Annotated in this window: 49 protein-coding genes (1 of these 49 running past the window's edge); 13 read left to right on the forward strand and 36 right to left on the reverse strand. The window is 62.0% G+C overall.

The features are described from left to right. Positions 1-50: 50 nt before the first annotated feature. The 4 genes from ACK41V_RS11845 to ACK41V_RS11860 form a co-directional block, all read right to left on the reverse strand. Positions 51-467 (reverse strand): organic hydroperoxide resistance protein, encoded by a 417-nt coding sequence (locus ACK41V_RS11845; RefSeq protein ID WP_409782425.1) that lies wholly within the window; start codon positions 465-467, stop codon positions 51-53. Positions 468-553: 86 nt separating this feature from the next. Beyond that, on the reverse strand, positions 554-1,015 hold the full coding sequence (locus tag ACK41V_RS11850) for a MarR family winged helix-turn-helix transcriptional regulator (RefSeq protein WP_409782428.1): 462 nt from the start codon (positions 1,013-1,015) through the stop codon (positions 554-556). 263 nt (positions 1,016-1,278) lie between these two features. Further along, the gene (locus ACK41V_RS11855) at positions 1,279-2,112 is read right to left on the reverse strand and encodes a crotonase/enoyl-CoA hydratase family protein (RefSeq protein ID WP_409782431.1); all 834 of its coding nucleotides are present in this window, start codon (positions 2,110-2,112) and stop codon (positions 1,279-1,281) included. A gap of 87 nt (positions 2,113-2,199) precedes the next feature. Further along, positions 2,200-3,048 carry a 3-hydroxybutyryl-CoA dehydrogenase gene (locus ACK41V_RS11860; RefSeq protein ID WP_409782434.1) on the reverse strand — a complete coding sequence of 283 codons (849 nt, stop codon included), beginning with the start codon at positions 3,046-3,048 and terminating at the stop codon, positions 2,200-2,202. A 120-nt stretch (positions 3,049-3,168) separates the two neighbouring features. Between ACK41V_RS11860 and ACK41V_RS11865 the strand changes: the two genes are divergently transcribed. Both ACK41V_RS11865 and ACK41V_RS11870 read left to right on the forward strand, forming a co-directional pair. After that, positions 3,169-4,758 carry a GMC family oxidoreductase gene (locus ACK41V_RS11865; protein WP_409782435.1) on the forward strand — a complete coding sequence of 530 codons (1,590 nt, stop codon included), beginning with the start codon at positions 3,169-3,171 and terminating at the stop codon, positions 4,756-4,758. A 203-nt stretch (positions 4,759-4,961) separates the two neighbouring features. After that, positions 4,962-5,717 carry a hemerythrin domain-containing protein gene (locus ACK41V_RS11870; RefSeq protein ID WP_409782438.1) on the forward strand — a complete coding sequence of 252 codons (756 nt, stop codon included), beginning with the start codon at positions 4,962-4,964 and terminating at the stop codon, positions 5,715-5,717. Positions 5,718-5,741: 24 nt separating this feature from the next. Here the strand turns inward: ACK41V_RS11870 and ACK41V_RS11875 are convergent, their stop codons facing one another. Then, complete coding sequence (locus ACK41V_RS11875; RefSeq protein ID WP_409782441.1) at positions 5,742-6,605, reverse strand: ABC transporter permease; 864 nt, start codon at positions 6,603-6,605, stop codon at positions 5,742-5,744. 96 nt (positions 6,606-6,701) lie between these two features. On the opposite strand from ACK41V_RS11875, the gene ACK41V_RS11880 reads away from it, so the two are divergent. The 6 genes from ACK41V_RS11880 to cynS all read left to right on the forward strand — a co-directional run bounded on the left by ACK41V_RS11880 (position 6,702) and on the right by cynS (position 12,444). Continuing rightward, a complete protein-coding gene (locus ACK41V_RS11880) occupies positions 6,702-7,913 on the forward strand; it encodes a PAS domain S-box protein (RefSeq protein ID WP_409782444.1) in 1,212 nt (403 codons plus the stop codon). Continuing rightward, the gene (locus ACK41V_RS11885; RefSeq protein WP_409782447.1) at positions 7,910-8,596 is read left to right on the forward strand and encodes a response regulator; all 687 of its coding nucleotides are present in this window, start codon (positions 7,910-7,912) and stop codon (positions 8,594-8,596) included. Before ACK41V_RS11880 ends, ACK41V_RS11885 begins: the two co-directional genes overlap by 4 nt. Before the next feature lie 146 nt (positions 8,597-8,742). After that, positions 8,743-10,149, forward strand: coding sequence for a CmpA/NrtA family ABC transporter substrate-binding protein (locus ACK41V_RS11890; RefSeq protein ID WP_409782450.1), 1,407 nt, complete (start codon positions 8,743-8,745; stop codon positions 10,147-10,149). A 1-nt stretch (position 10,150) separates the two neighbouring features. Continuing rightward, complete coding sequence (gene ntrB / locus ACK41V_RS11895) at positions 10,151-11,017, forward strand: nitrate ABC transporter permease (RefSeq protein ID WP_409782453.1); 867 nt, start codon at positions 10,151-10,153, stop codon at positions 11,015-11,017. Next, on the forward strand, positions 11,007-11,885 hold the full coding sequence (locus tag ACK41V_RS11900) for an ABC transporter ATP-binding protein (protein WP_409782456.1): 879 nt from the start codon (positions 11,007-11,009) through the stop codon (positions 11,883-11,885). The genes ntrB and ACK41V_RS11900 overlap by 11 nt, the downstream gene beginning before the upstream one ends. 115 nt (positions 11,886-12,000) lie before the next feature. Further along, positions 12,001-12,444 (forward strand): cyanase, encoded by a 444-nt coding sequence (gene cynS, locus ACK41V_RS11905; RefSeq protein ID WP_057199926.1) that lies wholly within the window; start codon positions 12,001-12,003, stop codon positions 12,442-12,444. 22 nt (positions 12,445-12,466) lie between these two features. On the opposite strand, the gene ACK41V_RS11910 is transcribed toward cynS, so the two are convergent. The 9 genes from ACK41V_RS11910 to ACK41V_RS11950 form a co-directional block, all read right to left on the reverse strand. Then, the gene (locus ACK41V_RS11910; protein WP_409782460.1) at positions 12,467-13,237 is read right to left on the reverse strand and encodes an anti-sigma factor domain-containing protein; all 771 of its coding nucleotides are present in this window, start codon (positions 13,235-13,237) and stop codon (positions 12,467-12,469) included. Next, positions 13,234-13,800: a sigma-70 family RNA polymerase sigma factor gene (locus tag ACK41V_RS11915; RefSeq protein WP_409782463.1), complete on the reverse strand. Its 567-nt coding sequence runs from the start codon at positions 13,798-13,800 to the stop codon at positions 13,234-13,236. The genes ACK41V_RS11910 and ACK41V_RS11915 overlap by 4 nt, the downstream gene beginning before the upstream one ends. Positions 13,801-13,899: 99 nt before the next feature. After that, a complete protein-coding gene (locus ACK41V_RS11920; RefSeq protein ID WP_409782466.1) occupies positions 13,900-14,478 on the reverse strand; it encodes a DUF3455 domain-containing protein in 579 nt (192 codons plus the stop codon). Between the two features lie 155 nt (positions 14,479-14,633). Further along, a complete protein-coding gene (locus ACK41V_RS11925; RefSeq protein WP_409782469.1) occupies positions 14,634-15,413 on the reverse strand; it encodes a diguanylate cyclase domain-containing protein in 780 nt (259 codons plus the stop codon). A gap of 111 nt (positions 15,414-15,524) precedes the next feature. Further along, the gene (locus tag ACK41V_RS11930; RefSeq protein WP_409782472.1) at positions 15,525-16,856 is read right to left on the reverse strand and encodes an FAD-dependent oxidoreductase; all 1,332 of its coding nucleotides are present in this window, start codon (positions 16,854-16,856) and stop codon (positions 15,525-15,527) included. Then, complete coding sequence (locus ACK41V_RS11935) at positions 16,853-18,010, reverse strand: acyl-CoA dehydrogenase family protein (protein WP_409782475.1); 1,158 nt, start codon at positions 18,008-18,010, stop codon at positions 16,853-16,855. The genes ACK41V_RS11930 and ACK41V_RS11935 overlap by 4 nt, the downstream gene beginning before the upstream one ends. A 45-nt stretch (positions 18,011-18,055) precedes the next feature. Then, a complete protein-coding gene (locus tag ACK41V_RS11940) occupies positions 18,056-18,625 on the reverse strand; it encodes an OsmC family protein (protein ID WP_409782478.1) in 570 nt (189 codons plus the stop codon). An 86-nt stretch (positions 18,626-18,711) separates the two neighbouring features. After that, entirely contained in the window at positions 18,712-19,623 is a 912-nt protein-coding gene (locus ACK41V_RS11945) for a sulfurtransferase (protein ID WP_409782481.1), read from the reverse strand. Positions 19,624-19,857: 234 nt separating this feature from the next. Continuing rightward, positions 19,858-21,498, reverse strand: coding sequence for a sigma-54 interaction domain-containing protein (locus tag ACK41V_RS11950; protein WP_409782484.1), 1,641 nt, complete (start codon positions 21,496-21,498; stop codon positions 19,858-19,860). A gap of 97 nt (positions 21,499-21,595) precedes the next feature. Here ACK41V_RS11950 and purT point away from each other — a divergent pair, with 97 nt between their 5' ends. Further along, positions 21,596-22,834, forward strand: coding sequence for a formate-dependent phosphoribosylglycinamide formyltransferase (gene purT / locus ACK41V_RS11955; protein WP_409782487.1), 1,239 nt, complete (start codon positions 21,596-21,598; stop codon positions 22,832-22,834). A gap of 252 nt (positions 22,835-23,086) precedes the next feature. Here the strand turns inward: purT and ACK41V_RS11960 are convergent, their stop codons facing one another. After that, entirely contained in the window at positions 23,087-24,022 is a 936-nt protein-coding gene (locus ACK41V_RS11960; RefSeq protein WP_409782490.1) for an ATP-binding cassette domain-containing protein, read from the reverse strand. A gap of 138 nt (positions 24,023-24,160) precedes the next feature. Here ACK41V_RS11960 and ACK41V_RS11965 point away from each other — a divergent pair, with 138 nt between their 5' ends. Next, a complete protein-coding gene (locus ACK41V_RS11965) occupies positions 24,161-25,030 on the forward strand; it encodes a helix-turn-helix domain-containing protein (RefSeq protein ID WP_409782492.1) in 870 nt (289 codons plus the stop codon). 35 nt (positions 25,031-25,065) lie between these two features. Further along, a complete protein-coding gene (locus ACK41V_RS11970; RefSeq protein WP_409782495.1) occupies positions 25,066-25,707 on the forward strand; it encodes an FMN-binding negative transcriptional regulator in 642 nt (213 codons plus the stop codon). Positions 25,708-25,811: 104 nt separating this feature from the next. Here ACK41V_RS11970 and ACK41V_RS11975 read toward each other — a convergent pair whose 3' ends face one another. From ACK41V_RS11975 to ACK41V_RS12075, 21 genes are all read right to left on the reverse strand, one after another. Beyond that, positions 25,812-26,948 carry a GGDEF domain-containing protein gene (locus tag ACK41V_RS11975; protein WP_409782498.1) on the reverse strand — a complete coding sequence of 379 codons (1,137 nt, stop codon included), beginning with the start codon at positions 26,946-26,948 and terminating at the stop codon, positions 25,812-25,814. A gap of 22 nt (positions 26,949-26,970) precedes the next feature. After that, positions 26,971-28,452, reverse strand: a complete 1,482-nt coding sequence (locus ACK41V_RS11980; RefSeq protein ID WP_409782501.1) for an AMP nucleosidase — start codon at positions 28,450-28,452, stop codon at positions 26,971-26,973. A 114-nt stretch (positions 28,453-28,566) separates the two neighbouring features. Next, positions 28,567-30,738 carry a S41 family peptidase gene (locus ACK41V_RS11985; protein ID WP_409782504.1) on the reverse strand — a complete coding sequence of 724 codons (2,172 nt, stop codon included), beginning with the start codon at positions 30,736-30,738 and terminating at the stop codon, positions 28,567-28,569. A 173-nt stretch (positions 30,739-30,911) separates the two neighbouring features. Then, a complete protein-coding gene (gene tssH / locus ACK41V_RS11990; RefSeq protein ID WP_409782507.1) occupies positions 30,912-33,653 on the reverse strand; it encodes a type VI secretion system ATPase TssH in 2,742 nt (913 codons plus the stop codon). Between the two features lie 55 nt (positions 33,654-33,708). Then, a complete protein-coding gene (gene tssG, locus ACK41V_RS11995; RefSeq protein ID WP_409782510.1) occupies positions 33,709-34,827 on the reverse strand; it encodes a type VI secretion system baseplate subunit TssG in 1,119 nt (372 codons plus the stop codon). Next, complete coding sequence (tssF, locus tag ACK41V_RS12000) at positions 34,824-36,698, reverse strand: type VI secretion system baseplate subunit TssF (RefSeq protein WP_409782513.1); 1,875 nt, start codon at positions 36,696-36,698, stop codon at positions 34,824-34,826. The genes tssG and tssF overlap by 4 nt, the downstream gene beginning before the upstream one ends. Before the next feature lie 16 nt (positions 36,699-36,714). Further along, on the reverse strand, positions 36,715-37,239 hold the full coding sequence (tssE, locus tag ACK41V_RS12005) for a type VI secretion system baseplate subunit TssE (RefSeq protein ID WP_409782515.1): 525 nt from the start codon (positions 37,237-37,239) through the stop codon (positions 36,715-36,717). Between the two features lie 12 nt (positions 37,240-37,251). Next, positions 37,252-38,037 (reverse strand): type VI secretion system accessory protein TagJ, encoded by a 786-nt coding sequence (locus ACK41V_RS12010; protein ID WP_409782518.1) that lies wholly within the window; start codon positions 38,035-38,037, stop codon positions 37,252-37,254. Between the two features lie 352 nt (positions 38,038-38,389). After that, positions 38,390-39,886, reverse strand: coding sequence for a type VI secretion system contractile sheath large subunit (gene tssC / locus ACK41V_RS12015; RefSeq protein WP_409782521.1), 1,497 nt, complete (start codon positions 39,884-39,886; stop codon positions 38,390-38,392). Between the two features lie 26 nt (positions 39,887-39,912). Continuing rightward, positions 39,913-40,461, reverse strand: a complete 549-nt coding sequence (gene tssB / locus ACK41V_RS12020) for a type VI secretion system contractile sheath small subunit (RefSeq protein ID WP_409782524.1) — start codon at positions 40,459-40,461, stop codon at positions 39,913-39,915. Positions 40,462-40,783: 322 nt separating this feature from the next. After that, on the reverse strand, positions 40,784-41,782 hold the full coding sequence (tssA, locus tag ACK41V_RS12025; protein WP_409782527.1) for a type VI secretion system protein TssA: 999 nt from the start codon (positions 41,780-41,782) through the stop codon (positions 40,784-40,786). Positions 41,783-41,800: 18 nt separating this feature from the next. Continuing rightward, the gene (gene tagF, locus ACK41V_RS12030; RefSeq protein WP_409782530.1) at positions 41,801-42,562 is read right to left on the reverse strand and encodes a type VI secretion system-associated protein TagF; all 762 of its coding nucleotides are present in this window, start codon (positions 42,560-42,562) and stop codon (positions 41,801-41,803) included. Next, positions 42,544-46,176 carry a type VI secretion system membrane subunit TssM gene (gene tssM, locus ACK41V_RS12035; RefSeq protein ID WP_409782533.1) on the reverse strand — a complete coding sequence of 1,211 codons (3,633 nt, stop codon included), beginning with the start codon at positions 46,174-46,176 and terminating at the stop codon, positions 42,544-42,546. The genes tagF and tssM overlap by 19 nt, the downstream gene beginning before the upstream one ends. Positions 46,177-46,178: 2 nt before the next feature. Further along, a complete protein-coding gene (locus ACK41V_RS12040; RefSeq protein WP_409782558.1) occupies positions 46,179-47,441 on the reverse strand; it encodes a DotU family type VI secretion system protein in 1,263 nt (420 codons plus the stop codon). A gap of 84 nt (positions 47,442-47,525) precedes the next feature. Continuing rightward, a complete protein-coding gene (tssK, locus tag ACK41V_RS12045) occupies positions 47,526-48,860 on the reverse strand; it encodes a type VI secretion system baseplate subunit TssK (protein WP_409782561.1) in 1,335 nt (444 codons plus the stop codon). Between the two features lie 4 nt (positions 48,861-48,864). Next, positions 48,865-49,434: a type VI secretion system lipoprotein TssJ gene (gene tssJ / locus ACK41V_RS12050; RefSeq protein ID WP_409782536.1), complete on the reverse strand. Its 570-nt coding sequence runs from the start codon at positions 49,432-49,434 to the stop codon at positions 48,865-48,867. Positions 49,435-49,452: 18 nt separating this feature from the next. Beyond that, on the reverse strand, positions 49,453-50,241 hold the full coding sequence (locus ACK41V_RS12055; protein ID WP_409782539.1) for a PP2C family protein-serine/threonine phosphatase: 789 nt from the start codon (positions 50,239-50,241) through the stop codon (positions 49,453-49,455). After that, the gene (gene tagH / locus ACK41V_RS12060; RefSeq protein WP_409782542.1) at positions 50,238-52,382 is read right to left on the reverse strand and encodes a type VI secretion system-associated FHA domain protein TagH; all 2,145 of its coding nucleotides are present in this window, start codon (positions 52,380-52,382) and stop codon (positions 50,238-50,240) included. Before tagH ends, ACK41V_RS12055 begins: the two co-directional genes overlap by 4 nt. Positions 52,383-52,412: 30 nt before the next feature. After that, positions 52,413-52,898, reverse strand: a complete 486-nt coding sequence (locus ACK41V_RS12065) for a TssQ family T6SS-associated lipoprotein (protein WP_409782545.1) — start codon at positions 52,896-52,898, stop codon at positions 52,413-52,415. Beyond that, entirely contained in the window at positions 52,899-53,711 is an 813-nt protein-coding gene (locus ACK41V_RS12070) for a PEGA domain-containing protein (RefSeq protein ID WP_409782547.1), read from the reverse strand. Positions 53,712-53,743: 32 nt separating this feature from the next. Next, entirely contained in the window at positions 53,744-55,780 is a 2,037-nt protein-coding gene (locus tag ACK41V_RS12075; protein ID WP_409782563.1) for a protein kinase domain-containing protein, read from the reverse strand. Between the two features lie 765 nt (positions 55,781-56,545). Here ACK41V_RS12075 and ACK41V_RS12080 point away from each other — a divergent pair. Next, the gene (locus tag ACK41V_RS12080) at positions 56,546-57,028 is read left to right on the forward strand and encodes an Hcp family type VI secretion system effector (protein ID WP_409782550.1); all 483 of its coding nucleotides are present in this window, start codon (positions 56,546-56,548) and stop codon (positions 57,026-57,028) included. Positions 57,029-57,226: 198 nt separating this feature from the next. Beyond that, a protein-coding gene (locus ACK41V_RS12085; RefSeq protein ID WP_409782553.1) for a type VI secretion system Vgr family protein crosses the window boundary here: on the forward strand, positions 57,227-57,671 show its 5' end (the start). The gene runs 1,850 nt beyond the window's last position; the window shows 445 of its 2,295 coding nt (coding positions 1-445); its start codon is at positions 57,227-57,229; its stop codon lies beyond the right edge, outside the window.

Here is a 57,671-nt window from a genome sequence, read left to right on the forward strand (position 1 = left end):
CCATCCCGCCAAGACCGCTGCGCGGCCACTGGGAGGTCGTCAACACGTTCTCACACCAGCGTGATGGTCACGTCGATGTTGCCGCGCGTGGCGTTGGAGTAAGGGCAGACCTGGTGGGCTGCGTCCACCAGCGCCTGGGCGGCGGTGCGGTCCATGCCGGGCAGGCTGATGTTCAGGCGGGCGGCAATGCCGTAGCCCTGGCCGACCTTGCCCAGGTCCACGCTGGCGTCGATCGACAGGTCGTCTGGCAGTGCGATCTTTTGCATGCCAGCCACAGCCTTCATCGCACCGATGAAGCAGGCCGAGTAGCCAGCGGCAAACAGCTGCTCGGGGTTGGTGCCGGTGCCGGCGGTGCCGGGCGAGGACAGCTTGACGTCCAGGCGGCCGTCATCGGTGCGCGATGCGCCGTCGCGGCCACCGGTGGTGTGGGCATTGGCGGTGTACAGAACTTTTTCGAGCGAGGCCATGGTGTTTTCCTTTGAGATGTTGCCCGCAAGGCGGGACGGTGGAGGGAATCGGTAACTGAGTAAAAAACGTTGGGGCGTGGCGTGGTTCAACGCGGGTTGAGCTTGTCGCGCAGGTTTTTGAGCTGGCCCGTCAGCGCAGCCAGTTCGGGCAGCGAACACTGGCTGCTTTGCAGCACGCACTGCGGGATGACCTCGGCCTGGTTGCGCAAAACGCGGCCCGCGGCGGTGAGGGTGATGCGCACGCGGCGCTCGTCCTCTACATCACGCAGCCGGGCAATGTGGCCCTGCGCCTCCAGGCGCTTGAGCAGCGGGGTGAGCGTGCCGGAATCGAGAAACAGGCGCTCACCCAGGTCAGACACTGTGAGGCCGTCCTGCTCCCACAACACCAGCATCACGAGGTACTGCGGGTAGGTGAGGCCGATGGCGTCGAGCAGCGGCTTGTAAAGCTTGGTCATCGCCAGCGAGGCGGAATACAGCGCAAAGCAGACCTGGTTGTCCAGCTGCAGGGCGGCAGGGCTGGGGGGGGGGGGCGTGCTGTGGCTGGGCATGGGGTGAATTGTGATGCTAAATTAAATTGTGTGCAATTGAATTGTGAAAAACTTTGTTAACGGGTGGGATTGGCTCCGGGTGTGGGCGGCATGGCGCCGTTGGTGCTATTCGCGGGCGACGTGTGCGTTGGCCCTGAAAAGCGGCACCTCGATGGCTGAAATCAGTATGCTATCAATAGTGAAGCTACTAGTGCTTATGGAATAAGCGCTAGAGGCCAATTGGTCTAAAAGTTAACCTCTGTTTGACAATCGCTGCTGCGCCATCACCGCCCGCTGAACTGCGCGGGCCGCCGCTCCACAAAGGCACGCACGCCCTCGGCCGCATCCTCGCTGTTGGCCAATTGCTTCTGCACCGGGATGAACTCCGCCACCGCAGCGGCCTGCCCCTGTTCGATGGCTTTAAGCACGTTGAGGCGTGTGGCCACCACGGCGCGCGGCGCCTGGGCGGCGATGCGCTGGGCGATGGCCAGGGCCTCGTCCAACTCTTGGCCTGCGGGCACCACCTTTTGCACAAAGTTAAGGCGCAAGGCTTCGGCGCTGCCGAACTCATCGGCGGTCAGCAAATGCAGCAGCGCATTGCCCGTGCCTGCCCGCTCGGCCATGCGCAGCGTGGCGCCGCCCGTGGCCATGATGCCGCGCTGCACCTCCATCTGCGAGAAGCGGCAGTTGTCGGCCGCCACCACGATGTCAGCACCGAGCATCAGCTCGATGCCCACGGTGAAGCAGATGCCTTTGACCGCCACCACCATGGGTTTGGTGCGCCGCCGGTAGCCGGGCAGGCCGTAGTCGTGTGGCTCGACCAGGCCTTCGGGGATGGCTTTTTCGCCACGCTGCATGTAGGCACTGACAGCGGGTAGGTCCAGCCCGGCCGTGAAATGGTCGCCCATCGCGTGCAACACGCCCACGCGCAGGGCGGGGTCGTCATCGAGGCGGGTGTAAGCCTCGGCGAGCTGGCGGAACATGGGGGGCGTCCAGCCATTGCGCTTGGCCGGGCGGTTGATGCCGATCAGCAGAACGTGACCGAGCACCAGAGTGTCGATGCAGCCCTCGGGTGGGGGCGTGTTGCTGGATAGGGTGTTTGCGGTGGTTTCTGACATGGCCGGGTCTCCTGTTCGTTTCCACGATTGAAAACCCGGCGCGCCGCCTGCGCCGTCCCCAGGGGGACAACGCAGTGCCTTCAACGGTCAGTAGGTGTAAACACCTTGGCCGGTCTTGCGCCCCAGGCGGCCCGCAGCCACCATTTCCTTGAGCAACGGGCAGGGGCGGTACTTGCTGTCGCCGAACTCGGTGAGGTACACGTCCATCACGGCCAGGCACACGTCCAGGCCGATCATGTCGGCCAGCGCCAGCGGGCCGATGGGTTGGTTGCAACCCAGCTTCATGCCCGCGTCGATGTCCTCGGGCGTGGCCAGGCCTTCGGCCAGCACGAAGAATGCCTCGTTGATCATGGGCACCAGGATGCGGTTGACCACAAAGCCGGGCGCATTCTTCACGGTGATGGGGCTCTTGCCCAGGGCTTCGGCCAGGGCTTTGACGGCATCGTGCGTGGCGTCGCTGGTCTGCAGGCCGCGGATGATCTCCACCAGCGCCATCATGGGCACGGGGTTGAAGAAGTGCATGCCAATGAACCTGTCGGCGCGGCTGGTGGCGGCGGCCAGCTTGGTGATGGAGATCGACGAAGTGTTCGATGCGATCAGCACCTCGGGCGCCACGATGGCGTCCACCTGCTTCAGGATCTTGAGCTTGAGCTCGTAGTTCTCGGTGGCGGCCTCGATCACGAGCTGCGCGGCTTTCAGGTCGTCGTAGCTGGTGGAGGTCTTGATGCGCGCCAGCGCCGCATCCTTGTCCGCGGCGCTGATCTTTTCTTTCTTGATCAGCCGGTCCAGGCTGCCAGCCACGGTGGCCAGGCCCTTTTGCACGGCCGCGTCGGAGATATCCACCATCACCACCTGGATGCCCGACACCGCGCAAGCCTGCGCAATGCCGTTGCCCATGGTGCCCGCGCCGATGATGCCAACGGTCTGAATCGTCATATAGAGAGCCTTCTTCAAAGTGAAACGGATGGGCCAGATGGTAAGACGAAAAGCACGCCCGTTCGGTTATCGTGGCGCCAGCCCGCTCAAACCCAGACGGGCGCTGGAGACAAAACAACCATGTTCGACTACATCGTGATTGGCGGCGGCTCAGCGGGCTCGGTGCTCGCAGGCCGGCTGACCGAAGACCCCGCCGTGCGCGTCTGCCTGCTGGAGGCGGGGCCTGCTGACAAGAGTGTGCTCATCCACTGCCCTGCAGGACTGGCCGTGATGGCCAAGTTCGAACTCAACGGCTGGGGCTTCAACACCATGCCGCAAGCCGCGCTCAATAACCGGCGCGGCTACCAGCCGCGCGGCAAGGTGCTCGGGGGCTCCAGCTCCATCAACGCCATGGTGTACGTGCGCGGCCAGCATGCCGACTACGACCACTGGGCCGCACAAGGCAACCCGGGCTGGGGTTGGGACGATGTAAAGCCCTACTTTTTGCGCGCCGAGAACAACGAGCGCGGCGCCGATGTCTGGCATGGCCAAGGGGGCCCGTTCAATGTGACGGACCTGGGCGCGCCCAATCGCTTCAGCCAATATTTCACCGATGCAGGGGTGCAGGCGGGACACCCGCACAACACCGACTTCAATGGCGCCACACAAGAAGGGGTCGGCCTGTACCAGGTCACACACAAAAACGGCGAGCGCCACAGCGCCGCCAAGGGCTACCTCACGCCGCACCTCGCGCGGCCCAATCTGCAGGTGATTACCGGCGCCCGCGCCACACGCATCCTGTTCGACGGCAAGCGTGCGGTGGGTGTGGAATACCGCCAGGGCGGCAGCTTGCAGCAAGTCAAGGCGAACCGCGAGGTGCTGCTGAGTGCAGGCGCGTTGCTCTCACCGCAGCTGCTGATGTTCTCGGGCGTGGGCGCGGGTGCGCAACTGCAAAAACACGGTATTGCCGTGCTGCACGACCTGCCGGGCGTGGGGGCGCACCTGCATGACCACCCGGATGTCGTGCAAGTCATGGACGCCCCGGCACTCAAGGACTTGTTTGGACTTTCGGTATCGGGCATGGCGCAGACGGTGCGCGGAATGCTCGAATGGCGCAAGCACCGCACCGGCATGTTGACCACCAACTTTGCGGAGGCGGGGGGGTTCATCAAGAGCGATCCGTCGGAACCCGCGCCCGACCTGCAACTGCATTTCGTGATCGGCAAGCTCGTGGACCACGGGCGCAAAACGGTGTTCGGCCATGGTTACTCATCCCATGTGTGCCTGCTGCAGCCGCGCAGCCGCGGCACGGTGTCACTGGCCAACGGTGACCCCATGGCCTTGCCACTGGTCGATCCGCAATTCCTCGCCGATGCGGATGACATGCGGCGCATGGTGCGCGGCTTCAAGCGCATGCGCGAGATCCTGGCGCAGCCTGCGCTGGCAAAGTTTGGTGCGAAGGAATTGGCGGCATCGGCCAGTGCGCAGACCGACGCGCAGATCGAGCAGTTCATTCGGCAGTACGCCGACACCATTTATCACCCCGTGGGCACCTGCCGCATGGGCCCTGGGCCGATGGACGTGGTGGACGCCGAACTTCGGGTACGCGGGGTCCAAGGTCTGCGCGTGGTGGATGCGTCTGTCATGCCACGCATCGTGAGCGGCAACACCAACGCGCCCACGGTGATGATTGCGGAAAAAGCCGTGGACCTGCTGCGCGCCGCGGCGTGACAGATTTCACGCAGAGGGGGTGAAGGCGCCGCGCAGGCTCCCTTCCATGGGCTGAAAGCGGAAGTTCTTCACACGCAAAAAACGCCGCTGTTCCTAGACTTCATTCATCGGCTGCGGGTGCATGGTGCACCCGGCCGACACCGCACAAAGACGGTGAAGCCACCGGCCTCCAAAACAGTTTGGCCGCATGAAAGAAGACTGCGATGAACATCGACCCCCGTGAAATTTCTGCCCTGATTGACGCCCACGCCGATGCGTCGGCCCAGCCGGTTGCGCCGCGCATTGACTTGTATGTCGGCATCCACAAGGCACTGCGTGCACTGATGGCGCATACGCTGCTGGCCCTTGGCCGCATGGACGTGACCGACGACGAAGAGTTCTGCAGCCATTGCGAGCGCGTGATGGATCTGCTGGACCTGTGCCGGTCGCACCTGCACCACGAGAACACCTTTGTGCACGCCGCCATCGAAGCCCGTGCGCCCGGTGCAGCCCAGGTGCTGGAGCGTGAGCATGGGGAGCACGAAGCGGCTATCACAGCCCTGGCCGCCGGAGTCACGCAGTTGCTGGGCTGCGCACCGGCGGTGCGGCCCGCGGCGTCCCAGGCGCTGTACCGGCAACTGGCCCTGTTTATTGCCCACAACTTTGAGCACATGCACGCCGAGGAGACCACGCACAACAGCGTGCTGTGGGCGCATTACAGCGACGAGGAACTGGTGGGCATCCACAACGCACTGGTTGCGTCTATCCCTCCACACGAGATGATGGCCATCCTGCGCTGGCTGGTGCCTTTCATGTCGCCCCCTGAGCGCACTGCGATGCTGGCCGACATGCGCGCGCATGCCCCTGCGCCGGTGTTCACGGCGGTGCTCGACAGTGTGCAGCCACACCTCACGCCGTTCGAGTGGATCAAACTCATGCGCAGCCTCGGCCTGCCCGCGGTGCCGGGCCTAGTGCACTGAACTGCAGCACCGGCCTGGGCTACTTCAGGCCTTGAACCGCTTGCGGGTCAGCGCCAGCGCCACCCAGAACGCCCCCACGGTGGTCACTGCCAGCACCAGGCCATGGCGCAGCGCGTTGTCCGGCCACTGGTCCATGAACAGGGGCCGGACCACTTCAACGGCGTTGGTCAGTGGCAGCCAGTCGGAGATGGCGCGCACGATGGGCGGCAACTGCTCGCGCGGGAAGAACACGCCTGACAGGAACATCATCGGCGTGAGCACCAGCGTGAAGTAATACGTGAAGAAGTCGTACCCCTTGGCCAGCGCATTAAAGATCAGCGCAATGCTGGAAAACATGATGCCCACGAACACCAGCACCGGCCAGGCCAACAGCAGCTTGGGGCTGTGGCTGATGCCCAGGGCCAGCATGACGCCGAGGATGGCGGTGACGGTGAACACCGCTTTGAAGGCCGCCCACAGCATCTCTGCCAACACCACATCGTCCAGGCTGATGGGTGCATTCATGATGCCGTCCCAGGTCTTTTGCACATGCATGCGCGAGAAGGCCGAGTACAGCGCCTCAAAGCTTGCAGCGTTCATCGCGCTCATGCAGATGGAGCCGCTGGCCAGGAAGAGGATGTAGGGCACTTGGGTATCGCCACCTGCTGTGGTCACGTTCACCTGGCCCACCAGAGCTCCCATGCCATAGCCAAAAGCCACCAGCCACATCAGTGGTTCCGCAATGTTGCCTACCAGGCTGGGGATGGCCAGCTTGCGCCACACCAGCAGGTTGCGCATGAACACCGGCCAGCATCGCGTCGAGAGACTGGGCGCACGCCATACCGAAGGATTGGGAGGCATCGTTGTGGCATCGGCTGCATCCGCCGCTGGGTTGGGAACAGTTTGCATAGGTCTATTGTGCTGCGTTCGCCGGTGCCATTGACGCGCCTGAAGCGCCGCGCTGCATGTGTGCGGTGGGCACGGCCATTGCTTGCAGGGGGATACATGACGACCACCCACGTGCTCAATCTCCCGGCTGGCGCCAGTGCGCTTTGGCAGAACCGTCTGGGTTTGCTGCTGGATTCCACGGGAGAAGGCGTATTTGGTATTGACCTGGCCGGTAACTGCGTTTTCATTAACCGGGCGGGGGCGCAGATGCTGGGCTTTGCGGCGGAGGAGGTGATGGGGCGCAACATGCACGCGCTGACCCACCACTCCCATCCAGACGGCAGCCCTTATGCCGATAGCGATTGCCCCATCTTCAACGCGTTTCGCAATGGCCTGCCGTGCCGGGTGGATACCGAGGTCTTCTGGCGGCGTGATGGCTCATCGTTTGCGGTCGAATATTCAAGCCATCCCATTCTGGAGGGCGAGCAGGTGCACGGCGCCGTCATCGCCTTCCTGGACATCACCAGCCGCAAGCGCGCTGCTGATGAACTGCAGCGGGCCCATGACGAACTGGCCCTTGCCAACGACGAACTGGAGCGCCGTGTGGCTGCACGCACCCAGGAGCTTTCGCAAGCGCTGGTGCAGTTGCGTGAGCTGTCGGCGTACTCGGAACAAGTGCGTGAAGACGAGCGCACCCGCATTGCCCGTGAGGTACACGACGAGCTGGGCAGCCTGCTGGTGGCACTGAAGATGGATGTGAACTGGTTGCACAAGCGCCTGGGCGAGCAGGGCGAGCGCACCCCCGAGGCCGCGGGCGACATGCGTTTGCAGATGCGTTGCAAATGCCAGAACATGAGCCGCCTCATCGAAACCGCGGTGGACAACGTGGGCCGCATCATCACGGACCTGCGCCCCAGCATCCTGGACCATCAGGGCCTGTGGGCTGCGCTGGAGTGGCAGGCACAGGAGTTTGTGCAGTCGGCAGAGCTGCACCTGACCTGGCAAATGCAGGTGCCCGACGCATTGCATCTGCCGGAGCCTGCGGCCATTGCTGTTTTTCGCATTTTTCAGGAGATGCTGAGCAACGTGGGCCGTCACGCCCAGGCCAGTGCCATCGACATTTCCATCGAACTTCAGGATGACACGCTGCACTTGCGGGTGCGGGACAACGGCGTGGGCGCCACCCGGGAGGCGCTGGAGGCGCCGACTGCGTATGGTGTGATGGGCATGCGCGAGCGGGCCCGCCAGCTGGGCGGGCAGCTGCGCATCACCAGCGAGCCTGGAAAAGGCTCGTGCCTGCAGTTGCTGATTCCGTTGGAGTGGTCATGAGTTCTGTGGTCCGTGTGTTGATCGGGGACGACCATCGCATCGTGCGCGAGGGTCTCAAGCAGGTGTTGGGTGACCCCGCCAATGGGCTGCCCGACATTGCGGTGGTGTCAGAGGCCACACAGGGCGCCGAGGTGCTGGAGCAGGTCGCCGCACTCGCTGGCGCACAAGGGCTGGACCTGGTGCTGCTCGACATTGCCATGCCCGGCATGGACGGCCTGGAGGTTCTGCAGGCGCTGCGCAAGGCGTGGCCTGCCTTACCCGTTCTCATGCTCAGCACCTATCCCGAGCGGCAGTACGCGGTGCGATGCATTCAGATGGGGGCGGCGGGCTACCTTCACAAAAGTGCCGACCCGGACGACATGGTTGCCGCCGTGCGTAAGGCCGCGTCCGGTGGGCGGTATCTGACCGAGGCAACGGCTCTGGCGCTGGCCGGTGCGGTAGAACGCACCGGTGTGGTGCGGGCCACCAGCGCAGGGTTACCCGCTGGGGTGGACGCGCTATCGTATCGAGAGCATCAGGTGTTCCGCTTGCTGACGGCAGGCCAAAGCGTGAGCGAAATTGGTGCGCAGCTCAAGCTCGCGCCCAACACAGTGAGCACCTACCGCGCTCGCATCCTCGAAAAAACCGGCGCGCGCAATGACGTCGAACTCGCCCTTTTGGCGCGCGGGGCGCCAGAAAGCTGAGTCTTGCGCTTGTGCGGGCTGTTTTGTAGTGCTGGCCCTACACGCTGTAGATGTCAGCCCCACGAAATAGCAGGCCGCCCCACAACCACGCGCGAACTGGCCCGCGCTTTGCGTAGCGCTTGGCACCAACTTCTGTGAGGTGTGCCATGTCCGAATTCTTCTCGCCGTTTGATGCCGACCGCCCGTTGATGCTCAAGTGCAGCTGTGGCCGCGACCACACTGCCGCCGACCACCAGGCCGAAATGTCGGCACAAGCGGCAGCGGCCACGCTGCGCGCGCGCAGCCTCACCAGCCAGTTCGAGGCCTACAGCAACGAGTTCATCGAAGCCACGCTGGTCAAGGCCATCTTTCCGCAAGATGCAGTGCGCCGCCGCTTTATCAAGGCCGTAGGCAAGAGCACCGCAATGGCCGCCATTGCCAGCGTGTTGCCCGTGGCTAGCATGCAGGCCATGGCCCAGGAAAAGCAGGGTGCGCTGGAGAAGACCAACCTCAAGATCGGATTTATCCCGATCACCTGTGCCACGCCGCTGATCATGGCCCACCCCTTGGGCTTTTACCAAAAGCAAGGCCTGAATGTCGAAGTCACCAAGACCGCGGGCTGGGCGTTGATTCGCGACAAGATGATGAACAAGGAGTACGACGCCACGCACTTCCTGTCGCCCATGCCGCTCGCAATCTCGATGGGCCTGGGCTCCAACGCGATGCCGATGAATGTGGCGACCATTCAAAACGTCAACGGGCAGGCGATCACCCTGGCGCTCAAACACAAGAACAACCGCGATCCGAAAAACTGGAAAGGCTTCAAGTTTGCGATTCCGTTCGAGTACAGCATGCACAACTTTTTGTTGCGCTACTACCTTGCGGAAGCGGGCCTGAACCCGGATACCGACGTGCAGCTGCGTGTGGTGCCCCCGGCCGAGATGGTGGCCAACCTGCGTGCGGGCAACATCGACGGCTTCCTCGGCCCCGATCCCTTCAACCAGCGTGCGGTGTACGAGGAGGCAGGTTTCATCCACCTGCTCACCAAGGACCTGTGGAACGGTCATCCCTGCTGCGCCTTCGGCACCAGCACCGAGTTCATCCAGAAGAACCCGAACACCTTTGCCGCGCTGTATCGCGCGGTGCTCACCTCGGCTGCCATGGCGCGCGACCCGGCCAACCGCGAACTGATTGCCAAGGTGATTGCGCCCCAGGCCTACCTGAACCAACCCGAAGCGGTTCTCAACCAGGTGCTGACGGGCAAGTTCGCGGACGGCCTGGGCAAGATCCAGAACGTGCCCGACCGCGCCGACTTCGACCCGATGCCTTGGCAGAGCATGGCGGTGTGGATGCTCACGCAGATGCAGCGCTGGGGTTACGTCAAGGGCGATGTGAACTACAAGCAGATCGCTGAGAAGGTTTTCCTGATCACCGATGCCAAAAAGCACATGAAGGCACTGGATCAAAAGGTGCCAGATGGCGCGTACCCCAAGTTCAAGATCATGGGCAAGGAGTTCGATGCCGCCAAGGCCTCCGAATACGCCGCAAGTTTCCCGATCCGGAAGGTGGGCTGACATGGGCAGCACGCGCAACCTCAACGTCCGCGCTGGCGTGCTGTCAGTGCTGATCCTGATGGCTTTGCTGGGCATCTGGTATGTCGCGACCGCCAGCTCGGTGCCTGTGAACTCCCTCGCTGGCATGACCCCTGAGCAGATCGAGTACGCCAAGATGATGGGCAAGGACCCAGGCACGACCAAGAGCGACGGATTCCCCACGTTGGCGGACATGGGGACCACCGCTTGGGGCCACCTGTCCAACCCGTTCTACGACAACGGGCCCAACGACAAAGGCATCGCCATCCAGCTGGCGCATTCACTGGGCCGCGTGGCGCTGGGCTTTGGCCTGGCCTGCCTGGTGGCGATACCGCTGGGCTTCATCATCGGCATGTCGCCGCTGCTGCGCCGTGCGTTCGACCCCTTCATCCAGGTGCTCAAGCCCATCAGCCCGCTGGCGTGGATGCCGCTGGCGCTCTACACCATCAAGGACTCGTCGATCTCGGGCATCTTCGTGATCTTCATCTGCTCGGTCTGGCCGATGCTGGTGAACACGGCCTTCGGCGTGGCCTCGGTCAAGCGCGAGTGGCTCAACGTCTCGGCCACGCTGCAGGTCAACCCCCTGCGCAAGGCCTTCCTGGTGATCCTGCCGGCCGCGGCGCCCACCATCCTCACGGGCATGCGCATCAGCATGGGCATCGCCTGGCTGGTGATCGTGGCCGCCGAGATGCTGGTGGGCGGCACGGGCATTGGCTACTTTGTGTGGAACGAGTGGAACAACCTGTCGCTCACCAACGTGATCTTCGCCATCCTGGTGATTGGTGTGGTGGGCATGCTGCTGGACCTGGCCTTTGGGCAACTCCAGAAGGCGGTGACCTATGTGGAGTGACGTGACCCATCGCGCATCCGCTGCCCCCGATACAAGCGACGCAAGTGGCGCGCCGCAACGAAAGGCTTGTGCTGTGAACGGTTTTCTCCAGATTGAACGGCTCAGCAAGGCCTACGTCCCCACCAAACCGGTGTTTGCCGATGTGTCGTTCGCGCTCGACAAGGGCGAGTTCGTCTGCATCATCGGCCACTCGGGCTGCGGCAAGACCACCATCCTCAACGTGCTGGCGGGGCTGGATACCGCCACCTCGGGCAACGTCATCATGGACGGGCGCGAGATCTCTGGCCCCAGCCTGGACCGCGGTGTGGTGTTCCAAAGCCACGCACTCATGCCCTGGCTGACGGTGCGCCAGAACATCGCGTTTGCCGTGAAGTCGCGCTGGCCCGACTGGAAGAAGGCGCAGGTCGATGCCCATGTTGAGAAGTTCGTCGCCCTGGTGGGCCTGTCGCCCGCCATCGACAAGAAGCCCTCGCAGCTGTCGGGCGGCATGAAGCAGCGCGTGGGCATCGCGCGCGCCTTCTCCATCCAGCCCAAGATGCTGCTGCTCGATGAGCCCTTCGGGGCGCTCGACGCGCTCACGCGCGGCACCATCCAGGACGAACTGATGGCCATCGTGCGGCAGACGCAGCAGACCGTGTTCATGATCACGCACGACGTGGACGAAGCCATCCTGCTGGCCGACCGCATCTTGCTCATGAGCAACGGCAACGAAACCCCCGACGGTTACCGCCCGGGCGGTATTGCCGAGGTGGTGGTCAACCCGCTGCCCCGCGACCGCACGCGTGCCAGCCTGCACCATCTGGATGGCTATTACCCGCTGCGCAACCATATCGTGGACTTCCTGGTGACGAGAGCCAAAGCCCACTGAGTCTTCCCAGGCGAATACCTTCTCTTGTTGCCCGTCGTGGGCGACAGGGAGGGCTGCACCCTTAGATTCCTGTTCCCTGTTTCAAAACCCAATACCAACCCAAGGAGCCATCATCATGAACCGCAACGACGTCACCGAAAAGATCATCAGCACCAAGGTCTCCAAAGGCCTGCAATGGGATGCCATTGCCAAGAAGGTCGGCCAGTCCAAGGAATGGACCACCGCCCTGTGCCTGGGGCAGATGACCGCATCGCCCGAGCAGGCCAAGGTGCTGGGCAAGATCTTTGGCCTCACGGCCGAAGAGCAGAAGTGGCTGCAGGTTGTGCCCTACAAGGGCTCGCTGCCCACGCCCGTGCCCACCGACCCGCTGATCTACCGCTGGTATGAAATCGTGAGTGTGTACGGCACCACCATCAAGGAGTTGATCCACGAAGAGTTTGGTGACGGCATCATGAGCGCCATCGACTTCAGCATGGACATCACGCGCGAGGCCGACCCTAAAGGCGACCGCGTCAATGTGGTGCTGTCCGGAAAATTTCTGCCCTACAAGCAGTATTGAAATCTGCCGCAGGCCACGTTCGTCAGAGCACCTTGACGGCGCGGCCGATGAACTGAATAGGTCCTGTGGGTTTGCCAATCGGCGAGCCGGTGGGCGGCTCCAGCGTCAGCTCGAACAGCTGGTTGGGCTGCAAAGGTGGCAGCTTGTCCAGCGGGATCTGCAGTGGCTGCCCCGGCTTGACGAGGCCCAGCGACACGGGGCCGTTCCAGTCGTCAGCCTTGGTCCAGAACTCCAGCGCCTTGTCGGCGGGCACTTCCATCACGCCCAGCGGGATCAGGCTGATCTGCTGCGGCGAGCTGGCTTGCACCACCCAGCCCGGTGCTTTGTCTTGCGGGGCTACCAGCACCACCATGAACTGCGGCGGCGCGGCCACGGGGGCTACGCGGGTGACCAGCACGGCGGCCAGAACGGCCGCCATGGCAAACCCCGATCCGGCCAGGGCACGCCACAGGCCCAGATGATTCCACCAGCGGTCCGTCGACGGGACCACTGTGCGCTGGCGAACCTGAGGTGCCGCGGGTGCGGCTGCCGACGAGGCGCTGGCCGCTTGGATTGAGGTGTCAATGCGTGTCCACAGCGCGGCAGGGGGCGTGACGGGCTCGGCCAGGTGCGTGAGCGGCAGCAGTCGCGCTTCCCAGTCGGCCACAGCCCGCTGCAGTGTGACGTCGGTGGCCAGGCGTTGCTCTACAGCGCTGCGGGCGGCGGCAGGCAACGTTCCCAGCACGTATTCACCGGCCAGCACGTGCAGGTCTTCAGGGGCACTAGGTGTAGGTTGTTGTGTGTGCTGGTTCATGCCATGCACTCCCGCAGCGAGACCAGGCTGCGCCGTATCCAGGCCTTGACCGTGCCCAGCGGTGCGCCCAGGCGCTCAGCAATCTCGCCGTGTGAACAACCATCCACATAGGCGTGCAAGACGCAGCTTCGCCGCGCCGGGTCCAGACCCTCCAGGCAGTGCTGCAGGCGGCCCAGGCTGGCGTTCAGTTCAAAGGTTTCTTCCACCGCGTGGTAGGCCTGCACAGACATGTCGGCCTCCAGGGCTTGGTGAGTGGTTTCGTCTACATCAACGTGGCGGCCCGCGTCGCGCACAGCGTTCAGGGCCAGGTTGCGCACCACGCTGTAGATCCAGCCACGGGCGCTGCCCCGGGTTGCGTCAAAGCTGGCCGCGCGGGTCCAGATGTTCACGCAGGCGTCGTGCACGATGTCCTCGGCCAGCGCGCGTTGGCGCACGATGCGCAGGGCTACGCCCAGTAGGCGCGCGCCCTCTTGTTCATACAGGCGGCGCATGGCGCTCCGGTCCCCTGCGGCGCAGGCAACCAGGGTTGCTTCGTAGTCAAAATCGCCAGGGGTGTCAGGCACGGGTTGGAATGGGCTCGGCTAAAACGTCGGCGCATCGTAGCCCACAACCTGACGCTGCCTGCGCGCAATCCCCCGCGTTGCAGGGGATTGCCGTGGCGCTTAGGCTGCTTTCCAGAAGATGTAGTCGGCCTGGTACTTGACGATCTGGCGCTCGCCCTTGTTGGTGGGCGCGCAGGCAGATGCCGGTGCCACGCCACCCTTGAGTGCCACGCGCTGGATGTACGTGACGCCCGTCATGGCGCCCAGTCCCATGGCAGGGTTGGCCTTGACCAACTGGTAGGGCAGGTTGCCGGTGCCCGAAGGCGCCACGGCCAACTGCGTCGCAGTCAGCTTGGAACCATCACTCGACTCCCAGGTGGCGGGTGGGCCGTAGTAGGTGCCCACTTGTTTGCCGCTGCGGTCATTCAGCACGGCCTTGGGGCCCACAAACACCCACTCGGTCTGGCCGGGCATGTTGGCCTTGTCGCGGCATTCGTAGGTGATCTCGCCCACGCCCACGGTTTCCATGGTCACCCGATTGCCCGCTGGCACCTTGATGGTGTCTGGCAGGCTGTCCTGCGAGAACATGGGCTTGGCAGGCGATGACGCCATGGAGCCGCAGGCGCTCAGCAGCACGGCAGCGGCAATGGCGCCGGTCAGGGGGATCAGGCGGGAGAGGGTTGGATGCGTCTTGTTCATGGCGTTTCTCTTCTTCGGTTGGGTTGAAAGAACAGCAGCAAGATCCGCTGCTGTAGGTACTACCCACGAAAACGCCATTTGGATGCAGTCAGCGCGAAATATTTTTCTGCGCGCTTTAGTTCCTTGTTGAAACGCCCGGCCAACTGTCAGGTTGGTCACCCTCCGGTGTGCAGCGGAGCGGCTTTGGGCGAATACGCCCACACGTTGCGCCCGCGGTGCTTGGCCTCATAAAGCCCGGCATCGGCAAAGGCAATGAGCTCGTCCACGGTTTGCCCATGCTCCGGGAAATGGGCCAGCCCGATGCTGGTGCCGATGTCTGCCTGCCCGGCCGCCAGGGCAAAAGGCTCATTCAGGGTTTTCAACATGGTGTTGGCGATGGCCTGGGCATCCGTTGCTTCGGCGCAGCGCGGGAACACACACAAAAATTCGTCGCCCCCCAGGCGCGCCAGCGTGTCGCCTTCGTTCAGGCACACCGTCAGGCGCTCGGTCACCTTGCACAGCAGCTCATCACCTGCTGCGTGGCCCAAGGTGTCGTTGACCTTCTTGAACCGGTCCAGGTCCATGAAGAACACGGTAAACGACGAATGGCTGGTGCGCGCATCCGCGATGGCCTGGCGCAGGCGGTCGCGCGCAATCATGCGGTTGGGCAGATTGGTCAGCGGGTCCAGGTTGGCCTGCTCCAGCTCGCGGCGGGTTTGGTCCAGGTCTTCGATGCGGCATTCCAGCTCGAACTCGCGGGCTTCGAGCTTGACCACCATGTGGGCGAAGGATTCGGCCAACTGCGCGAGTGTGCTGTCGGCGGGGTGCTGGCCGGTCATGGCCATCAGGGGCTCTACCGCATGCAGGTCGCCGTGGTGGGCAATGCGCTGCATGACCTCATTGAGGCGCTGCAGAAAAAGTTGTTCTTGGTGTTGGGTGGGGGCGCCAGAGGTCAAGGGGGCTCCATGGGTGAGCGGTGCAGTCGTGTTCCGGCGGGCCGGGCCAGGGCGTATCGTAGGAAATCGGCGGCATCGGCGCAAGCGGAGTCCGTTCCGCATGGCACTCGCTCAGTGCAGCGTCAGCGGCCGGGTGGTGGTTTTCACCCGCACGACTGGGGCCCGGTTTCCATAGGGGCTGGCTCCCAAACCCAGCACGGCTGCGGCCAAGGTGCGCGCCTGGCGGGCAATCGGTTCGATGTACCGGCTGCACTGCCCATCGATGCTGATGCAGTCGCCCAGCGCATGGATGCCGGGCACGCTGGTCTGCAGCGTGTCTGCACTTACCGCAACGCCATGGGCCCAATCGAGCCCTGCACTCTGCGCCAGGCGGTGGGGGGGCAACAGGCCCACGGCCACCACCACTTCGTCGGCCGCAAAACGTGGTCCGCTGGTGGTGCTGACGCGGTAGCGCGAGCCCACGCGTTCCACCTGCTGCACCTGCAGGCCGCCTTCAAAGCGGATGGACAGGTCTTTCCACGCGTCGAGCAACTGCGGCCCCGCCTGCTGCTCGTGCCAGCGCGCCAGCGGTTCAGCAGCCGTGTCCAGCAGCGTGATGCGATGGCCGCCCAGCGCCAGGTCGTTGGCCAGTTCGCTGCCGATCAGGCCCGCGCCGATGATGAGCACGTCCTTGGGCAGGTCGCCCAGTTGCTGGCGCAGGCGCTGGTAGGCGTCCAGGTGGTTGATGCGCCAGCACATTTGGGGCGAGAGGCCGGGTGGCAGGGCCGCCTGCGCACCATGGGCCAGCACCAAGTGGCCGTAGCGCAGCGTGCCGCGGGTGGTGCGCAGTTGGCGCGTGTCGGCGCAGATGCGCACGGCATGGGTATGGGCCAGCAGGGTGACACCCAGGCGCTGCGCGGCATTGCGGCCGGTTTCGGACACCAGCGCCTGTGGGTCCAGCTGGCGCGCCATGGCCACCGACAGCAAGGGTTTGTCGTACCGGTCGCCCGCGCAGGCCGTGACCAGGGTGATGGGCAGCGTGGCGCTGTGCTGGCGCAGGGTTTCGGCCAGCTGCCAGCCTGCGCGGCCTGCGCCGACGATGACCACGCCCGGCTCGCCACGCGGGCGGATGGAAGGGGGTGATGCGCTGGCTTGCGCCTTGAGGGCTTCCAGCGTGGGGACTTGATAAGGCGAAAAATCGGCCTTGGTTACCCCGCACAGGGGGCAGGCCCAGTCGTCGGGAATGTCCGCCAGCCGCGTGCCGGGGGGCAGGCCGCCATCGGGGTCGCCGTCGGCCTCGTTGTAGATGTAGCCGCAGGCGTTGCAGATGTAGCTTTGCCAGGGTGCCGCAGTGGCCCCATCGGCCGTATCGGCGAACGCACTGCACAGTGCCTGCGACGCCGCGCTCAACGCAAACTCAGAAGCAGCCAGTGGCGTGGTGGCAGTGGTGGTGGCGGGCGTCATGCGGGCATCTCCTCGGTGCTGAGCCGGGCGATCTCCTTGCGCAGGTGCTTGATGGCGGGCGTGACGATGGCCACAAAGTGCGACTCGCGCACGCGCCGCTGCACGTCCGAACTCATGAGGTAGCCGCGCGCACCCTGGTGCATCAGGGCCGACTGGGCGGCGCGCAGGCACAGCTCGGCGCCGTGGGCACGGGCGTCCAGCACGTCGATGAAGAAGTCGGTGCGGGTGTCAAACGGCGTCTCGGCCAGCCGCATCACCCGCGCAGTCAGCGCATCCAGCTCGGCCTGCAGCGCATCGGGCCGGTCTTCAAGAAACTGGTTGACATGGCCCAGTTGGGCCTCCACTGCCCACATCGAGTCGATGGCCCCCTGCGTGATGCCCACGGCCATGCCACATTGCAGCATCACAAATGCCGCGCGGATGCGCGCGATGAAGGGGCGTGTGGGGTCGGCCATGATCTCGGGCGTGCCGATGAAATGGTCCTTGAGCCGCAGCGCGTAGGTGCCGGTGCCCTCCATGGCCGAGAAGCTCGGGCATTCGCGCATCTCCACGCCAGGGGCATCGCAGCGCAGCAGGAACATCACCTCGCGCTGGCTGGCCGCGCCATCCGCCTCCACCACGGCTGCAATCGCGCCGCAGTAGTGGTCAGGCCCCAGGTTGCTCACCCAGGGCAGCGTGCCGTTGACGAGGTAGCCGCCCTCCACCGGCGTGGCCTTGAGCAGCAGGCTTTCGATCTGCGCGTAGCTCTTCATGGGGTTGGACAGCGCCGTGCCACCCAGGCCCGCGCCGCTGGCGTGGCGCTGCAGCACATCTCCCATCAAGGCCGGATTGCCCGACTGCTGCAGGTACAGCCCACACACCGCCTGGCACCACATCATGAAGCCGGTAGCGCCGCACACGCGCGAGGCCTCGGCCATGGCGCGGATGGCCAGGCCGTAGTCGGCCGGGCCGGCGGTGCTGTCCAGGTGCGCGCTCATCGCGCCCACGGCTGCCAGCTGCTGCAGCTCAGCGCAGGGGTAGTAGCCGGTGCGGTCAATCGCCTCCACCTGCGCGGCCAGCGGGCCCTGGGCAATGCTGCGCACGGCGGCCAGCAGCGCATCGCCCCGCAGGGCGCCGTCCAGGTGGAGTTGAGGGGGGAGGTCGGCGGGGTTCATGGGGCTCCTTGGGTGCGCGGGGCGGGCTCGATGGCGGCGGGTTAGCTAGTCCATCAGGCTGATTTCAAACGGGATGGGGTTGCGCAGGCTGTTCGCCACCGGTGAATAAAAATTGGCGTGCTGCACGATCTCATCGAGCACCTCGCGCGGCGCATCGCCTTCCACCAGCACCTTCACGCGGATCGCCTGAAAGCCCATCTCGGGCGGTGTCTTTTGCAGCGCGCCACCGGCACCCCAGGCGGCGGGGTTGCCGATATCGCCTTCCATGAAGATCTCGATCTTGCTGAGCTTGACCTGCTTCCAGGTGGCCACGGCCGTGATGCCCACAGCCAGGCAGCCGCCCAGGCCGGACAGCACGATCTCGCCGGGCGCGGGCGCTGTGTCCTGGCCGAACAGGTGCAGGGGCTCGTCCACCACCACCGGCGTGTGGTTGCCCACCGTGCTCAGCGAGCGGTACTGCCCCTCCATCACCGTGTGGACCTTGTTGGTGCCGCGGCTGGCGGGGTTGTTGCGGCCCTTGTCGGCAAACGCCATCAGCCCGTCGCGGTCGATGGGGCGCAGGTGCGTGTGCACGGTGGTGACGGGGGCAGAGGGTTCCAGCAGATCGGTGGACATGGGTTTCCTTGGAGAAAAAAGGAGAGGCAGAAAAATGAAATGAGGGGCTCGCAGCGGGCCATGCCCGCTGCAAAGACGCATGGGGCTCAGGCCGCCAGCGCCAGGGCAGGCTTCTTGGGGAACTTGACCAGCGGCAGCCCGCTTTCGATCGGCAGTTTGTCGTCGCGCGACCACTCGTTCCACGAGCCGAAGTACATGCGAACGTCGGCAAAGCCCGCCTGCTTGAGCGCGAGGAAGGTGTTGGACGCGCGCGCGCCCTTGAAGCAATACAGGTACACCGTGTCTGCCGGGCTGATGCCCGCCGTGGCGCATTCGGCGCGCACTTCATCGGGCGACTTGAACACCGGGCCCTGGGCCGAGGGCTTCATAAAGCGGTACCACTCCAGCCACTTGGCGCCCGGCAGGCGGCCCTTGCGAGGCGCAAAGTCCTTGCCATAGGGGCTGGAGCTGTCGCCAATCCACTCGTCCACATCGCGCACGTCCAGCAGCACGGTGTCGGTGCCCAGGGCCTCGATCACGTCCTCCTTGGTCAGCATCACATCGGTGGTGGCCAGGTCGGTGGGGAAGATGGCCGGTGTGGGCACCACGGCCTCGGTGGACGTGGGCAGTTCGGCGGCTTTCCAGGCCGAGTAGCCGCCGTTCAAGACCTTGACCTTGGGGTAGCCCAGCCAGGTCAGCAGGTAGTAGCCCCGGCACGACTGGCCGTACCCGCTGTTCAGCGCGTCTTCATAAAACACCGCCGTCTCTGCGCCCGACAGGCCGATGGCGCCCAGGTGTGCGGCAAAGGTGTCTTTCAGCTCCTGCAGTCCCTGGGGTGTGGAGGTGGCCAGGAAGGTGAAGGTCTCGCGCAAGTTGACGGCGCCAGGGATGTGCCCCAGGGCATAGGTGTCTGCGTCGCGGGTGTCGATCAGCACCACGGGCTCTGCGGCTTGCAGGGCCAACAACTGGGTGGGGGAGATCAGAACGGCGTCGGAGGCGGCGGCGGTCATGGTGCTCATGGGAAACCTTTCGATGCGGTGGAGGGCGGGATGCCTGCCTTCCTTATCGCAACAGGTGTGCCAGGACGTGTGAATGCAAAGAAATTTGAATAAAATTGACCGCTAGCGCTTATTGATAAAGCGCTGGCAGCTATTGATTTGATAGTGTTTTTGTGCCGACGCTCATCAAGAATTGGAATGACCCACACAGACGCTGAACACTGTGTCTACAAATTGTCGACACAGTGTTGGGCGTCACTTCAAGCCTGCTTTGCGCAGCCGGTAGCTGAACTGCCGCAGCGTCAACCCCAGGCTTTGTGCCGCGCGCGACTGGTTGCCGTGGTGTTCGGCCAGCGCGGTCTGCAGCACCAACACGCTGTGCGATTGGGCCGGGTGGTAGTCGCGCACCAGCGGCGCTGCGTGGGTGGCCGGGTTGGCTGCCGCTTCGTACGTTGCTGCAGACGGCGGAGCGGGCGGCACAACCACCGACGCAGCGGCGGGCAGAAACCGGTCCAGCTCCGCGCGCGCCACCAGCGTGTCGTTGGCCAGCAGCACCATGCGCTCGATCACATTGCCCAGCTCGCGAATGTTGCCGGGCCAGGGGTGTTCTTCTAGCCGGGCCAGCGCGTCGGGTGTCAGGTTCACGTTGCGCTGGTGCGCCTGGTTGGCGCGGCTCACAAAGTGCAGCGCCAGCGCGCGGATGTCCTCGCGCCGCTCGGCCAGCGAGGGCAGGCGGATGGGGATCACGTTCAAGCGGTAGTACAGGTCTTGCCGAAAGTGGCCGACCTCCACCTCCTGTGCTAGGTCGCGGTTGGTGGCGGCTACCAGGCGCACATTCACTTTGACCTCGCGCTGCCCGCCCAGGCGCACGAGCGTGCCCTCCTGCAAGGTCCGCAGCAGCTTGGACTGCATGGCCAGTGGCAGCTCGCCGATCTCGTCCAGAAAGATGGTGCCGCTGTCGGCCTGCTCGAACCAGCCGGGGCGCGCCGTGCTGGCGCCCGTGAAGGCGCCTTTTTCGTAGCCAAACAGTTCGGATTCAAACAGCGCATCCGGAATGGCCGAGCAGTTGACCTTGATAAAAGGCCGGTCGCGCCGCCCGCTGGCCAGGTGCACCGCGCGTGCAAACAGCTCCTTGCCCGTGCCCGACTGGCCCAGCAGCAGCACCGTGGCCTGGGTTTGCGACACGCGCTCCAGCTCGCTCAGCGCCTGCAGCAGCGGCGGCGAGCTGCCGATCAGCCCATAGCGCGCGCTTTTGGTGTTGAGCGCATTGGCCAGCACGGTATTGCGGGCCTCTAGCTGGCGCGTCTGCTCGGCCACCAGGGCTTCGAGCTGGAGCAACTGCCCCACCAGCGTGGCCAGCACGCGCAGCACGGCCAGGTCGTCGTTCAAATGCCGCTGGCGGCTGCGGATGCGGTGGCAGGCCAACACGCCGATGGGCGCGTTGTTGACCTCGATGGGCAGGGCGATGAAGGCCACCGTCTCGGGCGGCAGCTGGCTGCGCTCTACCGCACGCGCCAGAAACAGCGGTTCGGCATCAATGTCCTGCACGATGGCGGGCTGCCCCGTAGTCAGCACGCGGCCCGTGATGCCCTCGCCCCAGGCATACCGCCCGCGCTGCGCCTCGGCCTGGGTGAGGCCGTAGGCGTGCTGGATGGAGGCCGTGCGCGGCGGTCCGCCCTCGGCGGGGGTGCCGTCCACCAGCACGATGCGCCCCCGGTTCAAGCCCAGCAGCTCGCTCATCAGGTGCAGCATCTCGCGCAGCACCAGACCGGGCGCCAGGCTGCGGCCGATGAGGCGCATCACCTCGCGCATCAGCAGCAGCTCCTGGGCGTGCCAGTCGGTGGGGCTGTGCGAGCGGGCCGCGCTGGCGGGGTTGGGCTGGGGCGATGGGAGCATGGCCAGTGCGATTGCAAGTTCTGCGCCCGGTTGAATTACAGTCCCCTGCGTTCTGCCTCTTCACCGACTTTTCATCTTTCTCGAAAGCACCCCCACCATGACCACCCTCGGAACCCCTCTGTCCCCCCATGCCACCAAAGTCATGCTGCTGGGCTCGGGCGAGCTGGGCAAGGAGGTGCTGATCGCGCTGCAGCGCCTGGGCGTCGAAACCATCGCGGTCGACCGCTACGCCAACGCCCCCGGCCAGCAGGTGGCCCACCACGCACGCACCATCACCATGAGCGACCCGGCCCAGCTCAAGGCCCTGATCGAGGCCGAACGCCCCCACTTGGTGGTGCCCGAAATTGAAGCCATTGCCACCCCCATGCTCGAAGAGCTGGAAGCCGCGGGCACCGTGCGCGTGATCCCCACGGCCCGCGCCGCACGCCTGACCATGGACCGCGAAGGCATCCGCGTGCTGGCCGCCGAAACGCTGGGCCTGCCCACCAGTCCGTATAAGTTCTGCAACTCGCTCGAAGAGCTACAGGCTGCCATCGATGCCGGGAACGGGAAGGGAGTGGGCTACCCCTGCATCGTCAAGCCCGTGATGAGCAGCTCCGGCAAGGGCCAGAGCAAGATCGACGGCCCCGACGACGTGCAAAAAGCCTGGGACTACGCCATGGCCGGTGGCCGCGTGAGCCACGGTCGTGTGATCGTCGAGGGCTTCATCGACTTTGACTACGAAATCACCCAGCTCACCGTGCGCTCGGTCGGCGTGGACGGTCAGATCGTCACCAGCTTCTGCGACCCCATCGGCCACGTGCAGGTCAGCGGTGACTACGTGGAAAGCTGGCAGCCCCACCCCATGCACCCCGCCGCGCTCGAAAAGTCGCGCCAGATCGCCAAGGCCGTGACCGACAACCTGGGCCAGGGCTTTGACGGAAAGCCCTCCGGGCTGGGCTTGTTCGGCGTGGAGCTGTTTGTGAAGGGGCAAGACGTGTGGTTCAGCGAGGTGAGCCCGCGCCCGCACGACACCGGCCTCGTCACCCTGTGCACCCAGAACCAGAGCGAGTTCGAACTGCACGCCCGCGCCATCCTGGGTCTGCCCGTGGACACCAGCCTGCGCAACCCGGGCGCCAGCGCCGTGATTTACGGTGGCGTGGATGCGGTCGGCATTGTCTTTGACGGCGTGGAAGAGGCACTGCGTGTGCCGGACACCGACCTGCGCCTGTTCGGTAAGCCCGAAAGCTTCACCAAGCGCCGCATGGGCGTGGCCCTGGCGCGTGCGGCCGATGTGGACACGGCGCGCACCAACGCCAAGCTGGCCGCCAGCAAGGTCAAGCCACGCAAGGTGTGAGGGGAAGATTTAAGTGAAATTGGCCTCTGGCGCTTAATCCATAAGCGCTATTAGCTATCAAATCAGGAGTGATTGCAGGCGCGATGAGCGGCGCTCACCCACCCACCCCTCACTCCCGGATCTGTCCCCCGGCAGGCCCAGTAGGTCGGGTTAGCGCAGCGTAACCCGACATCCCCTCTGCGCGCCCTGTGGGTGTCGGCTGGTTGTCGGGTTACGCCCTGGCGGGCTAACCCGACCTACGCTGTCGATCCTTCACTCCCGGATCTGCCGCCCGGTGAGCTTGAGGAACAAGTCCTCCAGATTTGCGGGCCGGTGCAGCGTGCGCAGGTGGCCATGCTGCCCCAGCGCCCGCAGCAGCGGTTGGGCGTTCTGCGTGTAGAAGAACACGGTCTCCCCGCTGATCTCCACGCGGGCTGCCAGCGCGCGCAGCGCGGCGTCTCCTGCCAAGGCCTTGGCGCCCACACCAAACACTTCCACCACATCCGGCTCCAGGTGCTGGGCGATCAGCTCGCGCGGCTTGCCTTCGGCGATTTTCTTGCCGTGGTCCAGCACCAGCAGGCGCGAGCACAGGCGCTCGGCTTCGTCCATGAAGTGGGTGGTCAGCAAAATCGACTTGCCTTGCTGCAGCAGCATTTGCAGCCGCTCCCACATCAGGTGGCGCGCTTGCGGGTCCAGGCCGGTGGTGGGCTCGTCCAGCAGCAGCAGGCGGGGGTTGTTGACGAGGGCCCGCGCCAGGGACAGCCGCCGTTTCATGCCGCCTGACAGCTCGCCGGGTTTGGCGTCGGCCTTGGCGGTGAGGGCCGCAAACTCCAGCAACTGGGGCACACGCTCATCCATCACCGCGCCCTTCAGGCCAAAGTAGCGGCCAAACACGTGCAGGTTCTCGGCGCAGGTGAAGTCCGGGTCCAGCGTGTCGAACTGCGTGACCACCCCCAGTTGCGCCTTGATGGCCAACGCATCGCGCGGCATGTGCAGCGGGGCGGCGCCGGGGGTGGGCGTGAAATGCACGGCCCCGCCATCGGGCGCTGCCAGGCCCAGGCACATGCGGATGGTGGTGGTCTTGCCTGCGCCGTTGGGGCCGATGACGCCCAGGCATTCGCCGGGGGCAATGGCGAACGACACGTCATCCACCACCGTGGTGTCGCCATACCGTTTGCGCAGGTTCAAAGCTTCAAAGAGTGCGGTCATGGGTGGATTGTGTGCGATGCTGGGGACGATGCCGGTCGCCCCCAAGGGCCCCTGGTACTCGCCATTTGTGGCGTCGGCACCCGCGGCGATGGCCGGGTTGTCTGCCGCACTGAGAGCCCAACGGATGCCGTCAAGTCAATGTTGAACGCAACCTCACCCTCGACCAGCTACACCGAGCTGCCGCTCGGCACCCTTGATGCGGAAAAGATCGAGGCGGTCTGGCGCTACGACCCCACAGAGGCCCACCAGCAACTGGTGCTGCCGGACGGTCGTGTGGACCTTGTCGCCCACTGCGCGATGCAGCCGGGCGGTGTGGTGACTTCGGTATGGCTGGTGATTGCAGGCCCGGCGGACCGGCCTGCCTTGGTGGCGCTGAGGCCCGGGAACGTCGTTGTGGGGGTCCGGTTCCACATCGGCTGGGGTGGTGCATGCCTGGGCATCGATCCGGCGGCGCTGCGCAATCGGACCTTGACGGGCATGGATGTTGAACAGGCCCTGGGGCCCTGGGCGAGCCACCTGCTCTGCGCCGACACCCTGCTGGCCGTGGAGTCGGCCCTGCGTGCGGTGGCCAGCGCGCTGGCGTCGAGGGCTTGTGTCACCGCGGCGCACCGCCGGGCGCTGGAGGCCATCGACCACATGAAGCTGCGGCTGGTGGCGCACCGGCCGTCACCGGGCGGCGCAGCAACAACAACAACCGCCGCCGCCGCCGTACCCGCCAGCCGTACGCTGCGCCGCGACATGGTGACGGTGGCGGGCTTGCCGCTGCGCACCCTGGCGGGAATTCTGCGGTTTCAGCAAGCCATGGTGCTGCTTGGCGCTGATGCGGCTTCGCTGGGCGATATAGCGCTGGTGTCGGGCTATGCCGACCAGGCCCACATGACCCGAGAGTTCCGCCGGTTCGGCGGCTTCACGCCCGCCGTGCCGCAATCCGCACCCCTGGTGCGCCTTGACGCGCGGTCGCCCCAGAGCGGCCTGTGTGGCCGAAACGTTCAAGACAGACCGGTATGACCCGATCAGACTGCAGTTTTTTCTGAACCCCCGCCATGTACAGCCAACCCCTTTTCTCTGTCGAAGACCCTTGCGAGCTGGTTCGCTGGATGCGCGCCTATCCCCTGGCCACTGTGGTTGCGGTGACACCTGCCGGGCTGGATGCGAATCTGTTGCCGCTGGAGGTGGTGCACCTGGCGGAGACGGGCGAGCACCGAGGGCGCGTGCTGCTGAAAGGGCATGTGGCCCGGAGCCATGCGCTGTCGCAGGTCGGGCCAGCCGGGGTGCCGGTGCTGGTGGTGTTTCAAAGCCCCAATGCTTACATATCGCCACGTTGGTACGTGAACGGCCAGCGCAGCGGGCGGCTGGCGCCCAGCTGGAACTATGTGGCCGTTGAAGCGCGCGGCCGTGTGCGCCGGGTGGACGACGGCGCGTGGTTGCGCCGCCACCTCGCCGCACTCACCCTTGCGCAGGAAGCCCACCGCGCTGCGCCCTGGTCGCTGGCCGATGCATCTCCAGAATTTGTGGATGAAGCGGCTGCGCGCCTCATCGGGCTGGAGATCGACGTGGAACAGTGGGCGGGCAAACGGTTTCTGTCGCAGCAACGCACCGAGGCCGACCGGCGCAGTGTGGTGGAGCACTTGGCCGAGGAAAGCGCTGGCTCGGCGCGCGACGTGGGGGGGCTGATTACGCCGTAGCCCAAAAATGGGAGATATTTTTAGTGAAAATGGTCATCGGCGCTTATTGAATATATGTTTGAAGCTATCAATAATGTAGCAAAAATGACCTGGCCGGCAAAAACTCAGGGGGCCGCCGTGAGTTGGCCCCGGCCGGCGGTTTTGGCGTCATACAGCGCACCGTCCGCGCGCGCCATCAGCGCTGCAAGTTTGCTTTCGCCGGGCAGCAGGCTGGCCATGCCGCCGCTGTAGTCCAGCACAAAACCCAGTTCGGACGCGCTGGCCTCGTGCAGCCTTTGCCGCAGGCGGCGGTCAAAAGCGTGGCCTGCGGGAGCGGCGTTGTGCAGCAGCAGCACGCCAAACTCTTCGCCGCCCAGCCGGGCTATCAGGTCGCCACTGCGGCAGGTTTCCGTCAACAGCCGGGCAAACAGTTGCAGCGCGCGGTCGCCCGCCTCGTGGCCGTGGGTGTCGTTGATCTGCTTGAAGTGGTCCAGGTCCAGCATCAGCGCCGTGAGCGGCAACCGGTGGCGCCACGCGTGGGACAGAAGGTTGTCCCCCTGGTTGGTGAAGCCGCGGCGGTTGAGCAGCCCCGTCAGCCCATCCGTCATGGCCAGTGCGCGCAGCTTTTGTTCGGCCTCGGCCCGCCAGGCCACCAGCACCGCCACGGTGCCCAGCACCAGGCTGACGTTGGTGGCCACGGCGGCCGCCAAGTTGACCGGGTGGGGGGTGCGGAAACTGGGGTACTGGTCGGTAAACGCGCCGAGCAGGCCCCGCGCCAGCGTAAAAAAGGCAGAAGTGACCAGGCAGCCCAGCAACAGGCTGCGCCAACGCACGTCCGCAAGAATCAACGGGGCCAGCGTGGCCCGGGCCACGATGCACAGGATGACCGCCATCAGCCCGTTGGCCCAGCCCACGCGCCACGCGTAGTGCTCAAACCCCAGCGTGTACCCCAGCGGGGCAGCCACCACCAGCACCAGCAGCAGGCGCCGCAGCGGGCGCGGGCCCAGCCATTCTTCGAGCGCCCGGTACAACATCCACTGGGCTGCCGCGTTGCACGCAACCGACACGGTGGACAGCGCCTGGTCCCAGAGCGACGAAGACGCAATGATGGCGGCCCACGCCACTGCCTGCAGCAGCAGGCTGGCCTGCACACGGCGCGCTGCGCGGCTCACGTCCGGACCCATGATGAGCGGCAGGACGGCCGAAATCATGAACAGGTTGGCCGCCATGACGGCCATCAGCGTGAGAAAGTCCATTGGCATGCGCAGGCGTCCTGATCCCAACTTATTGGAAGGCCACCTCGGCAAAGCTGCGCAGCTTGCGGCTGTGCAGGCGGTCCACACCGCCAGTGCGCAGGATCTCGATGGCGCGCATGCCGATGCGCAAATGCTGGTCCACCCGCTCGCGGTAGAAGTGGTTGGCCATGCCGGGCAGCTTGATCTCGCCATGCAGGGGCTTGTCGCTCACACACAGCAGGGTGCCGTAGGGCACGCGAAAGCGGAAACCGTTGGCCGCGATGGTGGCGCTTTCCATGTCCAGCGCCACGGCGCGGCTCTGGCTGAAACGCCGCTGGGGCATGTTGTCGGGCAGCAGCTCCCAGTTGCGGTTGTCAGTGCTGGCCACGGTGCCGGTGCGCATGATGCGTTTGAGGTCGGCTTCCTCGATCTGGGTCACATCGGCCACTGCTTGCTGCAGCGCCATCTGGATTTCAGCCAGTGCCGGGATGGGCACCCACAGGGGTAACTCTTCGTCCAGCACGTGGTCTTCACGCACGTAGGCATGGGCCAGCACGTAGTCGCCCAGTTGCTGGCTGTTGCGCAGGCCGGCGCAGTGGCCCAGCATCATCCAGGCGTGTGGGCGCAGCACGGCAATGTGGTCGGTAATGGTCTTGGCGTTGGCCGGGCCGACACCGATGTTGACCATGGTGATGCCGCTGCGGTCCTTGCGCACCAGGTGGTAGGCGGGCATCTGTGGCAGGCGGGGTGGGGCCACCCCCAGGTCGTCCCCCGGCATCTCGGGCAGTCCGACCCGGCGGGTGACGACATTGCCCGGTTCGATAAAGGCCACGTACTCGCTGTCGGGCTTGGCCATTTCTGCGTGGCCCAGGCGCATGAATTCGTCAATGTAGAACTGGTAGTTGGTGAACAACACGAAGTTCTGGAACCATTCGGGCGCTGTGCCCGTGTAGTGGCGCAGGCGGTGCAGCGAGTAGTCCACGCGCGGCGCCGTGAACAGCGACAGCGGCTGGGCCTCCCCTGGGCGGGCCTGCCAGGTGCCGTTGGCAATGCCATCGTCCATGGCGGCCAGGTCGGGCAGGTCAAACACGTCGCGCATCAGCATCCGGCGCTCGGTGGTCAGCGTGCCTTCGATGTGGTCGTGCTCGGCAAACGAAAAATGGATGGGAATAGGGTGCGCGCTGGTGCCCACCTCCAGCTCTACGTTGTGGCTGGCACGCAGCAGGCGAAACTGCTCGGCGTAGTAGTGGGCGAACAGGTCGGGCCGGGTGAGGGTGGTTTCATACCGCCCGGGGCCTTCCACAAAGCCATAAGCCAGTTTGGTGTCTGCCCGCGCCACCGTGGTGGTGTGCACGCGCACAAACGGGTAGAACGCACGCACATTGGCGCTGGGCGTCTCGCCGGCCACAAAGCGCTGCATGGCCTCGCGCAGGTGACCAATCTGTTGCTGGTAAATGCGCTGCACCTGGGCCAGCGCGTCGGCCGGGTCGGTGTGGCGGGTGGGGGCAATGAAGTCTGGAATGAGGGGCATGGGGCTATTTTCCATCGGCTCGATGAACTTCCTGTCGGAGCCTGCAGAAATAGCGGTCCATGCTGATGGCTGTAGGCCTGCGCGACGGGTTGTCTGTTGGCAGGAAGGAGTTGCTCAGATCTTGCTGTCCAGCCACTGCACGGCTGCGTCCAGGACCGGGTCGCCCCCGCCCATGATGCGCTGCACGAATCCGGCATCCACGGGCACACGCAGGTCGGGCTCTACGCCTTTGCCGTGCACATAGTGCTCGCCGTTGGCCCCCAGCTCTGCCACGGTGGGGGCGTGCACCACCACCTCGCCGGGCAATAGCACGCGCGTGGTCAGCCCCACGGATCCGGACGTGGGTTCGGTGGCAACCACATGGGCACGTCCCGCTTTTTGCAGCCAGGCAGAGAACACTTCACAGGGGCCTGTGCATTCCTGGCCGGTCAACAACACCAGCGGGGCGCTGTAGTGGCTGGCTCCCTGGGTGTAAAGCGGCAATTGGGGCGGAACACCCAGACTGCCACGGGTGCGCCACACCTTGGCGGTTGCGTCCACCTGGCGCTGCGCATAGGCCTGCAGGCGCAGGGGTCGGTCGTACGAGAAGAAGGACGCCGCGAAATGGGGCACCAGTTGGTAAGTGTTGTGGTTGTTGCCCCGCAGGTCCAGGATCAGCCCCCGCAGCCGAGACTGATTGACGGTGGCCAGGCTTCGCTCCCACATCTCCAGGTTGCCTCCGCCGTCAGCAAACGAGTTGAACGCGATATAGCCGTATTGCTTGCCCGAATGGCTGCGCAGCTGAAAGGCGGACAGCGATTCGTTGTTGGGCGCGCGCGCGGGTGCTTGTGGCTGTTCCGCCATGCGCTGGCGCAGGTCCAGGGTCTGGTCCTTGCCATCTTGTCGCACTTTCAGGGTCATCGCTTCCCGGTCGTAGGCGACCAGTTTCAGCGCGTCGTGCTTGCGGCCCGCTTCGGTGGGGCGGTTGGAATACCGCGCGGCGCGGCCAACATAGCGCGAGACGCTTTCACCATTGATCTCGACAATTTCTGCGCCCGGGCGCAGGCCTGCCGCGGCGGCGGGTGAGTTGGGCGTCACGCTGCTGACCAGTGCGCGGCCGTCCGAGAGCCACCAGACGCCAGGCACTGGCAAGGGCATGATGCCGCGGGGCTGCCATTGTTCGGTCAGCCCTATGTCGAGGCCCTGCGTGGCGCCTGCGCCCCGCAGGTCGGCGCGAAACAAGCCGTCTTGCAGGCGCGCGCCAATTTCCGTGTAGATCTGCAGGAGTGCCCGCCGGTCCTTCTGGTCGCTGGCTTGGCGCACGCGGTCCGCAAATTCCGCCTGCAATCTGTTCCAGTCCATGGGCTGCGCGCCGCGGAAGGGATAGCGCTCGTGCATGACGCTGGTAAATGCCTTGAATGCGTCGCCAGGGGCCAATCGGGCCAGATCAATCTCGGTGGTCGACTGCACGCTGTACTGGGCCAGCGCAACCTCACGGCTGCGATCAAAGCTGAAACCGCGACTGTCCAGCGTGACCACGGTGTAACCGCGGGGCAGGCGCACCATGGAGTCATCGGAGGTAAACAGGCGGCCGTCGGGGCCAAAGCCCGCAGGGAACGCCACGCCTGCTTCGCTGGCCCAGACAAGCAGCTTGCCACCTACGGGCTCCAGCGCGAGGTCTGCTTGCAAGGGCCACTCCAGCTGGACCGAACTGGATGTCAGCATGGCGTGCTGCTCGATTCCATCGAGCCCCCGGCGACCGGGTCGGCGGGGCAGGTTGGAGTGCACTGTCAGTGCAAAAATTTTGACCCCTGCACCTGCGCTGCGGGTGCGCCCCGTGCCGAGGTCGAACAAGGTTCCTGGGGGCGTTGGTGGCAAGTCGATGGACACCGCAGAGCTGTCGGCGCGTGGTGTGGCCAGCAGTTGGTCTTGCGGCGGCGTGACGTGGGCGGGCTGCCGCTGCACAAAATACGCCCCCTGGTCCAACAACCCCACGAGGGTGTTGCTGACGGTGATCGAGTCGCCAGCGTTGCGCTCCAGCATTGCAATCAACCGTGCCGGACCGCCTTCATCCCGCGCCATCACCGCCGGTCCAGAAGGGGGCTGGGTGGGGGCATAGCCGCGGTTGTTCCACATCTGCCTGCCGGTATCCGCGGCCTGCCGTCCTGTAGACAACACTTGCTGGCCGGTGGACAGGGCCCCTTCGCCGCGGCTGATCGCTTCGCCTGCCCTGCCGATGTCTCCGATGGTCCAGGCGTGGACCTGAACCACACCTATCGCCAACGTCAGGCCCACCAGTGCAGACATCACGCGGCGGGCCGATGGCGGACGCTGAGAGCGCACCAACAAGGAACGCGAGGGTGAACATGCTGCGCTGGGTGCGTGGGCGCGCGGGAGATCGCTGATCGGGCTGTGTGCGGGCATGATGGCGATGGGAGTGTTGGACGGTGGAGTGCGTTCTGCGTGGCCTTTTTGGCCGGTCAGACGTAGCGGATCACGAAGTCGTTGTTGGCAGCGCTGACTTCAATCTTGTCAATGGCCTTGGCATCGACCGAAGCCTGCAGAAACTCCATGGCCATGCGGGGCAACAGGTTCTGGGTCAGGATGCCGTCGATCATTCGGGCGCCGGATTCGACTTCACTGCAGCGCTCGCGGATGAGTTGCACAGCGCTGTCGTCAAACTCGAACTGCGCGCCGTGGTTGGCGTGTATGCGCGCCTGGATGCGACGCATCTGGAGTTTGATGATCTGCTCCAACATGGCGTCGGAGATGGGGTAGTAGGGCACCACGGACAAGCGGCCCAGCAGCGCCGCTGGAAATTTGTCGAGCAGGGGCTGCCGAACCGCCTTTGCCAGTGCCTCGGGCGAGGGGATCAACTCTGGGTCGTTGCACATGCCCGCGATCAGCTCGGACCCTACGTTGGAGGTGAGGATGATCACGGTGTTCTTGAAGTCGATGTAGCGGCCTTCGCCGTCTTCCATCCATCCTTTGTCGAACACCTGAAAGAACATTTCATGCACATCCGAGTGGGCCTTCTCGATCTCATCGAGCAGCACCACGCTGTACGGCCTGCGTCGCACGGCTTCAGTAAGCACCCCGCCTTCTCCATACCCTACATACCCAGGTGGCGCACCTTTCAGAGTGGATACCGTGTGGGCTTCCTGGAACTCGCTCATGTTGATGGTGATGAGGTTCTGTTCGCCGCCATACAGGGCTTCTGCCAATGACAAGGCCGTCTCGGTCTTCCCCACGCCAGAGGGCCCTGCCAGCAGAAACACCCCAATGGGTTTGCCCGGGTTGTCCAGGCGGGCGCGGGCGGTCTGGATGCGGCGGGTAATAGCCTCCAGGCCGTGGCGCTGGCCGATCACGCGTTTTTCCAGCGTTTGCGTCAGCTCCAGGACCGATTTCACTTCGTCGCGGACCATGCGGCCCACAGGGATCCCCGTCCATTCCGCAACCACCGCGGCCACGACGCCCGCATCGACCACCGGATGCAGCAAGGGGTCGTCGCCTTGCAGGGCACTTAGCTCCTTGCGCAAGGCATCGAGACCTTCTGCGCTGAATTGTTGGTGTGTGTTTGCGGCTGCATCGTCGACGGTCGACGCATCTGCAGCAGTGCCTGCCAGGTTTGTAGCGTTGGGGGTGGTTGCCGCACCCTTGGTGGTTGGGGGGCGGTGAGCCGCCATCAGCGCAGTTTCCGCCGCAACGATGCGCTGCGCCAGGTCACTCTCTTGCGTCAGTCGCTCGGACAGCGCCGCTTGTTCCAGTTGCAGCGCCTCCAGGGCTGCGGCCATTTCATCGAGGCGGCTGGCGTGGGCAATGCCGAGGGCCGCTTCGCGCTGCATCACTTCCAGTTCCACCTGGAGTGCCTCTTGTTGGCGCTGCACCGCTTCGAGGCGTGCCGGTGTTGCGGTCAAGGCCATCGCAACGCGGGAGCAGGCGGTATCCAGCAAACTCACGGCCTTGTCGGGCAGTTGGCGCGATGGAATGTAGCGGTGCGAGAGGCTGACGGCTGCCGCAACCGCCTCGTCGGCAATGCGCACCTTGTGGTGCCCTTCCAGCTTGGCCGCCACGCCGCGAAGCATGTGAACGGCTTTGGGCTCGTCAGGCTCGTGGATATGCACCAGCTGAAATCGGCGGGTGAGCGCAGGGTCCTTCTCAATGTACTTTTTGTACTCCGCCCAGGTGGTCGCTCCAATGGTGCGCAACACGCCGCGTGCCAGTGCGGGCTTGAGCAAGTTGGCCGCGTCGCCTGTGCCTGCCTGACCACCCGCACCGATCAGGGTGTGGACTTCGTCGATGAACAGCACGATGGGTGTGGTGCTGGCCTGCACCTCGTCGAGCAGGGAGCGCAGGCGGTTTTCAAACTCACCCTTCATGCTGGCGCCCGCCTGGAGGAGACCCACATCCATCACCCGCAATTGCACGCCCCGCAGAGGCGGCGGTACATCGTCTGCCGCTATGCGCAGCGCCAGGCCTTCTACAACAGCGGTTTTTCCGACGCCTGCTTCGCCCACCAGAATGGGGTTGTTTTGCCGCCGACGCATCAGGATGTCGATCATCTGGCGCACTTCTTCGTCTCGCCCGGAGACAGGGTCCAGCTGTCCCTTGTGCGCGCGTTCGGTCAGGTCGACGGTGTAGCGCTGTAGCGCGTCCTGCTTTCCGTTCCCCAGCGGCGATGTTGCCCCGCTGGCTTCCCCCGGTGCACCTTGCAAGCCGGAACCATCGGCCGCTTGCAGCTTGGCCTCTGGAGACGCGGGCAGCAGTTTCGAGAACGCATCGCTGAGCGCCGGTTCAGTGATTTTGTCCAGCTCTTTGGAGATGGACCGCAGTTCGTTGGCCAGCGCGCGCGTGCGCAGCATGCCAGACAGCCAGTAGCCGCTGCGAATCTGCGATTCATTGAACATCAGCGTGGCGTAGACCCAGCCACGTTCAATGGAGGTTTCTATCTGGTCCGAGAAGTCGCTGATGGACGTAGCCCCGCGCGGCAACCGATCCAGGCTGCGCAGAACATCGTTGGCCAGCTGCTGCGCGTCCACTTCGAAATGGCGAAAGATGCGGTGCAAATCGGAATCATTTTCTTGCAGCAACTGGTGCAGCCAGTGCACCAGTTCCACATACGGATTGCCCCGCAGCTTGCAGAACACCGTGGCGCCCTCCAAGGACTTGAAGAGCAGGGGGTTGAGTTTTCCAAACAGGGCGAGTCGGCTGATCTCAGACATGGGAGTGAAGGCAGTGCGTTGAAAGAGAAAGAGGGGTTGGGGTCGCGCGGTGGACCTACGAAGGTGAGCGATGCGCCTGCGATTGGCCCCGCACTTTGTGGCCGCGGTGCTGGAGCCAGCTTTCTGGATCCAGTCGAAAATCGTCAGCGTCCTGCACTGCGGGAGCGCCGAGCATCCAACTGGTCCAGCCTAGGCGCGTTCCGCCACCGAGCCGGGTGCCAGGAACTTCTTCCCGCTGCAGGACCAGCTCGAAGTCCCAGGCGAATTCGATGCCGAGGTAGTTGCGCACCCAGTCCACAAGCGCCTTGAAGTCTTGTTGGGCAGGAAGAAACCGCTCGTACTGCGCCAAGGTCATGGGGCCAATCCGCAGCCGGAATTTGCTCTGCGCGTCTGGAACGCGGGAGCCCACCACCGTGTCCACACCCAGTTGGGAGTTGCAGGGGTGGCTTGACAGGCGTGTTTGCTGCGCTGGCTCCAGTGCAAGAAAGTGCAGGCAATACTCCTGCAGCGCGACTTTGACACCGAAGTAGCTGCCGATGGCCCGTTGCAGCCCTTCGGGGTTGCGCGTGGTCCGCGTGAGGTGTCCGGCCATGTGCAGCTTGGCATGGTCTGCCACGGCATCGCGCTGGCGCGCGGTGGTCTCCCCCACACCGACGATGCTCGCCATGTGCCGACCGAACATGTCATCGCCAGCGCGGTCCAGCGAGGCGGTCGGTTGCGCATCAGACCAGGCGCGGAAAAACAGCAGTAGCAACCGATGGTGAAAGATGTCCGAGAAACGTGCGAGCGTGGGGTCGTCATGCTGGCGCTGGCGCTCACGCACGTATTCCGTCAGGTGGATCGGCAGAGGGCCATTGGGTCCATACAGACCAAAGTTCCAGACCGTCAGGCGCTCGGGTTGGCCTGCCACCGGGGGGAGCAGTTCTGCAATGGTGGCGGGCGCAAAGGCGAGCGAAGGGTCCTGCCCCAGGCGGATGGGCTCTGCCTGCGGACGCGCGGCGCGGCCCAAGCGTGGCAGATGGGGGTTGCGGGCTTGCAGCCATCGCAGCGTGAAGAAAAGGTCGAACGCGTGGGGATTGCGGCGCAGTCGCTGCCAGAGGTCTATGGGAGCTGCGCGCGGCCGTTGCACCGACGGCGATGATGGGTCCGTGGCAGGGGTTTGGGCAGTGCTCATGTGGCGGGCCTTTGCCCAGGGCGTACGTCCCATTGCGCGATCTTGCCGCGTTGTCGCGAGTGTAGAGACAGTTCCGTGAAACTGTTGACGCCCACATGCCGGGCAAAGAAGCGCTCCAGCACGGCGACCAGCGGCCACGCGCTCACGCCTGCGAAAGAGGCATCGTCGACCGTGAGCGAGATTCCCACCCCACGCCCGTATACGAGCTGTTTTTGCTGCGTGAGACGCCGGGTAATAGGGTCGATGCGCATTTCTTTGAGTCCGGACACTTGGCCTGCAAGTGCGTGGTTGCCCAGTCCCAAGTAGAGCGTCATCAACTCACGCAGGGTGGAGGCACCTTCCTCATCCGACAGGTCGGTCATTGCCAGGTAGTTCAGTGTGAGGTGCGAAATCAGGCGCCAGGTGATTTCGTTCTCAGCCACGCTGCCAACCGGTCGCGACGGACCCGTTACGGTGCGGATGAGACCAATCGGTGCCGATTCGATGGTGGTGAAATCGCCTTCAGCGCGGTTGGTTGCCATCAGCAGTGGCAAGTCCCGATTGGTGCATAAAGTGCGCACGGACAACTGTTTGAGGTCGTCAGAGAAGGGCGCGGCCCGTTGGTCTACCAGGGAAAGAAACACCTCGCTCCCCAGATATTGGGTGCGTGGTCCAAAGCGGACGGCGTGTTCAGAGAACAGCCTGGGTTCACGCCGCATCGCGAAATAGGCTTGGTCTTCAGACCGGATGCCATGCACGGAGGCATACAGAGGTACGAACGCACGGTCGTTGACCTGACCTTCCTGGTGGCCGGTGACGCTCAAGACGCTGTAAACCTCAAAGTCACGGGGTCGCGTTCGCTCCATCACGACGTGGTATTCGTTCACGTCTGACGACACATGAATACGGTCTGCCATGCGCTCGAACAGGTTGATCGCGGGTGTGCAGTGGAGCAAGAATTTTTGCTGGTCCACCACCGCTTCGAGGCCTGGGTTTGCCTTGCGCAGCAATAGGGTGATGGCCATCTTTTTTGCGGGAACCTGCCGCAATGTGGACGACAGTCCTCGGATGGAGAAGAAGCGGAATCGCGGGGGGAACGCGAAATACTCGTGCAGTAGGCGATGCCCTTGAAACGCCCGGTGGGAGTAAGGGAGCAATGCCTGGGATTGCTCGTAGCCTTCTGCATGCAGGGCTTGCGCAGGAAGGTATCCGTACACCTTTGCAGGATCGTGAGCATCGTGCACCACGATCCCTGCGACCGATTGGTGCAGCAGTTCTTGCAGATGCGAGGCAATGGCGTCCGTCGCGTTGATGTAGAGGTCTAGCCTGTCCATCGCCAGGTGCCCGAACTCCATCGCGCCCTGCGTTTCGATCTCTAGCCGCAGGTGACCCGCAGGTTCAGCAGGGAGGCGAAACCGGGAGAGGGGGATGTCGAGCGGAGGACCACCCAAAGCGGCGCGTGTCAGTGCGATAGGCCACAGCGTGACGTCGTGACCTGTGCGGAAATCACAGGGTGTCTGGTCGTCGGAGGTTTTTCGGGAGCGCAGCATGCTGCCTGCAGGAAGGCAGAAGCCATCAGCGACATTCCCTTCGATCTCGCTGGGAGACATCTGAACGACCACCATGGCGGGAGTGGGCGCCAGATAGTGCGGACACACCATTTCCAGAATGCGCTGTGACAAGCGCGGAAACTCCGCGTCCATCTTCATCTGTACCCGTGCCGTGAGAAAGCTGAAGCCTTCAAGAAGGCGTTCGACGTACGGATCGGCAACTTCCAGGTCCCGCAGCGCGAGGCGCCCCGCAACTTTTGGAAATGCGGCGGCAAACTCGGCGCCCAACTCGCGCAGGTAGGTCAGTTCGCGGTTGTAGTACTCCACCAGACGCGGGTTCATCGTCGTGTTCTCACGGTCAATTTCTCAGGTCTGAAACCACGACCTGGCCTGTTTCGAGGTCCAGGCTGGTTTTGAGCAGTAACTCCAGCGGGTAGGGCATGGACCAAAACTGGCAACGAATCTCGAACTGCAGGGTGTTGTGGTGGTTCAGGGAGTCGAACGAGGGCAGCAAAGTGACGGCCAGGGTTTCCGGCAGGATGCGGGGCTCGAAGGCCAGGATGGCGCGGCTCACATGGGCTTCAACTTCCTTCCAGTCCAGGTCGGACAGAAGCTTGCCCGCCAGAGGGGTCATTCCGTAGTTCAGCGTCGACTGTTCTGCGTGCGCCAACCCCTCGAAATCAATGTGCCCCGAAGCGTTGCTAGCGTTCAACAGCCAGCCCAGATCGCGCAGCAAAGCTGCGCGCAGCCGCGACTCGGTGACATAGACGGCATCCGCCTGCTCGGTGCGTTTTGTCGGTTCGTGGTCGGTGAGTCGGTCGAGCAGCGCAGGCTGCAAACGGTCTTTTTCGGTGCCGGCCCCGCTCAGTCGCCTGGACAGCATGGTGCGGCTGCGTCAGATGTTGAAGGCAACCGTGCGCACGTCGAGCAGAGCGTGGTCGCCCTGTTCCGTGATCAGCACCTTCTGGCCTCGGCCTGTGACATGGTCGCCACCGATCTCTGACCACTCTGTGCGACGCGCCAAGCGCAGGCCATCATCGTCGTCTGCGTAGACGGGATACCGTGCGGGTACAACCCCTTGCAGCGTGCCTTCATTCACCAGCGTCAGTTCTGCAGGTTGCCACACCACATCGCGGAGATCCTGAGGCTTCTCCAATGCAATGCTGCGGATAGCCGAGAAGGGCACCCAGTAGTAGCACCCATTGGAATAGAGTTCGAAAACGGGCCCGAGGCGCGAGTCTGAATCGGAAAGCCATTCAAAAGGCTCTCCATTGATGGTGCCGGAGATCGCAGGAGCCATATCGAGTGCCTGGGTGCGTAGGTCGAGCGCTGCTTCTGGGGAAGTGCCTGTCTGCGCCTTCAGTGCGTCCACCATGTAGCTGAGCCATTCTGGTGGTTCCCCCACGACGAAGGGCGTGCGCCGCCCCTCAAACACCTCACTGCGCAAGAGTTCGCAGCGCATCGCTTCTCGATAGGCATGTGCCATGGGCATCGCCTTGGGGTCGAGCTGAGCACACACCTGCAACTGCGCGAGTGCCTTGTTCCAATCGCCCATCACGGCAAGCAGCTGAAAGTAGAAGGTGCGCAGAGATGCATTGGAGGGCTCTGCGCGAATCGCGTCTTTGACGTGACTTAGCTGTACGTCGAGGGATTCTTTCGAATCAAAAAAGGTGGTGCTCACTTGAAAACTCTTTGGTGTGCGTGTGACGCAATGTCGTGGCAAATGACTGGCAGCTGGTGAACGCGCGATGCACGTGGAAAGCAGTAGGTTAGAAGGCTGGGCGTTGCCAGGGAGAGCAACGTAGTTGCGCGCTGCACTGGCGGAATCCGAGAGTGATGATGCAGACAATCGGCCACGAGTCCCGGTTCAAGCCGGGTCTCGCGGTCAAATATGCTGCCAACGTTCGCGCGTGCAGCAGCGCCGCACCCCAGATAGATCCCTCGGCGGACTCAGTCGACCTGTGCTGCTGCCGGCAGATTGGGCGTCGTTCCGTTGCTGGATACATGCTCCAGCAACGGCTACCGGCGCACCACTAGTTGCCCGCTTCCTTCACGGATGGGAGCTTGGACACCAGCCGCAGCGATACGGTCAAGCCTTCCAGTTGATAGTGCGGACGCAGGAAAAACTTGGATGTGTAGTAGCCAGGGTTGCCTTCGACTTCGTTGACTTCTACCTCTGCAGCAGCCAATGGCTTGCGGGCTTTGGTTTCCTGCGACGAGTTCGACGGGTCCCCGTCCACGTAGTTCATGATCCAGTCGTTGAGCCAGCGCTCCATGTCGCTGCGCTCTTTGAAGGAACCAATTTTGTCGCGCACGATGCACTTGAGATAGTGAGCGAAGCGGCAGCAAGCAAACATGTACGGCAGTCTGGCCGACAGGTTGGCATTGGCCGTAGCGTCGGCATCGTAGTACTCAGCCGGTTTGTTCAGCGACTGTGCGCCAATGAATGCCGCAACATCCGAATTTTTGCGGTGGACCAACGGCATGAAGCCGTTCTTTGCCAGTTCTGCTTCGCGGCGGTCACTGATCGCGATTTCGGTGGGGCACTTCATGTCCACACCGCCGTCATCGGTGGGGAAGGTGTGAGCTGGCAGGTTCTCTACCGCACCGCCAGATTCCACGCCGCGGATGGAAGTGCACCAGCCGTAGTATTTGAATGACCGATTGATGTTCACGGCCATGGCATACGCCGAGTTGGACCAGCAGTATTTGCTGTGGTTGCCGTCAGAGGTTTCTTCCTCGAAATCAAATTCGTCAACGGGGTTCGTCTTGGCTCCATACGGCAGGCGTGCCAAGAATCGTGGCATGGCCAGTCCGATGTACTTGGAGTCGTCCGACTCTCTCAGGCTGCGCCAAGCAGCGTACTCGGTGTTGGTGAAAATCTTCGTGAGATCACGAGGGTTCGCTAGTTCTTGCCACGAATCCATTTGCATCAAAGCGGGTGATGCGCCTGAAATGAAGGGGCAATGCGCTGCAGCGGCGACTTTTGCCATCTCACCCAGAAGTTCGACGTCTGGTGGGCTGTGATCGAAGTGGTAGTCGCCGACCAGGCAACCAAACGGCTCGCCCCCGAACTGACCGTATTCTTCTTCATAGACCTTCTTGAAGATGGGGCTCTGATCCCAGCCGACACCTTTGTAGCGGCGCATGTTGCGATGCAGTTCCTTCTTGGAAATGTTCATCACACGGATCTTTAGCATCTCGTCCACTTCTGTATTGGTCACGAGATGCTGGAGGCCGCGCCAAGCGCCTTCCAGTTTTTGGAACTCTGCGTGATGAATCACCAGATTCACTTGTTCTGAGAGTTTGCGGTCAATCTCGGCAATGATGGCTTGCACCGTTTGGTAGGCGTCATTGGAAATCGTCGCTACAGATGCCAGCGCCTGCTGTGCCAAGGTTTGTACGGCAGCTTCCACTGCGTCGCGGGCCTGGTCCGTCTTGGGCTTGAACTCCTTGTTCAACAACGCTGCGAAGTCGTGCCCCTCCAGGGACTGGGCCGCAGAGGATTCGGTGATGGGTAGTGCGCTCATGGGTAATTTCCGTTCGCTTGGCTGCCTCAGGCGGCGTCGTTTTGAACCGAGCCCTCGATAGGCTCTGTGGTGGGCTTGGCGCTGGTGGCCAGGGACTTGAGCAGCGCGGGGTCTTGGAGCACTTTTCGGATCAGCTCTTCGGCGCCTTGTTTGCCATCCATGTATGACAACAGGTTGTGCAGCTGTGTACGAGCCTCCAACAGGGTGTTCAGCGGACCGATGTTCCGTGCCACGGCTGCAGGGGAGAAATCGTCCATGCTCTCAAACGTGAGATCCACGCTGAGATAGCCTTCACCAGTCAAGGTGTTGGGAACAAGGAACGATGCGCGCGGCTTGATCGACTTCATGCGCGCATCGAAATTGTCGATGTCAATATCGAGGAACTTGCGGTCAGCAATTTCGGGCAAGTTCTCCAGGGGCTTGCCCGACAGGTCTGCCATCACCCCCATCACGAAGGGAATATGGACCTTCTTCTCTGATCCATAAATTTCGACGTCGTACTCAATCTGTACACGAGGCGCCCGGTTTCTGGCGATGAACTTTTGACCGCTTTTCCCCACCTTGGTGATTGACATGTTTACCTCTTAAGTTATCTGGATCTAAAAATCGAAAAACCGCGTGGACCTGCGACGGGACCCGGCAGGCGCGCATTGCTTCAAATACTTACAAAAATTTGCGGATCCACAACAGTCCGATGCAACTCGAACACAACGTTTTGAAGACTCACGAACCACTTCCTCATAAAAGGATGTGAACGGCAGTTGCCCCATCAACAGATTTCGCTTCAGCGCCCGGTTACAAGCGAAACGTTTGAGTACTTCGCGTACGTTCCGACCGACTGGCTTGCGTATTTCAGTATCCAAGTCTCGGATGAAGTGACTGTTACAGTTCGTAGATTCATTGGGACGGTTCTGATTGCGTTCCCGTGATGACTTCGATCTGTTGCAGGCTCTGTGGAGCCAACTCCCGCAAGATGTCGAGAAAGCCCATGCGCATCAATCTGGCTGATCTTCGGATGAGTAGTGATGCCGGATTGGTCGGCTCCGTAGATTCGAGAAACTCGGCGATCTTTACCAACTGTTGGATGGCGTCATCCCTGGTCTTGATCTCCAACACTGTTGCTGTCGGTATTTGTATGCCGGAGTGAGGGGCTTGTCCCTCCGCGACAGGTGTTTCGGCGGCGAGAGTGGTTTTGGGCAGGAGGTCATTCAAAAGTCCTACCAATGACTGGATATTTCCCAGATCAGGTTGCTGGTGGCTGGGCAGGTTGTTTGTGCAAATTTGGGCGAGCTTTTGGAGCGATGCCTTGGCTTGCGGCACTGCGGACAAGGAAGGGGCCGCCCGTTTGGTGGCATCTTCAATTCCTAGCCGCAGTTGTTCAACCGTGAGTTGCGGATTGGACTCGGCGCGCTGACCCCGCGCCAGAACTTCTGCGTCGCGGACCGTGAAGATTCCAAAAGTAGATCTCACAAACTCTGTTTGCCGGAACTCCCGCAGCAGTCCTGCAACGTCATTCAAGATCGAGACCGCATTCATGCGCATGAAGTAGTCATCGTCTTCGGGAAGGGGGTGCACGTGCTCCCAGTGCTGCTCCAACAAAGAGGCCATGAGCCCCAATCCGCGGGCCAAGCCAGCGAATCCATGGGTGTTGGTCCAGGAACGGCACAGCAGACCTGCAATGCGCATGTCCTTGCTTAGTTTCAGCAGTTGCGAAGCGCTCTTTTCCACGGCTTGCCAGTCAGGATCCTCTGCGGGAATGATGGTGTCGCCGTATTGCTGTTCCAGTTTTCCGCGGGCCGCCTGTTCCAAGGCGAGGAACTCGGGGGCATACGTCATTTCCGGCCCGCAAGGGGGGCTTGACGGAACTTCGCGCAAGAGTTCGTCGATATCTGTCATAGGGTGTGAGATTTCGGGTTACGAATGGGACGGCTGTGGCGTGGGTGTTTGCGGCTGCTTCATGAACAGTTGCACAAACAGGGAACGGTCCAGTACACCGTGATGCAACTGTTCTTGGTAGCCCAGGCGCGGCGTAGGGGTTGTCCACCAAAGGCTTTGCTCGCTGGATCTGCTCACCCTGTGTCGCCACTCTCCGACAGGCAGTTGCACTCTTGCGTTGGGCGCTTGGTGTGCTGACGAGGCTTCGCTCAGATCGGACAGGATGACGTCAATCAATGAAGGCGCCCCTGCGATCGCCTCCCTCGTGTCGAACGGGTTCGGCAGATGGTTGATGCGCTGGTCAAGCTCTTCTGCGGACAGCGTCAAGCGTCTCGCCTCCACGATCGCAGCGCGTGCCCCGGCGAGAAATTCCCTCAAGCGCTCATCATCAGCCAGCAGGCTATCGGCGCGGAAAGCGGTTGCCATGACCGTGAGTGGGTAGTAGCGCCCCACGCGGTCCATGCTCGGAGCAAGCGCGCCAATCACTGCAGTTCCGGTGACCGCGGCGGGAGCCACAAAGAACCACAGGGGGGCGTTCACGAATTTCTCGGACCAGTCGTTTCCGTTCAACGCCCGAAACTCATCCATTCCAGATCTCAACCATGCGTCCCATTCGGCGGTCAATGCGTGCGGCATCCTGCGACCCACAAAGTCCCCCAGGCTCGGCAACTTGCCGAACCAGGCGACGGTGCCTTGTGGTTGCACACCACGGGTTTCATGGATTAGAGGTTGTTCGGGCATTCGAACTCCTCCATCGCTTTGAGTCGGAACGGATTGAAGACACTGCTGGTCGTGACTTCAAACCGCACCCTGCGTCCGTCTACATTGAAGATTGCCGTGAATTTCTCGGGGGCGTTGCCGGGCAGAATTTGGGCCCGGTCAAAGAGGCGGTGCAAAGCCCAAGGTCCTTCAGTGACCAGTCCGGAGTTCTCAGCGCCCGTTGCTGTGATCTGCAGACGCACCTGACCCGTTCCGCGCGTGCCCGGCCAGTTCACCGACTTCGGGATCTGAGGCCCGTGCTGATACCGCAGAACATCTCCGTCAACGTCCAGCACCATCTGCGAGATGGATGCGTCCATTTCGATCGGTTTGATGTCCAAGCGAATGCCGGGTGCTTTGCCGCCCGATCGGAAGAACACATCGCGAATGGTGGCGGCTTTCTGAAACGAAGCGAGTGACGCAGAACCACCCACAGGGGTTCCGTCAACGCCTTGCTTGAACGTCCAGGTTGCCGTGGAGATATCGACCATCGGCTGAAGCGTGCTGCGGAAGAACTCGTCCATGGTCCCGCCCATCGCGAACAGTTTGGAGAAGTCGTCGGCGGTGACATCTCGCCCGGCACTGCGGGTAAATGGATACCGGCCCAGGATGGCACGGCGGCAAAAATCCCCAATGGTGGCATTGAGGTTCCCGCCGATGGTGCTCCGCACATCGCGCCCGACCATGGTGGAGGTGGCTTCGGCCAAGTCTCCATACATGACATTGAGTGGCGGCGGAAGCCGCTTGGCCTCAGCGCGCACCCTTTCCAGCGTCGATGAGAGCGTCGGCGGCACCGTCCCGCCAGACTTCACTTGCTGCCGCGCTGCGGCAATCACGGCAGACGCCTCGTTGAGAACCTGCAGGCTTTGCGTCAAAGGCGTTGGGCCAGACCCATTGCTGGTCGCCAGCCGTCGATACTCGCGAAAGCGGAAGTCCACGATGTCTGCTTCAAGAGTGCCGCTGGACGTCAGCCCTCCCACATTGACCTGTTTCCCGGTCAGGCGGCTGAGTTGGTTTTGCTCTTCTCGAATGCGATTGAGCTTCTCTCCCAGCCAACTGCTGGTGCTGGCGCCGTTCCCGCCTTCGGCGTCGGGACGACGTGCCAGCGTCGTTTCTCTGGATACGGCGCGGACGAACTGCTCCAGGCTGGAATTGGCGGACGAGTACAAGCGCGCTTGTTCGCCAGCTTGGTCCAGAGACCCGATGCGGGTAGGACGCACATCCGCCAGATAGTCCTCCCAAAGCTTTGCATACTCCATCAGGTACAAACGTTTGACCTCGTTCGCTATCTGGCCGGTCAAAAGCTCCTGCGCAGTGCTGCGTCTGCCGTCAGACTGCCCGATCACCCATCCCTCTTCTTTGGACAGCAAGGTGGTGACTTTGGGAAGTTCGTGCAAAAAGACCCCGTGATATCCGTCATACGTAAAAAGTCCGGATATTCCTTGTGTCAAGGGGCGCCCGCTGCGCCGACTGAACACTTGTGGGGCTTCAGGGCCGCTAGCGCGCACGACGGAGAAGTCGGCGGGTAAATTGTTGCCTGTAGACAATAGCTGCTTGAGGCGGCTGTATGCGCGCTGGGCGGGCGACATCTGCGCCAAGCGCTGACGAACTTCTGCGACCAGTACGTTGTCGATGGGGGTGGTTGCAAGTACCACGCGCTCGTCCATAAGACGATCCAGGTGGTGAGACAGTCGCTCACTGACACCCGCCTGTACCAGTTCAGTCGTTAGGCTTGCGTCCCATTCGTGGCGGATCCACGCCTTCACCGTGCGCGCGTCAAACCGGTCCGCGTCATGGACCATCAGGTACGCTTTCAAGGCCTCGTAGCTGGCTTCTGGATTGTTGGTTGATGTTTGTTGGAGAGAGCGCCGTAGTTGTTTCACGATGCCGGGCAACCAGGCATCCTCCAGCAAACGCAAGTAGGTGTTGTCAGCAGCCGTTTGCACCTTGGGAACCTGCAACAAGCCCCAGCGCCAGCTCACGGGAGCAGACCCTGTGTATTGGTCGCTGATGGCCAGGGACTCTGCATGGTCCAGCAAAGGAAGCAGTGCCACCAAGTTCTCTGGATCGGCAGACTTCGCCTCATCCACCGCATGGCGAAGTATGTCCACGCTGGCCTTGACCTCGCCCAAATAGGCCAGGTTATTGCTATTGCTGACGCTCCAGGCGAGGGCTGCTCCGGTCAGTGCCAGGACCAATCCAATCAAGCCGCCCGCCTGCAGCAGTCTGAGTTGACGTTCCTTCTTCGCGTTGCGACCGGTTAGCCCAGCTTCATTGAACATCACCCCTTTGAAGAGGGTTTCAATAAAAAAGCTCTTGCCTTGCTGTCCTCCGCCCGCTGTGGTGGCGCTGGTGATGGAGAAACGGCGTCTGAGCGCGGAAAGTACCCGATCAAACGGCATGCCTTCCTGGGTGCCGCTGGTGAAATAGACACCCCGGAAGAGCGGCTTTTCCTTGAATCGCGATGAGGAGAAGGCCTCTTCCAAGGTCTGGTTCACTACTTCACGAAGGCCTACGAACTGCTGGGGGAGTGCGTAAATCAATCCACGTCGGGCCAGATCAGGCTCGGCAAGCAGGCGTTGCGGTAGCAAGCGGTTGATCTGTGTGCTGAGTGCGTCGAACTCTGCGGTGAACTTCGCGGTTGGGTCGATGTGGGAGGCGGATTCCTTGTATGCCTGCGTAAAACCCCAGACCTGCGATCGTTCTTCGCGGGTCATTTGTCCAAAGAATTCGTTGAACCCAGCCAACAGATCGGTCTTTGTAATCACTACATAAACCGGAAACTTGATGGCCAGCTCATCACACAACTCTCCCAGCCGCATTCCGATGGTTTTGGCGAGTCGCGCGCGCTCTACATCATTGCTGCTCAGCAACTCCTGAACGCTGAGCGTGACGATGACCCCATTGATGGGTTGCCGCCCCCGAAAGCGCTTTAGCAACTGCAGGAATCCAGACCATGCCGCTTTGTCCTGAACCGCGTCGCTTTCCTGTGTGGTGTAGCGTCCAGCGGTGTCAAGCAGTACCGCCTGATCCGTGAACCACCAATCGCAGTTGCGTGTTCCACCCACGCCCCGTATCGAGCCTTTGCCAAATTGTTCTGCTAATGGAAAGTTCAACCCTGAATTGACCAGAGCGGTCGTCTTCCCGGACCCTGGAGACCCGATGATGAGATACCAAGGAAGTTGGTAGACGTAGCGCTTCGTGAATCGACTGAACAGGCCGCTTTCTGTTTCGCCAAACCTTGTCTTGGCCAAAACGTCAACAGCCTCTTTAAAGCGTCCTTCCAGTTCTGCCACTTCTTCGTGTCCGGGCGACAGATCTTGAGGTCCATCACGTCCCGCCGTGAACCGTGCAAGCTGACCCAGTAGCTTGTCGTTCATCCGTTTGGCACGCCACCATTGCAAAAGCAGCTTGATGAACCAAGCGACAAACAGGAGAGTGATTAGCGCCCAGCGTACGCTTTCACTCTCCAGTGGCTGGTAAGGCTTGATGTAGACGAGGGGGCCAATGAACCAGATCACCAGACTCAAAAAGATCAAGCCACAGAACGCCAAGGTGTGACGATTGAACAGCAGCGCTGCCAGTTTTCTCAGCATGCTCATTTCCTAACGCTCTCGCTACGGGCGGCGTTGTCGCCAACGGCCTGTAGTTCGTTGTCACGCACCTGGGGCGCTACCAAAAGAATAATTTCAACGCGACGATTTCTCGCCTTGCCTTCGCTGGTGGCGTTCGATGCCACAGGGTCCGCCTCGCCTCGACCCTCCGCACGGACTCGCGTGCTGTCTCGCACCGTGCGGACGAGCATCTCGGAGACTGATTGAGCACGCTCTTGGGAAAGGTGCCAGTTGGATGGAAAACGGGCGGTGCGTATAGGCGATGTGTCTGTGTAGCCGTACACCACGACCCTTCCAGGAACTTCGTTCAAGGCAATGGCCACGCGCTCGATAACTTGCACATAACGGGGCTTGACGTTGGTGGATGCAGGGTCGAACAAGCCGTCGCCTCGCAAAATGATGGTGCTGCGGTCTGCCTGGTCAATGACTTCTACCAAGCCTTCCCTGATTTCGGGCTCCAGAAACTGGCGTAGCCGGGGTTTGTCAACGGCCGTGACGGCCGCAATGGCTTTGGGGAAGCGGATGGAGTTGATGGCGGCAAACAATGCGTCAGATTGGGCAGCCAGCCGATAGTTAAACCAGAGAAACAAGAGGAAAGCCAAAAGCAATGCCAGCGCAGTGGCTACCCACAAGGGAACCATCGTCCAGGGAGGCGCTGCTTTGCGTTCTTCTCCCTTCCAGCGTATCGACAGTGCACTGCTGCGGTCGCCGCGTGTACTTTCAATCAATGAGAGCAGTCGTGCCTTCAACGTTTCCAGTTGGCTGCGGCCGTTTTCAATCACCCGGTAGCGGCCTTCAAAGCCAAGCATCAGACAAAAATACATAAGCTCGATCAGGTCGATGTGCTGATGTGGTGTTTGAACCAATTTCGCAAGCAACTGAAAGAACTTCTCACCGCCCCATGTCTCGTTGTGCAACGCAACCAGCAAACTGAATTTTGGCCATACCCCAGATCCGCCCCAGGGCGTTTGCGCAGCGGCTTCGTCCACCACTGTGCAAAGGCAGTAACGCGCCCCAATCACGGTTTCGATGGGAACGCCAGCCACACCGGCGCCGCGCTCAAACTCGCGAATGTTTGCGAGAAGCAAGCGTTGAAAGCCCTCGGGGTCGGAGTTGGACGCCATGGCTCGAATCTGCGGTATCAGATTCAGAAGCGCATTGGCAGATGCGACCAGTGGATTTCCGCCACTGACCACGTCGGGCAGATCTGTTCGAGCAGCTGCAGGGGGGGGCATTGATGTATCCATCAGGCCTGAGGTCCCGCCAACCGCATCTCCGCCTGAACTCGCAGCGAAGAGGTTGTCCGTCATTTGCATTGTCATAGACATTTCTTATCTGCGAATCGCCCAGAACTCCAGTTGCAATTCTGGAAACTCGCCAGAGACGTGCATGGCCAACCCCCCTGAGCTGTTCAACTGGCGCCACAGGTCGTGGGTCGTGTCCACTTCGAAATACGAGTAACCAGCGTGGTACGGAATCTCGCGTGGAGCGACAGAAAGCGAGCGCAAGATAACGCCAGGGAGGTGCAGGTTGACAAGGTCGCGGATTTTCTCGACGGGCCCCAGCTTTGTTTGTGTGGGAAAGTGAGTGCGCAGAAACTCAACCGTGGTCTGGGCGTGCACCGCGAGAACAAAGTCGCATGTGGTGAGTAGTTCGGTCGACGGGATCAACGCTACGCGCACACCGTACTGGCGCTCCTGAAGCTCGATCTGGATGGCATTCTGCTCAAGGACCGAGGACAGGCCACGACGAAGTTCCAACATCAGTGGCGGAAAGCAACTGCGCAGATCATCATGGTCATAGGCGGGCAGTGGGGCGGGACGACGTTGCTCTCGGGTGAACGTGGCAAGCTCTCCAGCCATTTTGAGAAGATCATCAAACAAGCGCTCCGGGTGGATGGTGCGGACTCTGACCCAGTGCTCTACCGCGGACTCCCAGCGGTTGATAAATTGCAGCATCAGAAAGTCTCCGACTTCGCCGACACCGCCCCGGCCTGGCTGTATCAGACGATCCTCCAATGCCGCCCCGCGTTGCTTCAAAAGACCGTGTAGTTCGCGGCAGAACGCAAACAAGGCCGAAGTTTCGGAGTTGTTTACTACGGTCGGTATAAATGACTTGTCGAGAAGGACTGATCCATCGGACTTGCGTTCGACCACATGGGCGACTGGGAGCGCCACCCATCCCTCCGACAGATCCCGCGTGGCCCGCAAGCTGAAGCGGGCCTTGCCAAGTTGCACTTCAGCGGGCTGGGCGCCGACATCGTTCACATCGGACACCTCCATGATTTCTGTCTGGTAGCGTGTCATCCCACCGCCCAGTTCGCTCAGCGTGACCTCTGCACCACTGCGCCGACGCAAGGGAAGCGAGAGATATACGAGGGAGTCCTTGATCTCTTTGCCAACGTCCAGTGGTGGCGGTGCATCGTCCACTTGCGGTATCTGGAACGGCGTTCCGTCCGGCATAACTCCGTGTGCCGAGATCAGTGCGATTTTGCCGAGAGCCAACATCTGCGTATCCAGCGTGAGTTCCGAGAATCCCCAGTAGAAAGGCTGCGCTGGCAGGCTGCGCCCTTGCACGAGAAAATCGATGTATCGCTCTTGTTGCTGAAAGTGTTGTGGGCGCAAAAACATGCCCTCTGCCCACACCACTTTTCTTTGCCAGACCATGGTTCTACCTTGAAGTGATTTGATGTTGAACGCGGACTGCATCGCGCGAAACTGTGACCAAGTAGTGCACAGGTTTGAGTCGCTCGGTCTGGCCGAGGCCCCACCATCGGCGACGCATTTCTACAGAATTGGGGGCGTCCACGGAGGCCCGCCACGTGCTGCGCTCCAGGTCTCGGTAGCCTGCGAAAAAGCCAAATGCACGCACGTCAGGATTGCCCTTGCGCTCAATAACCCGCCGCTCGCCTGGCGCGATCAAAAACTCTTCTCGACGCACAAAATCGCCCCCAAGCTGGCTTTCGTCCTTGTCCTGGAGATCAAAGAAGCTCGAACGCTCGAAGGTTGCTGGTGCACGAAGTTCGTAGATGCGCAGCAAGATGGGTTTCGGCAGACCGTCAATGTCCGGGTTCAGGCTGCGCTCAGCGATGATCTCGATGATTGCCGAGGGGACGGCAGTAGGTGCTTCCGCCGGGCGGTTGAGCGTATTCACCACACCGCAAGCCGAAAGTGCAGATACGGCAATGGCGATGGGAACAGATCGGAGAACGGCTCGCCGCAATTTTTTGTCGATGATCACAGCAATAGTCCTTGAATTTCAGGTGACAGCAGGGTTGGCAGAAACCCAGACAGCGAATGCACTGAGGTTGTCTTGATGGGGACGGCTTTGTGCATTCACGGCGCTCGCCATGTTCTGCAGCCATACGTCCGGACGATCTGATGCGTGAAGCGCGTCTTCCATCGCGGATTCGTGCAGGTTCTCCCACAGGCCGTCAGAACACAGCAAAAATGCATCGCCCTCCAGCAACTCCATGGATTCGGGTAGCACAGTAGGGGGGACCTGAGACTCAGCACCCACCGCGCCCGCCAGCACACTGCGATTGGGAATCGACCGTGGATCGCTGTTGGCATACATGCCAGCGTGCAATAGTTGCTGCACCACGCTGTGGTCTTCGGTCATGCGGTGGACCTTGCCGCTGCGAAACCAGTACAGCCGCGAGTCGCCCCAATGCGCCCACAGTGCGCGGCCAGTAATTGGCTCAATGCAGAGCAGTACGACCGTAGCGCTCATGTGCATGCGTGAAGTGGAGGTGGGTTGTTCCTCTGAGACCGTGTGCTCGGCTCGAAAAATCAGGGAGGCCAGGCTGGCGGGGGCGAACATAGGGTTCTCTCTGTAGCCGCCCAGCACCGCATCTACAGTCAGCCGCGCTGCCAGAGCGCCGTTTCCATGCCCCCCAGCGCCGTCTGCCAACGTGCAGCAGAATCCCTTCTGGCCGAGATCGATCATGCCGAGGTAGTCCTCATTGGACGCACGGCCACCCTTTTCTGTGATGGCGGAAACCATGAGTTGAAGCCGATGTGCCTCACCGGCGATGTGCGCGATCACAGGTTCTCCTCAGCGGCTTGTGCGGCATTCTCATAGGCCTCAACAAACGTTTTCCCGGAGAACGCCATCAAGTCATCCTCAGCGTGGCGGCGAATGGACTCGTACCGTTGCTGGTAGTCGTCCCACAATGCCGCCTTGCGGTGTAGCGCCGATACTTTTGTCAGGAAACCTGCCGACTTGGACGCACTCTTCTCCAGTTCGGCAGGGCTCAGGCGTGCAGTCGCTTCCGCATAAGCTGCACGAATTCCGGCCATTAGTGCAATCTGGTGTACCGCGAGGTCGTTGTAGGCCTCCTGCATTGCCGGCACGGGTTTCATGAACCCCGGAAATGTCTGTCCGGTCAACTGCAGCATCACCCCTTCTGCAGTCGGTAAGAATTTCAAAGGGTTGTTTGCTCCTGACGCAATGATCGTGACGTCCGCTCGGAACTCGCGTTTGATTTCAGATCGTGCAGACAGCAGATCAATAGACCCTTGCACGGCGATGCGTATAGCTTCGCCAAAGGTCCGCATGAATTCTGGTGTGATGGAGAGGGCGACCCTCTCCGGCGCTATCCCTGCCCCGTCAAGAAAAGCTTTGGCCAGTGCCTGCGCGCACTGCCGAGTGTCATTTCGGTCTGAAAGGTTCTCTGCCGCAATGGTGTTGGCCACTGGAGCATGGCAATCGGTGGTGGCTGTGGGGCGCTCTATCTCTGTAGCGTTGCCCCCCTTAACTCGGTCCGTAGGCGGCGCAGGTTGGGTAAGGCGTCCGTCTTGTTGGCTTGTGTTGTCGCTGAGACTTTCGCTCTGCGGGATGGGAGATAGGGGCGGCGTTGCTTCACATCCGGAAGCTTTGTCCACATACCTCTCCAGAATCGAGAGGTCTGGAGTGACGCTGGCCACAGCACCTCCAAATAGGCCCAAATCCAGACCTTGCGTGGGCTGTAGCCCTGCCGCAAAGGCCGGCTCTGTTGTTTTGGACTCTTGTGGCTCATGCGGATGTTGAAGATTCCCCGGGTCCGTATGTAATCCGCTCCGGACTTCTCGTGGCATGCTGAAAACTTGCGTGAGATCGGATCCCCGGGACATGCCGTGGTCTGCGGTTTCGGCGTAAATGGCCTCCCCCGGTTCGCGAAATAGCTTGAGGGGGTTGAGTTCCACGCTGGGATCCAGCTGCTTCGGAAGACCCGCATGCGCAGCGTTGTCCATTTCACCGGCGAATTGGCTCGTCTTGGGCAAAGACTGCAGCAGTTCATCATGTTTAAGTTGTGCGACTTCTGCCAGGCTTTTGGCAACCAGATCGCCGCTCCAGGCGTCGCGGCTGGCTGACACGTCTTTGGGGTCCGCCGCGAACGGATCGAAGTCGTCTGGGATCACCATGGCGCGGTGTTCGGATGGTTGCAATCGCAACGATCTGGCCGCTGGCGCGCTCTGCTCGAAGGGGTTGTCGATGACTCCGTGCGTTGGCGTTGAAGTGGTAGTAGCGTCTGAGTCCAATCTCTCGGCGGTCGTCTTGGTATCAATCGCCTGGTGCGCCGCGGAAGGCGGTTGGTTGGGTGTCTCTACCCGGCCGAGTATTGCAAATGGGTTGTCTGAAGGCGGGCGATCATCGCGTCCGCGCTCGTTCTGGGAACGTATGCCTGCAAGTTCAGGGAGATATGACTCTTCGCCAACGATGGATGGAATATCTGCCCAAGGGTTAGGCAGCGAGGCAAGGTTGAGCGCCGTCGTGCTTGTTTGCAGCGTGGCGTTCAGTGCTGTTGGCATGGGCTGAGATGGCAAACTGGTGGCAGTCGTGCTCACTGTTGCCGCATTTTGGGTAGGAGCTTCGCGGCGGACCTCCCCCGGAAGGCTGGCTTTGAGTTGGTAGGGGCCAATGCCAATCTCGGCGCCGGGCAGCAGGGGAACCTCTTGCCCTGATAAAACTTCGAGTCCGCCCACCAGCACGGATCGGCGCTCACACAAGTTCGCGATATAGGCGCGATCAGAGTCCAGGCGCACCATGGCATGGACCCGTGCAACAGCCGCATCTGCGTCAGGTAGCACCAATTTGTTCTGACCGGCGCGCCCAATGGTGCCTCCGGCCATGCCAAATACCGCAGACCAGAGGCGGTCAATCGGCACTCCAGTTTGGTGTGTGACCACCAGTTCAATCTTGTCCATCAGATTCGCGCTCAGTATTCGTCTAGCAAGTCAGGGTGCTTTGCGTATCGTGCGTTTGTTGCGCGCTGAGTTCCGGGCGTTGTTGAACTCGCGCCCCCAGACCGGGTGGCCTTTCTCAGCTTCGGTGAGTTGAAATGTTGGGTCTTGTTCGAGAGCCAAGTCGAACTGCTGGCGACATGGGCGCGTGCGACCCAGGGCGCAGTGACCGAATGCCATGAACTTTCGGGCCTTGATCTGTGACGTCAGTGACAGTTCCGGGGCATCGGCCAAGGGGGTGAGCTTGGATATGGCATCTTCAAACTGACCTTCTGCATAGGTATTGAGGGCCTCGGTGAGTAGCGCCTCTTTCTGCGCACGCGGATCTATGGGGGCGACGGGCGTAGCAGGTGGCTCAGACACAACAGGTTGTACCGTTTCCACCTTTGCTGGAGGTGCGTCCGGAGTGGATTGGCATGCCGCTGCGAGTAGACAGGCACAGCCAACAAGCAGGAAGTTCAAAAAGCGGGTATTCATCATTTATCTCGCATCAAAGTCATGGGTAATCGTGATCGTCTGGTCGTTGTCGACCTTCAGTGTTTTGCGCACTGTTTCAAAGCCGGGGTTAGTCAGATCAATCGTGTGAGAACCTACTGGCAGCTTCATCTCCGTGAGGGGGGGGGTCACTCCCAATCGCTTGCCGTTGAGATTGACGTTTGCCCATGGCGAAACACGCAGCTGGATGTTGTGGTCCGAGCGTGGTCTCGCCCCCAAAGTGGCTGAAGACGGTGCCCCATTCGACATTTGGAGATAGCCCGTTGATGGCAATAGCGGGGTGATCGCAGTAATCACCGTGCTATTCAGCGAGAAGCTATGCGGGTTTGCATCTGCGTTGCGTTGGTTGCCTGCGGAGCTGTGCAGCGGCCGTGTGCACCTCAACCCCCGCTTTCCTTGCGCTTTCAGGTAGGCCTCGCGCCAGGGGGTGCCCTGCAATTCGTATTCTTCGAGTGCGAAAGATGGCCTGGCTTCGAACGCGGCATCAAAGGCCGCATCGCACCGGGCCCATTCCTTGTTGGTACAGTACACAAACGCGAGGTACCTGTGGGCGGTGGATCGTTCGCGACGGTCTGGCAAACCGGAGAACAAAGATGCCTGCAGAGCCTTCTCCGCCATGTCCAACCTGCGAGAGTCATAGAGCGAGATGCCCTGGCCCAGCAATTGACGGCCTGAGGCCGAGTCCGCCCCTCGCATGTCTGAACTCGCAGATTCATCGCAATCGGTTGACGCAAATGCAGCGCCAGCACAGGCCCATAGGCAAAGCGCAACCCGGCGCAGCAAAGCGTTCATTGACATGGCAGCAAGACTTCAGAGAGTGGTGGAAAAAGTTATTCGAACTGATGGCTCAGTACCACCGGTTCACCCTTTTTTACCTGTACGGTTTTGACCACCGGCGCTGCGGCTGGGTTACTCACTTCGATGCGATGGGTTCCTTCGGGAAGCTCGACTTGTGTGAGCGGAGGGGTCGTTCCCATAGCATTGCCGTTCACAGAAATCCGGCCCCATGGACTGACCCGAAGCACCACGCGCCCAACATCACCAACGGGCTTGGCAGTTACCGCTACCTTTACGCCAGAAGTTGAATCTGCTGCACTTGGCGCAGCCCCAGGGGCGGTGGAAACATCCGTTTTTGGTACTGATTCAGGCGCTTGGGGGCGTTCTGGGGGGGGCGGCGCTACCGCGATGACCACAGGCTCGGCAGTCGCTTCGACCGGCGTTGTACGCGACGGGGCTTCTACGGCCTCCAGCCGATTGATCAATTCAAACGCTTCGCTACGGTACTTACCCGTCGGCTGTGCCGCTAGGTAGGCGTCCAGTGCCGCAGCCGTTCCAACGGCCTTTGACTCTCTCCATTGCTGCTCATCCACAATGGCCGACGAAGCCGCACTTTGCGAAGAAGAATCTTTGCCACCCCACCACAAAGCCATCGTGGTCACTGCAACTGCGGCGAGACCGATGGCAATCCAGCGCATCGACGCAGAGTTGCTGCCAAGTCCCGCTTTTTTTTCTGTGGACTGAGGCGCAGTACTTTGGGGACTTTGTTTTGGCATCTCCGCCGCAAACTTAACTTCGGGGTGCGTGGTTCCATCGGTCGCGTTTCTTGCCAAGGGGACTGATTGCCGGACGGCAGGGATTGAAATGCCACGGGCGCCCAGCGATTCAGGTGGCTCCATGACGACGGTCTCGGTCGAGGCATGTGATGCGTCCGGATTGATGGGCGCAGACGCGATGCCGCGTCGGTCCTGTCGGGCATCGGGTTCGTCTGCCGCTCCGCCAGGTTGCGGTTTTCCGAATTGCCCCCAGTCGATATGGCCTTCAGCAGATGGGCCTGCCGGTTCGTCCGCGATTGTCGCTTCGGATGAGGCATGCGTTGTCATCAACCCGATTGTTGTTTGGGCGGGCAATAGATGAGCCGAGGCACTGACCATGCCAGGGGCTTCTGCATTGACCCATGGCGTGAAAATGGGGGAGGTGAAAGTCGTGATGCCCAGCAGTTCTTTGAGTTCTGCAATTGTCTGTGGCCGGTCCTGAGGCTTCACGGCAAGCGCGAGGTGGACACCTTGAAGGAACTGGGACGAATAGCCTGCATGGTTCGCAGGGGTCAATGCAGCCACGGGGTCGTTGATCATCCGAGCCACCGATGTCGCGGGGGGCTTGCCTGTGATCGCCAGGTACAGCATTGCGCCTATCTGATAGATATCTGTCCATGCGCCCTGGGGCATGGCGCCATCATCGACGTATTGTTCGATAGGCGCAAACCCAGGTTTGAGCACCATCGTCAACGCCTGCGTCATGTCGCCGATGATTCGCCGCGCCGCGCCAAAGTCCAGCAGCACGGGCATGCCGGAGTTCTGCAAAAAAACGTTGTCGGGCGCAATATCCCGGTGATAACAATCAGCTGCGTGAAGCATCTCGACCACATCGAGAACGGGGCTCACGATGGCCGAGAGCATGCGCTGATTCATGCGGTCATGTTGTGCGCTGAGGAACGCACGAAACGTCTGTCCTTCGTAGTGACGCATCACCATGTAGGCAGTTCCGTTGAACTCGAAGAACCGGTACACATGGACCAAGGCGGGGTGCGAAAACTTTGCCAGCAAGCGCGCTTCGTTGATAAAGCTGCGCAATCCAGCATCAAAGGCACCGCGGTGCTGAGAGCGCACATGGATTTCATTGGAGGACTTGCGACCCGCCAAGGTGGCCGGCATGTATTCCTTGATCGCAACGATCCGATCGAGGCTGATATCGCGCGCTCTGTAAACGATGCCGAACCCCCCTTCGCCAATCACGTCGAGCAGCCGGTATTCACCAATATGAACACCGGGCTCTAAGCAGTTGGCAGAACCCCCGACAGTTTCAATCATCACGCGACGCCCTCATTTTTCATTCTTGAATATCAACCTGGCTCAACCTGTGGGCCGTGGCGGCATGCGGTGCAAAGCCGATGGGTGCGCTTGCAGGCAAGTGCGGAGGCACCGCACGGTTCATGTAACGACCAACACAAGTTCTTCGATATACCGATGTGTCATCGGTGATATGCAAGACAAGCCTTACAAGTTGCCGCCATCTCTCGTAAAAAGAGTACTAAGCATTCACATCAACTCGAACCATATGGCCACCCTGATGCGGGGCCGTTAGGAGCGAGCCTTCGTAGACAGGTCATCCGTCTTTTGAAAGCGATCGTCTCTTCTAACGCGTCAACTGGTCTGCTGATCGCGGGCGAGTCTACCGTGGAGAAATTGCAAGAGAGGTCGCAAAACACACACTTTTAGCGCGAAGAAACACACTGTTTCTAATGTTGCGGAGGTCGGCTTATTTGCTGTCACTTGAAACCCCCTTTTCTGAAATGCGCCCGTATCATGCGCCCGCAAACAAGCTTGCGAGGGAGGGGATTTCAAGCAAGCAACGGGTAATTCCGTCAAAGAAATGCCGTGTATCAAGTGCGGGTGGCTCATGCGAATCAGTGGATTCAAATTGGGCTCCAACGCGTTTTTTCGCGGGTGATTTCGTACTCCTCTCTGGGCAGATCTTCTGTGAAGGCCTAACGCCTTTGCGGAAATTTAGAGCGCGAGCGCGCTGCCGTCGGTGGTGATTGCTTCGCATTTTTTGAACCAAGGAGAGGTACCCGAATGACAGTTGCAATTTTTATGAAGGTTGAAGGCGCCAGCGGTGAGTCGAAAGACGCGGCGCACAAGGACTGGACCGATGTCGAGTCCTTCACCTGGGGGGTCACCCAGCCGCACTCGATGGCGTCTGGTGGTGGTGCAGGCGCTGGCAAGGCCGATTTCCAGAACCTGAACATCGTTGCCAACATCGACAAGTGCTACCCCGCAGTGCTCAAGCATTGCGCTACCGGTAAGCACTTGGGTCAAGTGGAAATTTCGATGTGCAAGGCCGGTGGCACGCAGATCGAGTTCGGCAAGATCACGCTGACTGACGTCATGGTGACGAACGTCACCGTGAGTGGCACCAGCTCTGGTGACACAGTGGTTGTGAACTACGCTTTCCAGGCGGCCAAGGTCAAGACCGAGTACTCCGAGCAAACCAGCCAGGGTGGCAAGGGCGCTACCAGCCAGATGGGCTTCAGCATCAAGGAAAACAAGGAAGCCTGATCGGCTTTGCTTTTGGTTGCGTCCACACCGTGAGCGCAACCCAAGAGCCGTGTCTTTGGACGCGGCTCTTTTTTTGTGTTCGCCTTGCGAGGTGGTGATGCATGTGCTTCGCTGCCTCCGTACTGCGTGCACTGCTTGCCCGCCACAGCTGTCGGCCACGTTGCTGATCGCCTTACACCAGAGATTTCTTCATCTGCCATGACCCGTCGCGTCACTATCCAAACGCCCTTGGGCGAGCAATTGCAGTTTCGCAAACTCGATGGAACAGAAACGCTGAGCGAGCTGTTTTCCCTCGACGTTGACCTGGTCAGCCAGAGCAAGAGCGTCGACCCCAAAGCCCTGCTGGGCAAGGCGGCATCGGTGGTGGTGGAGACAGAAGGTCTTGGCAAACGCTACCTCAGCGGCCTCATCACCCACTTCGGAATGCAAGGGCAGGACCACCGCTGGGCCTCATACCGATTGCGCTTGAAGCCCTGGCTGTGGATGGCCACTCGCAAGACCGACTTCAAGATCTTCCAGCACATGACGGTGCCGGACATCATCATGGAGGTGCTGGGCAAATACGGCTTTCCTATTGAAAAGAAGCTCACCCGCTCATACCGCACCTGGGACTACTGCACCCAATATGGTGAAAGTGATTACC

The sequence above is a fragment of the Acidovorax sp. genome, assembly GCF_046291265.1.
GTDB lineage: Bacteria > Pseudomonadota > Gammaproteobacteria > Burkholderiales > Burkholderiaceae_C > Acidovorax.

Excerpts from the sequence above, each read along its gene's own strand:
- ACK41V_RS11845 (WP_409782425.1), bottom strand. The coding sequence starts at position 467 with ATGGCCTCGCTCGAAAAAGTTCTGTACACCGCCAATGCCCACACCACC.
- ACK41V_RS11850 (WP_409782428.1), bottom strand. The coding sequence starts at position 1,015 with ATGCCCAGCCACAGCACGCCCCCCCCCCCCAGCCCTGCCGCCCTGCAG.
- ACK41V_RS11855 (WP_409782431.1), bottom strand. The coding sequence starts at position 2,112 with ATGTCAGAAACCACCGCAAACACCCTATCCAGCAACACGCCCCCACCC.
- ACK41V_RS11860 (WP_409782434.1), bottom strand. The coding sequence starts at position 3,048 with ATGACGATTCAGACCGTTGGCATCATCGGCGCGGGCACCATGGGCAAC.
- ACK41V_RS11865 (WP_409782435.1), top strand. The coding sequence starts at position 3,169 with ATGTTCGACTACATCGTGATTGGCGGCGGCTCAGCGGGCTCGGTGCTC.
- ACK41V_RS11870 (WP_409782438.1), top strand. The coding sequence starts at position 4,962 with ATGAACATCGACCCCCGTGAAATTTCTGCCCTGATTGACGCCCACGCC.
- ACK41V_RS11875 (WP_409782441.1), bottom strand. The coding sequence starts at position 6,605 with ATGCAAACTGTTCCCAACCCAGCGGCGGATGCAGCCGATGCCACAACG.
- ACK41V_RS11880 (WP_409782444.1), top strand. The coding sequence starts at position 6,702 with ATGACGACCACCCACGTGCTCAATCTCCCGGCTGGCGCCAGTGCGCTT.
- ACK41V_RS11885 (WP_409782447.1), top strand. The coding sequence starts at position 7,910 with ATGAGTTCTGTGGTCCGTGTGTTGATCGGGGACGACCATCGCATCGTG.
- ACK41V_RS11890 (WP_409782450.1), top strand. The coding sequence starts at position 8,743 with ATGTCCGAATTCTTCTCGCCGTTTGATGCCGACCGCCCGTTGATGCTC.
- ntrB (WP_409782453.1), top strand. The coding sequence starts at position 10,151 with ATGGGCAGCACGCGCAACCTCAACGTCCGCGCTGGCGTGCTGTCAGTG.
- ACK41V_RS11900 (WP_409782456.1), top strand. The coding sequence starts at position 11,007 with ATGTGGAGTGACGTGACCCATCGCGCATCCGCTGCCCCCGATACAAGC.
- cynS (WP_057199926.1), top strand. The coding sequence starts at position 12,001 with ATGAACCGCAACGACGTCACCGAAAAGATCATCAGCACCAAGGTCTCC.
- ACK41V_RS11910 (WP_409782460.1), bottom strand. The coding sequence starts at position 13,237 with ATGAACCAGCACACACAACAACCTACACCTAGTGCCCCTGAAGACCTG.
- ACK41V_RS11920 (WP_409782466.1), bottom strand. The coding sequence starts at position 14,478 with ATGAACAAGACGCATCCAACCCTCTCCCGCCTGATCCCCCTGACCGGC.
- ACK41V_RS11930 (WP_409782472.1), bottom strand. The coding sequence starts at position 16,856 with ATGACGCCCGCCACCACCACTGCCACCACGCCACTGGCTGCTTCTGAG.
- ACK41V_RS11935 (WP_409782475.1), bottom strand. The coding sequence starts at position 18,010 with ATGAACCCCGCCGACCTCCCCCCTCAACTCCACCTGGACGGCGCCCTG.
- ACK41V_RS11940 (WP_409782478.1), bottom strand. The coding sequence starts at position 18,625 with ATGTCCACCGATCTGCTGGAACCCTCTGCCCCCGTCACCACCGTGCAC.
- ACK41V_RS11945 (WP_409782481.1), bottom strand. The coding sequence starts at position 19,623 with ATGAGCACCATGACCGCCGCCGCCTCCGACGCCGTTCTGATCTCCCCC.
- ACK41V_RS11950 (WP_409782484.1), bottom strand. The coding sequence starts at position 21,498 with ATGCTCCCATCGCCCCAGCCCAACCCCGCCAGCGCGGCCCGCTCGCAC.
- purT (WP_409782487.1), top strand. The coding sequence starts at position 21,596 with ATGACCACCCTCGGAACCCCTCTGTCCCCCCATGCCACCAAAGTCATG.
- ACK41V_RS11960 (WP_409782490.1), bottom strand. The coding sequence starts at position 24,022 with ATGACCGCACTCTTTGAAGCTTTGAACCTGCGCAAACGGTATGGCGAC.
- ACK41V_RS11965 (WP_409782492.1), top strand. The coding sequence starts at position 24,161 with ATGTTGAACGCAACCTCACCCTCGACCAGCTACACCGAGCTGCCGCTC.
- ACK41V_RS11970 (WP_409782495.1), top strand. The coding sequence starts at position 25,066 with ATGTACAGCCAACCCCTTTTCTCTGTCGAAGACCCTTGCGAGCTGGTT.
- ACK41V_RS11975 (WP_409782498.1), bottom strand. The coding sequence starts at position 26,948 with ATGCCAATGGACTTTCTCACGCTGATGGCCGTCATGGCGGCCAACCTG.
- ACK41V_RS11980 (WP_409782501.1), bottom strand. The coding sequence starts at position 28,452 with ATGCCCCTCATTCCAGACTTCATTGCCCCCACCCGCCACACCGACCCG.
- ACK41V_RS11985 (WP_409782504.1), bottom strand. The coding sequence starts at position 30,738 with ATGTCTGCACTGGTGGGCCTGACGTTGGCGATAGGTGTGGTTCAGGTC.
- tssH (WP_409782507.1), bottom strand. The coding sequence starts at position 33,653 with ATGTCTGAGATCAGCCGACTCGCCCTGTTTGGAAAACTCAACCCCCTG.
- tssG (WP_409782510.1), bottom strand. The coding sequence starts at position 34,827 with ATGAGCACTGCCCAAACCCCTGCCACGGACCCATCATCGCCGTCGGTG.
- tssF (WP_409782513.1), bottom strand. The coding sequence starts at position 36,698 with ATGAACCCGCGTCTGGTGGAGTACTACAACCGCGAACTGACCTACCTG.
- tssE (WP_409782515.1), bottom strand. The coding sequence starts at position 37,239 with ATGCTGTCCAGGCGACTGAGCGGGGCCGGCACCGAAAAAGACCGTTTG.
- tssC (WP_409782521.1), bottom strand. The coding sequence starts at position 39,886 with ATGAGCGCACTACCCATCACCGAATCCTCTGCGGCCCAGTCCCTGGAG.
- tssB (WP_409782524.1), bottom strand. The coding sequence starts at position 40,461 with ATGTCAATCACCAAGGTGGGGAAAAGCGGTCAAAAGTTCATCGCCAGA.
- tssA (WP_409782527.1), bottom strand. The coding sequence starts at position 41,782 with ATGACAGATATCGACGAACTCTTGCGCGAAGTTCCGTCAAGCCCCCCT.
- tagF (WP_409782530.1), bottom strand. The coding sequence starts at position 42,562 with ATGCCCGAACAACCTCTAATCCATGAAACCCGTGGTGTGCAACCACAA.
- tssM (WP_409782533.1), bottom strand. The coding sequence starts at position 46,176 with ATGCTGAGAAAACTGGCAGCGCTGCTGTTCAATCGTCACACCTTGGCG.
- ACK41V_RS12040 (WP_409782558.1), bottom strand. The coding sequence starts at position 47,441 with ATGGATACATCAATGCCCCCCCCTGCAGCTGCTCGAACAGATCTGCCC.
- tssK (WP_409782561.1), bottom strand. The coding sequence starts at position 48,860 with ATGGTCTGGCAAAGAAAAGTGGTGTGGGCAGAGGGCATGTTTTTGCGC.
- tagH (WP_409782542.1), bottom strand. The coding sequence starts at position 52,382 with ATGGACAAGATTGAACTGGTGGTCACACACCAAACTGGAGTGCCGATT.
- ACK41V_RS12065 (WP_409782545.1), bottom strand. The coding sequence starts at position 52,898 with ATGATGAATACCCGCTTTTTGAACTTCCTGCTTGTTGGCTGTGCCTGT.
- ACK41V_RS12070 (WP_409782547.1), bottom strand. The coding sequence starts at position 53,711 with ATGTCAATGAACGCTTTGCTGCGCCGGGTTGCGCTTTGCCTATGGGCC.
- ACK41V_RS12075 (WP_409782563.1), bottom strand. The coding sequence starts at position 55,780 with ATGATTGAAACTGTCGGGGGTTCTGCCAACTGCTTAGAGCCCGGTGTT.
- ACK41V_RS12080 (WP_409782550.1), top strand. The coding sequence starts at position 56,546 with ATGACAGTTGCAATTTTTATGAAGGTTGAAGGCGCCAGCGGTGAGTCG.